General features: G+C 37.8%; 54 protein-coding genes, 6 tRNA genes and 3 pseudogenes (2 of these 63 running past the window's edge). 26 read left to right on the forward strand and 37 right to left on the reverse strand.

All coding sequences use genetic code 11. The features are described 5' to 3' along the window. Positions 1-939: the 5' portion of a DcaP family trimeric outer membrane transporter gene (locus O1450_RS11785; protein WP_269228568.1), read on the reverse strand. The gene continues 399 nt to the left of window position 1, outside the view; the window shows 939 of its 1,338 coding nt (coding positions 1-939); its start codon is at positions 937-939; the stop codon falls past the left edge of the window. Positions 940-1,360: 421 nt separating this feature from the next. Between O1450_RS11785 and O1450_RS11790 the strand changes: the two genes are divergently transcribed. Continuing rightward, a complete protein-coding gene (locus O1450_RS11790; RefSeq protein WP_269228569.1) occupies positions 1,361-2,068 on the forward strand; it encodes a nitroreductase in 708 nt (235 codons plus the stop codon). A 21-nt stretch (positions 2,069-2,089) separates the two neighbouring features. Here O1450_RS11790 and O1450_RS11795 read toward each other — a convergent pair whose 3' ends face one another. After that, positions 2,090-3,307, reverse strand: coding sequence for a multidrug effflux MFS transporter (locus tag O1450_RS11795; RefSeq protein WP_269228570.1), 1,218 nt, complete (start codon positions 3,305-3,307; stop codon positions 2,090-2,092). A gap of 142 nt (positions 3,308-3,449) precedes the next feature. Between O1450_RS11795 and yccS the strand changes: the two genes are divergently transcribed. From yccS to O1450_RS11815, 4 genes are all read left to right on the forward strand, one after another. Then, complete coding sequence (gene yccS, locus O1450_RS11800) at positions 3,450-5,624, forward strand: YccS family putative transporter (RefSeq protein WP_269228571.1); 2,175 nt, start codon at positions 3,450-3,452, stop codon at positions 5,622-5,624. Positions 5,625-5,703: 79 nt separating this feature from the next. Beyond that, on the forward strand, positions 5,704-6,288 hold the full coding sequence (locus O1450_RS11805) for a YcxB family protein (RefSeq protein ID WP_269228572.1): 585 nt from the start codon (positions 5,704-5,706) through the stop codon (positions 6,286-6,288). A 158-nt stretch (positions 6,289-6,446) separates the two neighbouring features. Beyond that, entirely contained in the window at positions 6,447-8,984 is a 2,538-nt protein-coding gene (locus O1450_RS11810) for a sulfite reductase flavoprotein subunit alpha (RefSeq protein ID WP_269228573.1), read from the forward strand. A gap of 130 nt (positions 8,985-9,114) precedes the next feature. Next, the gene (locus O1450_RS11815; RefSeq protein ID WP_269228574.1) at positions 9,115-9,900 is read left to right on the forward strand and encodes a YdcF family protein; all 786 of its coding nucleotides are present in this window, start codon (positions 9,115-9,117) and stop codon (positions 9,898-9,900) included. Between the two features lie 31 nt (positions 9,901-9,931). On the opposite strand, the gene O1450_RS11820 is transcribed toward O1450_RS11815, so the two are convergent. From O1450_RS11820 to O1450_RS11860, 9 genes are all read right to left on the reverse strand, one after another. Next, entirely contained in the window at positions 9,932-10,402 is a 471-nt protein-coding gene (locus O1450_RS11820; protein ID WP_004664639.1) for a DUF2750 domain-containing protein, read from the reverse strand. A gap of 88 nt (positions 10,403-10,490) precedes the next feature. Further along, positions 10,491-10,566, reverse strand: a tRNA-Val gene (locus tag O1450_RS11825). Between the two features lie 101 nt (positions 10,567-10,667). Then, positions 10,668-10,744, reverse strand: a tRNA-Asp gene (locus O1450_RS11830). Between the two features lie 38 nt (positions 10,745-10,782). Then, a tRNA-Val gene (locus tag O1450_RS11835) sits at positions 10,783-10,858 on the reverse strand. Positions 10,859-10,961: 103 nt separating this feature from the next. Then, a tRNA-Asp gene (locus O1450_RS11840) sits at positions 10,962-11,038 on the reverse strand. Positions 11,039-11,083: 45 nt separating this feature from the next. Further along, positions 11,084-11,160, reverse strand: a tRNA-Asp gene (locus O1450_RS11845). A 23-nt stretch (positions 11,161-11,183) separates the two neighbouring features. Beyond that, positions 11,184-11,259 (reverse strand) — tRNA-Val (locus O1450_RS11850). A gap of 163 nt (positions 11,260-11,422) precedes the next feature. Further along, positions 11,423-11,932, reverse strand: a complete 510-nt coding sequence (elsL, locus tag O1450_RS11855; RefSeq protein ID WP_269228575.1) for a cell wall-recycling L,D-carboxypeptidase ElsL — start codon at positions 11,930-11,932, stop codon at positions 11,423-11,425. A gap of 365 nt (positions 11,933-12,297) precedes the next feature. Continuing rightward, on the reverse strand, positions 12,298-12,663 hold the full coding sequence (locus O1450_RS11860; RefSeq protein ID WP_269228576.1) for a YbaN family protein: 366 nt from the start codon (positions 12,661-12,663) through the stop codon (positions 12,298-12,300). A 100-nt stretch (positions 12,664-12,763) separates the two neighbouring features. On the opposite strand from O1450_RS11860, the gene O1450_RS11865 reads away from it, so the two are divergent. The 3 genes from O1450_RS11865 to dapE all read left to right on the forward strand — a co-directional run bounded on the left by O1450_RS11865 (position 12,764) and on the right by dapE (position 15,147). After that, on the forward strand, positions 12,764-13,645 hold the full coding sequence (locus tag O1450_RS11865; RefSeq protein ID WP_269228577.1) for a DUF1853 family protein: 882 nt from the start codon (positions 12,764-12,766) through the stop codon (positions 13,643-13,645). A 100-nt stretch (positions 13,646-13,745) separates the two neighbouring features. Beyond that, positions 13,746-13,889 (forward strand): entericidin A/B family lipoprotein, encoded by a 144-nt coding sequence (locus O1450_RS11870; protein ID WP_269228578.1) that lies wholly within the window; start codon positions 13,746-13,748, stop codon positions 13,887-13,889. Between the two features lie 124 nt (positions 13,890-14,013). Further along, positions 14,014-15,147, forward strand: coding sequence for a succinyl-diaminopimelate desuccinylase (dapE, locus tag O1450_RS11875; RefSeq protein WP_087548326.1), 1,134 nt, complete (start codon positions 14,014-14,016; stop codon positions 15,145-15,147). 50 nt (positions 15,148-15,197) lie between these two features. On the opposite strand, the gene O1450_RS11880 is transcribed toward dapE, so the two are convergent. The 6 genes from O1450_RS11880 to pilG all read right to left on the reverse strand — a co-directional run bounded on the left by O1450_RS11880 (position 15,198) and on the right by pilG (position 24,325). Beyond that, a complete protein-coding gene (locus O1450_RS11880) occupies positions 15,198-15,653 on the reverse strand; it encodes a hypothetical protein (protein WP_269228579.1) in 456 nt (151 codons plus the stop codon). Between the two features lie 11 nt (positions 15,654-15,664). Continuing rightward, a complete protein-coding gene (locus O1450_RS11885; RefSeq protein WP_269228580.1) occupies positions 15,665-20,692 on the reverse strand; it encodes an Hpt domain-containing protein in 5,028 nt (1,675 codons plus the stop codon). 156 nt (positions 20,693-20,848) lie between these two features. Continuing rightward, positions 20,849-22,936, reverse strand: a complete 2,088-nt coding sequence (locus tag O1450_RS11890) for a methyl-accepting chemotaxis protein (RefSeq protein ID WP_269228581.1) — start codon at positions 22,934-22,936, stop codon at positions 20,849-20,851. Between the two features lie 47 nt (positions 22,937-22,983). Beyond that, positions 22,984-23,520, reverse strand: a complete 537-nt coding sequence (locus O1450_RS11895; RefSeq protein ID WP_269228582.1) for a chemotaxis protein CheW — start codon at positions 23,518-23,520, stop codon at positions 22,984-22,986. Positions 23,521-23,559: 39 nt separating this feature from the next. Continuing rightward, positions 23,560-23,922: a response regulator gene (locus O1450_RS11900; protein WP_004664659.1), complete on the reverse strand. Its 363-nt coding sequence runs from the start codon at positions 23,920-23,922 to the stop codon at positions 23,560-23,562. Between the two features lie 19 nt (positions 23,923-23,941). Then, complete coding sequence (gene pilG, locus O1450_RS11905; protein WP_004652356.1) at positions 23,942-24,325, reverse strand: twitching motility response regulator PilG; 384 nt, start codon at positions 24,323-24,325, stop codon at positions 23,942-23,944. Between the two features lie 280 nt (positions 24,326-24,605). Here pilG and O1450_RS11910 point away from each other — a divergent pair, with 280 nt between their 5' ends. After that, positions 24,606-25,262 (forward strand): hypothetical protein, encoded by a 657-nt coding sequence (locus O1450_RS11910; protein ID WP_269228583.1) that lies wholly within the window; start codon positions 24,606-24,608, stop codon positions 25,260-25,262. A 190-nt stretch (positions 25,263-25,452) separates the two neighbouring features. Then, on the forward strand, positions 25,453-27,168 hold the full coding sequence (locus O1450_RS11915) for a proline--tRNA ligase (RefSeq protein ID WP_269228584.1): 1,716 nt from the start codon (positions 25,453-25,455) through the stop codon (positions 27,166-27,168). Positions 27,169-27,225: 57 nt separating this feature from the next. Here the strand turns inward: O1450_RS11915 and O1450_RS11920 are convergent, their stop codons facing one another. The 5 genes from O1450_RS11920 to O1450_RS11940 form a co-directional block, all read right to left on the reverse strand. Continuing rightward, on the reverse strand, positions 27,226-27,561 hold the full coding sequence (locus O1450_RS11920) for a YegP family protein (protein ID WP_269228585.1): 336 nt from the start codon (positions 27,559-27,561) through the stop codon (positions 27,226-27,228). A 147-nt stretch (positions 27,562-27,708) separates the two neighbouring features. Next, positions 27,709-28,053, reverse strand: coding sequence for a zinc ribbon domain-containing protein YjdM (locus O1450_RS11925; protein WP_269228586.1), 345 nt, complete (start codon positions 28,051-28,053; stop codon positions 27,709-27,711). A gap of 66 nt (positions 28,054-28,119) precedes the next feature. After that, entirely contained in the window at positions 28,120-28,461 is a 342-nt protein-coding gene (locus tag O1450_RS11930) for a DUF488 domain-containing protein (protein WP_269228587.1), read from the reverse strand. A gap of 29 nt (positions 28,462-28,490) precedes the next feature. Then, the gene (locus tag O1450_RS11935; RefSeq protein ID WP_269228588.1) at positions 28,491-28,826 is read right to left on the reverse strand and encodes a DUF2004 domain-containing protein; all 336 of its coding nucleotides are present in this window, start codon (positions 28,824-28,826) and stop codon (positions 28,491-28,493) included. 62 nt (positions 28,827-28,888) lie between these two features. Further along, positions 28,889-29,335 (reverse strand): SRPBCC family protein, encoded by a 447-nt coding sequence (locus O1450_RS11940; protein WP_269228589.1) that lies wholly within the window; start codon positions 29,333-29,335, stop codon positions 28,889-28,891. Between the two features lie 185 nt (positions 29,336-29,520). On the opposite strand from O1450_RS11940, the gene ygfZ reads away from it, so the two are divergent. From ygfZ to O1450_RS11965, 5 genes are all read left to right on the forward strand, one after another. After that, the gene (gene ygfZ / locus O1450_RS11945) at positions 29,521-30,243 is read left to right on the forward strand and encodes a CAF17-like 4Fe-4S cluster assembly/insertion protein YgfZ (RefSeq protein WP_269228590.1); all 723 of its coding nucleotides are present in this window, start codon (positions 29,521-29,523) and stop codon (positions 30,241-30,243) included. Between the two features lie 161 nt (positions 30,244-30,404). Next, positions 30,405-31,097 carry a DsbC family protein gene (locus O1450_RS11950; RefSeq protein ID WP_269228591.1) on the forward strand — a complete coding sequence of 231 codons (693 nt, stop codon included), beginning with the start codon at positions 30,405-30,407 and terminating at the stop codon, positions 31,095-31,097. A 12-nt stretch (positions 31,098-31,109) separates the two neighbouring features. Then, entirely contained in the window at positions 31,110-31,430 is a 321-nt protein-coding gene (locus tag O1450_RS11955) for a low molecular weight protein tyrosine phosphatase family protein (protein WP_269228592.1), read from the forward strand. 74 nt (positions 31,431-31,504) lie between these two features. Beyond that, positions 31,505-32,236, forward strand: a complete 732-nt coding sequence (locus O1450_RS11960) for a DsbC family protein (protein ID WP_269228593.1) — start codon at positions 31,505-31,507, stop codon at positions 32,234-32,236. 217 nt (positions 32,237-32,453) lie between these two features. Further along, positions 32,454-33,257, forward strand: a complete 804-nt coding sequence (locus O1450_RS11965) for a tetratricopeptide repeat protein (protein ID WP_269228594.1) — start codon at positions 32,454-32,456, stop codon at positions 33,255-33,257. A gap of 46 nt (positions 33,258-33,303) precedes the next feature. On the opposite strand, the pseudogene O1450_RS11970 reads toward O1450_RS11965, so the two are convergent. Then, positions 33,304-33,990: pseudogene (locus O1450_RS11970) on the reverse strand (TonB-dependent receptor domain-containing protein); the annotation flags it as partial. Between the two features lie 222 nt (positions 33,991-34,212). On the opposite strand from O1450_RS11970, the gene mutM reads away from it, so the two are divergent. Both mutM and O1450_RS11980 read left to right on the forward strand, forming a co-directional pair. Next, positions 34,213-35,034, forward strand: coding sequence for a bifunctional DNA-formamidopyrimidine glycosylase/DNA-(apurinic or apyrimidinic site) lyase (gene mutM / locus O1450_RS11975; RefSeq protein ID WP_269228595.1), 822 nt, complete (start codon positions 34,213-34,215; stop codon positions 35,032-35,034). 33 nt (positions 35,035-35,067) lie between these two features. Continuing rightward, positions 35,068-35,358: a peptidylprolyl isomerase gene (locus O1450_RS11980; protein ID WP_004664683.1), complete on the forward strand. Its 291-nt coding sequence runs from the start codon at positions 35,068-35,070 to the stop codon at positions 35,356-35,358. A 41-nt stretch (positions 35,359-35,399) separates the two neighbouring features. Here the strand turns inward: O1450_RS11980 and O1450_RS11985 are convergent, their stop codons facing one another. The 3 genes from O1450_RS11985 to typA all read right to left on the reverse strand — a co-directional run bounded on the left by O1450_RS11985 (position 35,400) and on the right by typA (position 38,396). After that, positions 35,400-35,738 (reverse strand): gamma-glutamylcyclotransferase family protein, encoded by a 339-nt coding sequence (locus O1450_RS11985; protein ID WP_087543182.1) that lies wholly within the window; start codon positions 35,736-35,738, stop codon positions 35,400-35,402. Between the two features lie 148 nt (positions 35,739-35,886). Continuing rightward, a complete protein-coding gene (gene mscL / locus O1450_RS11990; protein ID WP_269228596.1) occupies positions 35,887-36,315 on the reverse strand; it encodes a large conductance mechanosensitive channel protein MscL in 429 nt (142 codons plus the stop codon). Between the two features lie 245 nt (positions 36,316-36,560). After that, positions 36,561-38,396, reverse strand: a complete 1,836-nt coding sequence (gene typA / locus O1450_RS11995; RefSeq protein ID WP_241334970.1) for a translational GTPase TypA — start codon at positions 38,394-38,396, stop codon at positions 36,561-36,563. 176 nt (positions 38,397-38,572) lie between these two features. Here typA and O1450_RS12000 point away from each other — a divergent pair, with 176 nt between their 5' ends. The 5 genes from O1450_RS12000 (at position 38,573) to O1450_RS12020 (ending at position 44,379) form a co-directional block, all read left to right on the forward strand. Continuing rightward, positions 38,573-39,931 carry a uracil-xanthine permease family protein gene (locus O1450_RS12000; protein ID WP_269228597.1) on the forward strand — a complete coding sequence of 453 codons (1,359 nt, stop codon included), beginning with the start codon at positions 38,573-38,575 and terminating at the stop codon, positions 39,929-39,931. 62 nt (positions 39,932-39,993) lie between these two features. Beyond that, complete coding sequence (locus O1450_RS12005; protein WP_269228598.1) at positions 39,994-41,019, forward strand: methyltransferase; 1,026 nt, start codon at positions 39,994-39,996, stop codon at positions 41,017-41,019. Between the two features lie 278 nt (positions 41,020-41,297). Further along, on the forward strand, positions 41,298-42,755 hold the full coding sequence (locus O1450_RS12010) for an amino acid permease (RefSeq protein ID WP_269228599.1): 1,458 nt from the start codon (positions 41,298-41,300) through the stop codon (positions 42,753-42,755). 255 nt (positions 42,756-43,010) lie between these two features. Beyond that, entirely contained in the window at positions 43,011-44,216 is a 1,206-nt protein-coding gene (locus O1450_RS12015) for an RtcB family protein (RefSeq protein ID WP_269228600.1), read from the forward strand. Between the two features lie 4 nt (positions 44,217-44,220). Further along, positions 44,221-44,379, forward strand: coding sequence for a hypothetical protein (locus tag O1450_RS12020; RefSeq protein ID WP_005162067.1), 159 nt, complete (start codon positions 44,221-44,223; stop codon positions 44,377-44,379). 146 nt (positions 44,380-44,525) lie between these two features. Here the strand turns inward: O1450_RS12020 and omp38 are convergent, their stop codons facing one another. Next, positions 44,526-45,578 (reverse strand): outer membrane protein Omp38, encoded by a 1,053-nt coding sequence (gene omp38 / locus O1450_RS12025; protein ID WP_269228601.1) that lies wholly within the window; start codon positions 45,576-45,578, stop codon positions 44,526-44,528. Between the two features lie 388 nt (positions 45,579-45,966). Here omp38 and O1450_RS12030 point away from each other — a divergent pair, with 388 nt between their 5' ends. The 3 genes from O1450_RS12030 to O1450_RS12040 all read left to right on the forward strand — a co-directional run bounded on the left by O1450_RS12030 (position 45,967) and on the right by O1450_RS12040 (position 48,346). Further along, a complete protein-coding gene (locus O1450_RS12030; protein WP_269228602.1) occupies positions 45,967-46,479 on the forward strand; it encodes a GspH/FimT family pseudopilin in 513 nt (170 codons plus the stop codon). A 111-nt stretch (positions 46,480-46,590) separates the two neighbouring features. Further along, positions 46,591-47,766, forward strand: a complete 1,176-nt coding sequence (locus O1450_RS12035; protein ID WP_269228603.1) for a thiolase family protein — start codon at positions 46,591-46,593, stop codon at positions 47,764-47,766. 133 nt (positions 47,767-47,899) lie between these two features. Next, a complete protein-coding gene (locus O1450_RS12040) occupies positions 47,900-48,346 on the forward strand; it encodes a VOC family protein (RefSeq protein ID WP_269228604.1) in 447 nt (148 codons plus the stop codon). A gap of 53 nt (positions 48,347-48,399) precedes the next feature. On the opposite strand, the gene O1450_RS12045 is transcribed toward O1450_RS12040, so the two are convergent. The 7 genes and pseudogenes from O1450_RS12045 to O1450_RS12075 all read right to left on the reverse strand — a co-directional run bounded on the left by O1450_RS12045 (position 48,400) and on the right by O1450_RS12075 (position 54,322). Beyond that, positions 48,400-49,818 carry a hypothetical protein gene (locus O1450_RS12045; RefSeq protein WP_269228605.1) on the reverse strand — a complete coding sequence of 473 codons (1,419 nt, stop codon included), beginning with the start codon at positions 49,816-49,818 and terminating at the stop codon, positions 48,400-48,402. Positions 49,819-49,887: 69 nt separating this feature from the next. Further along, a complete protein-coding gene (locus O1450_RS12050) occupies positions 49,888-50,241 on the reverse strand; it encodes a DMT family transporter (protein WP_269228606.1) in 354 nt (117 codons plus the stop codon). A 73-nt stretch (positions 50,242-50,314) separates the two neighbouring features. Further along, positions 50,315-50,800, reverse strand: coding sequence for a DUF934 domain-containing protein (locus O1450_RS12055; protein WP_269228607.1), 486 nt, complete (start codon positions 50,798-50,800; stop codon positions 50,315-50,317). Next, complete coding sequence (locus O1450_RS12060; protein WP_004664717.1) at positions 50,793-52,436, reverse strand: nitrite/sulfite reductase; 1,644 nt, start codon at positions 52,434-52,436, stop codon at positions 50,793-50,795. The genes O1450_RS12055 and O1450_RS12060 overlap by 8 nt, the downstream gene beginning before the upstream one ends. 173 nt (positions 52,437-52,609) lie before the next feature. Beyond that, positions 52,610-52,777 (reverse strand): annotated as a pseudogene (locus tag O1450_RS12065) (hypothetical protein); the annotation flags it as partial. Between the two features lie 11 nt (positions 52,778-52,788). Beyond that, positions 52,789-53,079: pseudogene (locus O1450_RS12070) on the reverse strand (carbohydrate porin); the annotation flags it as partial. 124 nt (positions 53,080-53,203) lie between these two features. Beyond that, positions 53,204-54,322 (reverse strand): CaiB/BaiF CoA transferase family protein, encoded by a 1,119-nt coding sequence (locus O1450_RS12075; RefSeq protein ID WP_269228608.1) that lies wholly within the window; start codon positions 54,320-54,322, stop codon positions 53,204-53,206. 213 nt (positions 54,323-54,535) lie between these two features. On the opposite strand from O1450_RS12075, the gene O1450_RS12080 reads away from it, so the two are divergent. Continuing rightward, the gene (locus O1450_RS12080; RefSeq protein WP_269230468.1) at positions 54,536-55,549 is read left to right on the forward strand and encodes an AraC family transcriptional regulator; all 1,014 of its coding nucleotides are present in this window, start codon (positions 54,536-54,538) and stop codon (positions 55,547-55,549) included. Positions 55,550-55,588: 39 nt separating this feature from the next. Here O1450_RS12080 and O1450_RS12085 read toward each other — a convergent pair whose 3' ends face one another. The 3 genes from O1450_RS12085 to O1450_RS12095 all read right to left on the reverse strand — a co-directional run. After that, a complete protein-coding gene (locus O1450_RS12085; RefSeq protein ID WP_269228609.1) occupies positions 55,589-56,029 on the reverse strand; it encodes an NUDIX hydrolase in 441 nt (146 codons plus the stop codon). Further along, on the reverse strand, positions 56,026-56,568 hold the full coding sequence (locus O1450_RS12090) for a shikimate kinase (protein ID WP_269228610.1): 543 nt from the start codon (positions 56,566-56,568) through the stop codon (positions 56,026-56,028). The genes O1450_RS12085 and O1450_RS12090 overlap by 4 nt, the downstream gene beginning before the upstream one ends. 85 nt (positions 56,569-56,653) lie before the next feature. Further along, positions 56,654-57,671 carry the 3' portion of an agmatine deiminase family protein gene (locus O1450_RS12095; RefSeq protein WP_269228611.1) on the reverse strand. The gene runs 80 nt beyond the window's last position, so only the last 1,018 of its 1,098 coding nucleotides appear in the window; the start codon falls outside the window, past its right edge; it ends in the stop codon at positions 56,654-56,656.

Here is a 57,671-nt window from a genome sequence, read left to right on the forward strand (position 1 = left end):
ATCAGAGAATTTATACTTGCTTCCTACCGCAACTCCCCAACCCAAATCAGCATCATCAGCACTCAATTGTTTATTATTTTGATCATAATTTGCCTTACTACGTGCCTCTGTCACTAACACACGAGCAGACATTGTTCCTTTGCCATCATCAAAATCATATTTTAACTTAGAGGTTAAAGCTGGCGCTCGGTTGTCGTCATTGCCTTTTTCTAAAGCAAGCATATAACTGATGTCTGGATTAAATTTTCCGCTATAGCGAACCATCGGAGTACGATAAGTACCGACTCCTAAAGGAGAATTGAAATCAATCATTTCTGGCTGTAAATCTGTCGCCAAGAACGTAGATGTGGTTTGACCAAATAACCAATTGTTTAAAGTCATATACGCATGACGAATACGAATCGTATCGTTACTACTACCACCACGAAAATCAACTTCTAATTTCCCACCAACATCCGCTTCTTGAATGGGTGCTTTAAAATCTAGACCTAATCGTGTCGCCGTCGCAGTGCTATAAAAACGATCACTATTTTTTTCATTTCCCTCAAGATCAACTTTATTGATTCGGTTGAAAATGCCATCGCCGCCTTTGGCTTGATACGATGCATCACCACGTAAAAAACCATATAACTGAACTTGTGCGCCTGAAGCAGAATTAAAACTTAAAGCTGATGGTTGAGAAGATGCTTCCATATGCTTTGGCATGTTTTGGTTCTGCGCAGCCACAGATGTTTGTGTAGCTTGTTGAGGCATCTCATTTTTTTGTTTTGACTGTGGAACATATTGTTCCAATAAAGCTCTTAATTCTTTTACTTCATCTCGAAGTTGTTGAATTTGTTCTTGTTCGCTAGCAGCCTGCGCATTGTTCATCATGAAGACAGCAATGGTAAACGCCAATCCCTGAACTATGAACGGCTTACGGATGAGAGGTAAACTCATGAGAAGCTCCTGTATTCGTGTATATTTCAACATTTTCCATAAGCATAAAATTGGGTAAATAAATATGCTTATCATAGAAAACTTCCCTCACCTTCTTGGTCAGAAAAGCCTAATCAATTTTTAAAAAGGGCGTATTATGCATAAATTTAGATTATTGTGTGTATTTTTTTATTCCAATCATCATAACGATTTCAGCGTGTATCAATAAATACTATTTCTATTTCATTGTGTTACAAATATATTTCTTTTTCACATAAACATAACAAATTAAAAATTTTATGGATAATCTCATCTCGTCAATCTTTACTCGACTATTTTTTATTCAAATCTCAATCTACGACTAAAAATCCATCCTCAAATCTATCTTATTACTTTATAGTCTCACCACATGAGAAAGAGCAATAAGCTTAGGAACCTTAAGATGAACATGGAACAAATCCGTTATGTGGATAATGCGATTACAACCCGTCATTCTGTACGTGCATTTTTAGATACACCCGTTGCAACAGAGACAATCAAAGATATTTTAAATGTTGCCGCTCGTGCGCCATCAGGTACGAATACTCAACCATGGAAAGTCTATGTGGTGACAGACCAAAAACGCGCCGAGATGATTGAGCGAGTATGTACTGCTCAACAAGCACTTTTTCAACAACCAGAACTCGCTGAACAATATCAAGAAACTTTCGCCTACTACCCTGAAACATGGATTTCACCATTTATTGATCGTCGTCGTGAAAATGGTTGGGGACTGTATGGTTTGCTAGGTATTCAAAAAGGCGAAAAAGAAAAAATGGCTGCGCAACAATTGCGTAACTATCAATTGTTTGATGCGCCTGTCGCACTTTATTTTACAGTCAATAAAGCAATGGGAATTGGTTCAAAAATGGATATTTCCATGATGATCCAAAATGTAATGATTGCGGCAAAAGCACGTGGTTTAGATACTTGCCCACAAGCCGCATGGAATCATTTTCACCCCATCGTTTTAGATGTTTTGGGTGCTCCAGAAAATGAAGAGTTGGTTTGTACAATTGCCTTGGGATATGCTGATCCTGATCATATCGTCAATACCTTCATTACTCCCCGCGAACCCGTTGAAAACTTTACAGTATTTTTAGACCAGTAAATTGTTTAAATAACAGTATCTCTATGCAGAGGTACTGTTTTGTAGTTGTTTTCCAACTTTTAAAATTGCAAACAAACCTGCGCTAGTAAACATAAACATCATAATGCCCATATTGAGGCTCGCTTTCCATAACAAGAAATTTAAAATTACGCCACCCAACAAACCACATGCAAACTGCATACTCCCCATAATCGCACTCGCAGTTCCAGCACGTGCACCCTGCTTAGACATCGCCAAAGCCATTGCATTAGGACCAGTTAATCCAATACCAGACACAACTAAAAAAAGACCAGACATTAATAACCACAATGGTACATTCGCCATCAGCCCTGCACTGATGACAACAACTGCTCCAAAGCATTGAATCGACCCACCCAATCGTAACCGCTGAAAAATACCCATTCGAGTATTTAAGTGCTTGTTGATTGAAGACATCAACATAATCCCAGCTGCATTAAATGCAAATGCATAAGAAAACTGTTGCTGAGACAGTCCGTACTGCCCCATAAAAACGGCTGAAGCAGAGCTGATATAACAAAATAATGCTGCGCCAGTTAAACAACCTGCAAACATTGGCACTCTGAAGCTGTCATCTTTTAGAATTGCAGCATAAAGTGTGGTGACTTGATAAGTCGATAATTTTAAACGGCGTTCAATAGGTAATGATTCTTTAAAGAAGAAATGTATACACAACCAGCAGATCACACCAATCATTGCCAGCGTCAGAAAAATAGCCTGCCATGGGAAAAATGTCAGAATCCATGCACCAAACATCGGGGCTAGAATAGGCGCAAGCCCCATTACGATCATCATGCTTGAAAAGGCTTGCGCTGAACCTTGCATGTCTAAGCGATCACGTATAGTTGCTCTCGCAATCACAACACCAACACAACCACCTAGAGCCTGAAAAATCCGTGCAGCAATCAAAGCCCATTCATTTGTTGTGAACGCACAAGCCAAACTAGCAATCACATAAAGGCTAAGCCCAAAATATAAGGGAGGCTTGCGCCCAATACGATCACTCACAGGTCCATAAATTAATTGACCTATGGCTAAACCCAAAAAGTAAGCAGGTAATGTATTTGCAATCATTTGGGTACTTACCCCAAACTCATTTGCCATTTGGGGCAATGCGGGTAAATACATATCAATTGACAATGGACCAAGTGCTGTCAACAAAGCAAGTAACAAAATCCATGCTGTTGAATACTGACGCTGATTCGATTGTTCTACCTGCATAATCCTCTACTTTTCAAGTTTATTTATTTTTCTAAGCTTAGCATCCTCACCATATTTGTGCATAATATTAGCGTCTGCTGATACCTAAAAAATGTTGACAGGCATGATCATAAATTGATTGCCGAATATAAAAGGACAACCATTGAATCCTTGGCTCGCACGTTTAAAACAAACTACTTATAACACCACGTTAATGTATAACGTGCGTATGCTGATTGCTTTCGCAGGAACAGCATTCGTTCCTTATCTTTTAAATTTTCAACTTGCGACGATTCCACTGACTTTAGGCGTTGTTGCCGCAGCAATTAGTGATATTGATGATCGCTTTTCTGTCCGTATTCAGAACCAGATTTATACCTATATTGGATTTTTTATCACAGCTGCATCGGTTCAATTGTTATTTCCTTATCCAATTGTCTTTGCAATTGGACTCATTGTTTCATGTATTGGTTGGATTTTATTAGGCTCTTTGGGGCGGCGTTATGCGACCATCGCTTACGGATGTTTAGTGATTTCTGTCTATACCATGCTCGGTGTACACTTATTTGAACAATGGTATTTACAACCAGCATTCTTAGTTTTGGGAGCCGCTTGGTATGGATTACTTTCAACAATCAGTTTCTTGCTGTTCCCTGTACGAAAAGTACAAGACCAACTTTATGCATCCTATAATGCTTTAGGTAGTTTTTTATTTGCTAAATCAAACTTATTTGATGTGGACATGACTCCATCCAGTTATCAACAAAGTATGATTGATATCGCATTAGAAAATGGCAAATTGGTGGCTATTTTTAATGAAATGCGCATGTCACTGTTAACCCGCTTAAAAGGTGACCGCGGTCAGAAAGATACACGTCGCAGTCTACAATACTATTTTGTCGCACAAGATATTCATGAACGTGCAGACTCCGCACATATTGATTATCAAAAGCTAGCGAAAGTATTTCAACACAGTGATATCTTATTCCGTTTTCAACGTATTCTCACGATTCAGGGTAAAGCCTGTCAGGATTTAGCCCAATCAATTTTAAGCCGTACTCCTTATGTGCATAACAAACGCTTTAAACACAGCTTTGAAAATTTAAGAGTTTCCTTAGAAAAATTAAGAGAAGATGGGCTTTATGATCAAGTTCGCATCAATGCATTATTTGCACTCTATCAAAATCTTAAATCGATTGATGCACAATTACAGAATTTAGAAACGGAAAGAAATCTAAAATTAATCAATGCACAACAAGCAGAAAATCAATTAAAAGATGATGATCTAAAAGGTTGGAATGATATTCTAGTCCGTGTTAAACAACATTTAACCCCTGAGTCTGTGCTATTTCGCCATGCAGTTAGACTTTCAATCGTCTTGTTTATTGGTTATGTCTTTATTCAAGTAACCCATATTGCTTACGGTTACTGGATTTTGCTCACAGCATTGTTTGTTTGCCAACCTAACTTTAATGCCACCAAACGCCGCTTATATTTGCGAATTGTTGGAACGTTGATAGGCATTATTGTGGGGCTAACCATCATCTATTTTATTCCTTCGGTTGAAGGGCAACTGGTGATGTTAGTTCTCAGTGGCGTATTATTTTTAGAGCTTCGTAGTAAACAGTATGCTCAAGCGACAGCTTTTATCACGATTCTCGCTTTAATTAACTTTAATCTAGATGGTTCTGCATTTGCGGCAGGATTCCCACGCTTTATTGATACCTTGATCGGCTGTGCCTTGGCATGGTTTGGGGTCAGTTTCATATGGCCCGATTGGAAATTCCGTAGACTACCTCGCTCGATCCAACGTTCTTTACAAGCTCAATGTACCTACTTAGCAGAAGTAATTGAGCAATATCATCAAGGTCGTAATAATGCATTAAATTATCGTGTAGTTCGGCGCGCTGCGCACAATACTGATGCAGAAGTTGCTTCTCTCATTTCCACACTTGCCACAGAACCAAATATTGAAGCTACTCAGAAAACTTTGGCTTTTGAGTTTCTATGTTTAAGTCATACTTTTTTAAGTTATATCGCTGCACTAGGCGCTCATCGTGAACAAATTCAAGATCAAGAGATTTTAACACTGCTCGATCAAGCACTTGATGATATCCAAGGTGCGCTCCTCAGAGATGAAGTCCCTGATTTATCAGCACAAAATATGATGCAAACTATACGAGAGCATTTAAATCGCAATGATGAAAACAATCAAAAATCCTTGATCATTTTGCAACAACTTTCGCTCATGCTGAGTATTTTAACTCGTTTAAGTATGCTCAAACAGAGTTTAAGCCATGAACCAAATGAAGATGGCACTGAGTTTGCATCTCTCTAATGTATCAGCCATTGGCATAATATCTTTGAGTGCCAATTGGTGTTAAACTTAACCCAGTTCTAAACTTATTTTTTAAACTATGACCGCCAAAACGCTATACGCTTATACGCTACAACCTGTTCCTTACGAAGTTTCTGAAGTTGAACAACGTCAAGCTCAACTGATGATTTGGCGTAGTACCAATAAATTCAGTAAAAAAGCATGGATGATTATGATTGCACTTGTGGTGCTTTCATTGGTTTCAGCAGGACTCATTAAATATTATTCGACTTATTCAACCGTCCTATGTTGGATCGTGATGATCGGTGTGATCCTCTTTTATCTTGTAAAAAAATTTGGTCTTGAATGGTACGTAAAACGTAAAATGAATGAGTTCCCTGTTCAAGAAATTAAAGGAATTCGTTTAGGTGTGCAACAACATGGTATTGTGATGCGCCAAAAGATGGGACTTCAAGAAGGCACCGCAACGATTGGTTGGAAAGACATTTACGAATGGTACAGTTCTCCTGATTTTATTTTGGTGAATTTCAAGGTAAAAACACCAAAAGGTGAAGAACAACAAGGTGCATATATTTTACCAAAACGTATGGACTCAAAGAATTTCCCGTTCACAACCATACGCAAACATTTAAATGAAACGGTAGGCGCAGCTAAATCAATCTAATCCATTATTCATACAAAGACCTCTCTTGATGAGAGGTTTTTTTAACCGTATTAATTTAATGATAATAATAATCAATATTCCCCACAACATACATATTATCGCCCCATTGTTCAGTTATAATTTTTAAATGAATCTCTTTTTCTTCTTATTTTCTGACCATGTTTAAAAAAGTTTTCTTCCAAATGCATTGGTTTTTAGGGATTACTGTGGGGCTTATACTTTCTTTAATGGGAGTAACGGGTGCAATCTATTCTTATGATCAACAAATTTTAAAGTGGCTGAATCAAGACAGCTATGTTGTTAAAGTCGCTCAAACGCCTAAACTCACCCCTGCCCAACTGTATCAACATTTCAATCGACAACAGCCTGAGATTGAAATAAATAGCATTACGATTGCATCAGATCCGACAATATCTTCAACCGTCAATATTAAAAAAGAAGGTGCTCGTCGTGGTTATAACATGATGGTTAATCCATACACAGCCGAAGTATTACCTGACATTAAGGGGCGTGATACGCTGCAATTTATTCAGCGTTTACATCGTAATTTGACTGCAGGTGAATTTGGGGCACAAATTACTGGCGCATCAACGTTGATGCTGATTTTCTTTGTATTGAGTGGCATCTATCTGCGCTTTCCAAAGAAACACTCCTTTAAACAATGGTTTTTTATTAAACCTAAACTTAAAGGTCGCAATTTTATTTGGGACTTACATGCTGTCGTTGGAACATGGATGGTTATGTTCTACTTATTATTCGCATGTACGGGCTTATACTGGTCTTATGATTGGTGGCGTGCAGGCATGTTCAACGTCATGGGCGTAGAACAACCGCAACGGAATCAACAAAATAATGAACATGGCAAAGATAAACAACCCGAACTGCAAAAGCAGCAGCTCAACACCATCCTGACCCAAACATGGAACGGTGTAAATGCACAAATTGGGCGTGAATATTCAAGCCTTACTTTAAATATTCCAAAGCATGATGATGCCAAAGTTGAACTCTCTTTTGTCGATGCAACGCCACAACATGAACGTGCGCGTAACCAAGCGATCTATAACTATCAAGATAATAAATTCGAAAAATTTGAACTGTATGAACAGAAAAAACTCAATGAAAAAATCATGAGCAGTATGCTGCCTGTACATCGAGGTAGTTTTTTTGGTTCAACTTATCAATTTATTGCGATGTTGGCTTCATTAGCAATGCCTTTATTTTTTATAACAGGTTGGATGCTTTATCTTAAACGACGTAAGCAAAAAAAATTAACCCTTGCTGCACGTCAATCACTCAATCCACAGCAAATTGATCCAAATACCAAGCCTTGGTTGATTACTTATGCATCGCAAACAGGTGTAGCAGAACAACTCGCTTGGCTTACAGCAACGAGCTTACAAGAAGCACAACAACCAACGACCGTAAAACCAATTCAGCAACTGACTGAACAAGACCTACAACAAGCACAACAAGTTTTATTACTCATCAGTACCTATGGAACAGGCGAAGCACCCGACTTAGCAACAAGTTTCAGTAAAAAACTGATGCAGCAGCACCTTGACCTAAGTCAAATACAATATGCAGTCTTAGCACTCGGATCTAAAGAATATCCTGATAGTTATTGCAGCTTCGGCTATGCAGTAGATAAATGGTTAAAACAAAGCAATGCACAACCATTATTCGATTTAATCGAAGTAGATAATGCCAACACCAATGATATTCAGCGTTGGAATCAAGCATTATCTAATGTGACCAAGCATGAACTTAATGCCATGAATATCGACAAAGTGTTTGATCAATGGACATTAAGCCAACGCCATATTCTAAATCCAAATAGCTTAGGAGAAGCTGCTTATCATATTGAGTTAACAGCTCCTCATGATATCACTTGGCATGCAGGAGATATTGCCGAGATTCAATCAGGGAACAGTGTTAAAGAGATTCAAAACTTTTTGATTAAATACAAAATCTCATCCCAAACAATTGTTGAGTCATTGAATCAAAACATTGAACAGGCACTTTGGGATAAAAATTTAAGAGTTGATCTCAATGCTTTTAGCAACTTAGAAGAATTACTCAAGCAATTACCCGCACTACCAACACGTGAATATTCAATTGCAAGTATTCCAGCACAGCAATGCCTGCGACTGGTAGTACGTCAAAAGCGTGATGAGAATGCTCAATTAGGTTTAGGTTCAGGCTGGTTAACTGAATTTTCACAACTCAAAGACTCTATTTCCTTACGGATTCGCACTAACGAATCTTTCCATCTGATTGACGATAACCGTCCAATTATCTGTATCGGTAACGGCACAGGAATTGCAGGTTTGATGAGTTTATTACAGCAACGTAATCGACAAAACTATACGGCAAACTGGCTTATCTTTGGCGAACGCCAACGTGAACATGATTTCTTTTATCAAGAGACCATCCAAGCTTGGCTAAATATGGGCACACTACAACGTTTAGACCTCGCCTTTTCTCGTGATCAGGAACAACGCATCTATGTCCAAGATGTATTACGCAACAAGGCTGAAGAGCTGAGCAAATGGGTTGAGCAAGGTGCTGTCATTTATGTCTGTGGTAGTATCGAAGGTATGGCAACAGGTGTCGATCAAGCGCTGATAGAGATTCTTGGCGAAGAAAAAATGGATCAACTCAGACAGACTGGACGTTATCGTCGAGATGTTTATTAATCCAACTTAAGTGTTAGTATTAAAAAACGAGTGCATCGGCACTCGTTTTTTTCATCAAACCATAAGGAATTTGCCTTTCTTAGAATTTTGCATACACTGAGCACGATTCAAATTGACTACAATTAAGATTATGCAAATAAGTTCATGGGTTCGTCTTGTTTTAGCCCTTATCGGTTCAGTTCTACTCTTAGATGGCGCTATTCTGATCGCCTTTAAAAAGATTCATATTGGGACAGTACTACCGCTACTACTTGGGCTATTTTTTTGCCTCTATGCTTATTTCTATTATCATATCGAGCGTTTCTTCTTCTATCATTTCCGTCTGCATTCGATTTGGCGCTTCGGCTGGTTGTGTTTCTGGATTTGGGTCGTCAGCTTAGGCTATTTCTTTAATTACATTTCAGACAATAATACCAAAACTCAAAATATCCCTGCGGTTAAAGCCATTATTGTATTAGGCAGTGGCGTTGAAAATGGACAACCTTCTGCAACATTGGCGAAACGCTTAGACCGTGCTGCCCCTGTAGCTTTAGCACAACCTCATGCCAAATTAGTCATGACAGGTGGTATTGATTTTGGTGAAACTGATAGTGAAGCGATTGTCATGTCACGTTATGTACAGCAGCACTATCATATTCCTGCCTCACAGATCATCTTGGAAGATAAAAGCACGAGTACTGAGCTAAATCTTAGAAATAGCCAACCCTTATTACAGGCACAGCAGATTAACATTCAGCAAGCGATTGCGATTGTAACCAGCGATTTCCACACATTACGCGCTGCCGCCATTGCAAAGAAACAAGGTTATCGTAATATCATTATGCTTGGCGCAACGACACCAGTGACGACACGCTATAATGCATGGTTGAGAGAATACTTTGCTTACGCCAGCGGTTGGCTTCTGAATGAATATTGATTGGGGTTGTCTCCCAATCAATTTATCTCATTTAATTGTGTAGACGAATATCTCTAGGCAAGGGTAACTTTAACTCAGCAAATACATCTGGTCGTTGTAAATAAATTTGGTAAAGAAAGTTTTTAATATCCAATAAAAAAGTATCAGGTGAAACCAATAGATTGTTACCCTCTGGGGTAAGGTCTAAAGATAGAATTGTATTATTTTCTTTTAAAAAAGGAATCATCTTTTCAATAAAAACCCAAAGTGACACTTCCTGAATCTCGTATTTAGCCCAATTATCTTTAATCAGTAATTTTGCCAAACCTTTATTTTGCCAAATCGATAATGCGTGTTGACCAGATGGGGTTGAACATAAGGCCCACCCATCATGATAAAGCGCAATAACTTGCCGTTGTATAATAATATTTTGAATAAATTGACGATAAATATCTTTTGGTGAGGAACTAGAATTTGTTGTTTGTGATTTCGACGCAGCCTTGCGTTGATATGGGTTTTTCATAAAATAGTTCAATATTAGAATCATTATTGACGCTAATAATAAAATAATTCTATATAAATTACAAGGATTTGAACTAGAAGAGAAATTATGGTGGGCGCTGACGGGATCGAACCGCCGACATTCTGCTTGTAAGGCAGACGCTCTACCAACTGAGCTAAGCGCCCTGAGGAATAAAAATTGATTGAATATCAATTTTTATGACGCAAGACAAACGGAGTGCGTAGTGTCTTACATTATCACTCTCTTAAACAGGGAATCAAGAGAATGGCGCAGCGGACGGGGCTCGAACCCGCGACCCTCGGCGTGACAGGCCGATATTCTAACCAACTGAACTACCGCTGCACTACTTACTTCCATTAAGAAGTATATGTCACTAACTATGGTGGGCGCTGACGGGATCGAACCGCCGACATTCTGCTTGTAAGGCAGACGCTCTACCAACTGAGCTAAGCGCCCTGAGCGAGGTAACAAATTTAAAGCAATGCTTTAAATATTGTTTAAGCATCAAAGAATCTAGACTCTAATTTACTTAACTCTATCTATTCTTGCAATCTTAAAGTGGCGCAGCGGACGGGGCTCGAACCCGCGACCCTCGGCGTGACAGGCCGATATTCTAACCAACTGAACTACCGCTGCACAATAATTTTGCAATTATAGGGTAAAACGATATTAAAACTTAAGTGGCGCAGCGGACGGGGCTCGAACCCGCGACCCTCGGCGTGACAGGCCGATATTCTAACCAACTGAACTACCGCTGCACTTGAGTTTTAACGTAAAGGCTTGGTGGGCGCTGACGGGATCGAACCGCCGACATTCTGCTTGTAAGGCAGACGCTCTACCAACTGAGCTAAGCGCCCTTAACGTCTTCATCGTTTGTGAGGTGCATTATAGAGAATCTTTACAGCCTGTCAAACGCTTTTGCCATTCTTTTCTGAAAAAAGCGTACGAATGATTAAAAAATAAGTAATTCATTGAAAAAATCAAGATTTTCGTATTTTATTTAAGCACTTATTCATATTTTCATCCTTCATTTTCTAAAGTATGTTCTGAAATATAAACCAATGCCTGCTCAGAAATCAGCTCAAATAACTCAATAATCTCATCATTCTTCATCCGAATACAGCCATGTGACATCGGAATGCCCATCGGTTCTGTATCAGGCGTGCCATGAATATAGATATATCGTTTAAATGTATCGCAACCATTTCCATGATTGAATCCATCTTCTAAACCATCCAACCATAAAATTCGTGACAAAATCCAATCACGTTGTGGAAATTGCTGCGCGAGTTGTTGGTTATACACTTCCCCTGTCGACTGACGTGCAATAAAGACTGTATTTTTCTTTAGATCTGCACCAATCTTTTGTGCGACTTGATGCCAACCTCTTGGCGTCTTACCACTATTCTCTTGCTCACCAATACCATTCTTGCCAGAAGAGATCACATAAAATTTATTGTGCTTTGGCAAATGTAGAATTTGTTGTGCTAAATCTATGACGATGTCTGCCTGATCAAGGGTATAAGTCATTTTTATCTCAACAGATGATAGAACACAGTTATTTCAACATAGACCAAAAGCTTTTTCTTGTATTTTTCGGTAGTTTTGATTGTTGATTGATTTTAAATATAAAAAACAAAACAGCATAATAAGATCAAACATGCTGTTTTAGATCAGCAAAAGTAGTGCTTTAATCAACTCTCAGCGCTAAGGATTACTTTTCTTAAGCTTATCGTCTTGCGGTATCAGGAATATATTTCGCAAGAGTGTTACTTTTCTTAATGCATTTACTCTAACATAGTTCTCGTCTTGCGCTCGGACAAAGCGTTGCTTTGTTTAACTCGCCACTCGCGACATAGCCACTCGTCTTGCGCAGCTAAAAAGCGTTGCTTTTCTTAACGCTGCTCAGGCTCGGGGCGTAACCACAACCACACAGCAACAATAAACATTATGAGATCTGTAAAAATCTTGACAAGGAATGGTGCCTTGGTAAACAGCATTAAAACACCACTGATTAGCATCATGATACTGGCAATCCATTTTGCTTTACGCGGTACTGTTCCATTTTCACGCCAATTGCGTAAGGTCGGTCCGTATTTAGGATGATTCAAGAGCCAAGCATCCATTTCAGGCCATCCTTTCGATGCAGCCCATGCAGCAAGAATTAAAAATACAGTGGTTGGCATGCCTGGTAAAATTGCTCCAATGATTCCTAAAATAATAAAAATCACAACTAAACTACGCCAGAACAATGTTTTCATTGAGTAATTAACCAACACATGTTTACAACAATGCTAGTATAAATTGTTTTTATTGCTCTTTCTTAAACTTAACTTATTATTTCCATGATTGAGTAACAGCATGTCTAGCCTAATGAGTACGACTATTTTTTTTGAACCTTGGTTGCAGTTTAAGAATCCTATAGTACGTCATTTGGCTTTTTGCATCGCGAGTCCAAATATTCTAGCTCGAATCTCGCCAGATTTAGAGATAAAATATACTTTTGAGCTCCATTCTGATCAAATCTGGCAAAGTCATTATGAACGTTACGAAAAACGCTTAAAACAACTTGATCAACATCCGCAATCCCTCATTGATTTTCTTGCAAGACTCAAGAGTACTCGCCTTGGGCTACGATTCGAGAACTTACTTTGGTTTTGGTTATTAGATGATGAGTATCATCCGTATCAACTTTTAGGTCATAGCATTCAAAAAATTGCAGGATCGGTTACGCTAGGTGAACTAGATTTCGTCATTTTAAATCAAGACACTCAAGAAACTGAACACTGGGAAGTTGCGCTAAAGTATTACCTAGGCGAAAGTAACTTAGACTTAGCGCAATGGTATGGGCTAAATCGAGAAGACACATTACAAAGAAAATTGAAGCATTTCACTCAACGTCAATTTCAGTTTACGGATGCAAATCATCATCAGATTCAACGTAGATTTGCGGTTATGAAAGGGCAATTATATTTACCAACTGATTTGAATCAGTTTGCACTCCCTAATTGGATCAACTCGTCCCGACGTTTGGGATTATGGGGAACTAATATTCCCACAACAGATTATTATCGATTACAACGTCATGAATGGTTATGTCCTAATCAGCAAGCATCCTCAAAAAATGCAACATGGTGGACAAATGGTCTTTATTATCATGATACACCTAGTCCCTCTTTTTATATGTTTCGCCAACCCTCTTTATTATTCATTAGGTCTTCTTCATCAGATTATTTTTTATAAAGTAACATTTTATAACACTTCTACTATCAAACCATTATGTTTATTTTCTGCATTTTTTCTTAGCCTCTAAGAACATCATAATTACATTTAAACGGAGAAGATGATGAAAAAAATCTTAGTTGCTTCAATCATGGCTACTTTTGTTTTAACTGGTTGTAATACATTTAAGGGTTTTGGGCAGGATGTATCTAAAGCAGGTGACAAAGTTACTCAAACTGCTGAAAAAACTCAGGATAAAATGTAATTTTAGTGAATACCCTTCGCAAAACCTTATCTAAACATAGATAAGGTTTATTTTTGCATACCTTTCTCTATCATATTCCCCTATTATATCGGTTCAGATTTCACCAGATTTAACCACATCTCGCATGAACCATTCCGATACTCTTGAACTTAGTTTACAGCTCCTACGCCAACCTTCTGTTACCCCTGTTGACCATGATTGTCAAAATATTATGGCCGAGCGTTTAGCAAAAATTGGCTTTAATATCGAAAACATGCGTTTTGAAGATGTTGATAACTTATGGGCACGCAGAGGCACTACAGCACCTGTTTTTTGTTTTGCAGGTCATACAGATGTCGTTCCTACAGGCCATTTAGATGCTTGGAATTCAGATCCATTTTTACCAAGTATCCGTGATGGTAAATTATATGGTCGTGGTTCAGCAGATATGAAAACAGCACTGGCTGCAATGGTGGTTGCATCTGAACGTTTTGTTGCGAAGCATCCGAACCATAAAGGTTCTATTGCATTTTTGATTACATCTGATGAAGAAGGTCCTTCAATCAACGGAACAGTGAAGGTCATTGAAACTTTAGAAGCACGTAACGAAAAAATGAACTGGTGCTTGGTAGGCGAACCATCGAGCACACATCAATTAGGCGATATCGTCAAAAATGGTCGTCGTGGCTCTTTGAATGCTATTTTGACTGTTCATGGCAAACAAGGACATGTGGCCTACCCTCATTTAGCAGAAAATCCTATTCATTCAGCATCGAAGGCTTTAACTGAACTGTGCGATACTGTTTGGGATAATGGTAATGAATATTTCCCTGCGACCTCTTTCCAAATTTCAAATATACAAGCTGGAACAGGTGCAACCAACGTAATCCCAGGCACACTAAAAGTTACTTTTAACTTTCGCTACTCAACTGAAGTGACAGCTGAAATTCTCAAACAACGCGTACTTGAGACTTTGGATAAATATAATTTAACTTATGATATTCAGTGGACACTATCAGGTTTACCATTCCTCACCCCTGTTGGTGAATTAGTGAATGCTGCAAAAACAGCGATCAAAAATGTGACTGGTGTTGAAACTGTTCTATCAACAAGTGGTGGAACGTCAGATGGTCGCTTTATTGCACCTACGGGCGCTCAAGTTCTAGAATTAGGCGTATTAAATGCAACAATCCATCAAATCAATGAGCATGTAAATGTCGATGATTTAGAGCCACTTGCTGAGATTTATGAGCAAATTTTAGTTGAATTACTTGCTTAACATACAAGTTGAGGCAATAAAAAAGGAACTCTTTTGAGTTCCTTTTTTATTTATAACCCTAGTTGGGTTTGAATATTTTGTAGATGAGGGACATAAAACTGTTTTTCCCCAATCTTGACATATTTAAATACGTTATTGTCATCAATGTCTTTTTCTTCATCTACAATTTCAGAAATACGTAAACGAATAGATTCAGGCATTTCATTACAAACCAAAGCAAATCGTTCTGAAACGTCATCACCTTCAACGACCAACGCTACCCCATTTTTATTTGCTGGATCATTTACAGCATAAATAGGAAGCTTGAGATCATGCCATTCAACATGATCAATATTGGTTTGTGTATCCATCGCTGATAACACGATATTCTGTGGTAGCAGCATCGGAACTTTTTCATGACATTTAATAATATAAGCGTCAATAAACCCTGTTGATACCGTAATTAAATGTTGTAACTCTTGTTGGTCAATTTGCCCCAAACCTGAGCTTGCGCTTTTTTTTACCATTAATTTTTACCTCATGAGCGCACTGTTAGTAAACTTTCAATATTTTCCAAGAGTGTTTCTTCTTGGAATGGTTTACCCATATATTGACTTACACCAAGTGATAAAGCACGTTCACGATGCTTTTCACCCGTACGTGATGTAATCATGATAATTGGTAAGTCGCGATGTAATTCATGATGTCGAACAAGGTTTGTTACTTCGAAACCATCCATGCGTGGCATTTCAATATCAAGTAACATCAAATCTGGCTTAATGGTTTCAAGCTGCTCAATCGCATCCACACCATCTTTCGCAGTCACAACATCATAACCTTGACGCTCTAATAGACGCGAAGTTACCTTACGTACAGTTACTGAGTCATCAACGATCATAATCAAGCGACGTTCATCATAGCGCTGCTTGGTGTAAGTTTCATCAGCCTGTTTACTACGTGCTGTAGACTGTGCTTGTCGAGCAATATTTTGACCATCTAAGATCAAACATACCTGACCATCACCCATAATCGTCGCACCAGCAATCACCCCGATGCTTGAGAACTGTTGTCCAAGAGGTTTTACAACAATTTGTCCACGAGAACCAATTAACTGATCAACAAGTAATGCTGTCGTTTGTCCCTGTGCACCTTTAACCAACAATACAGGCAATGAGTGAACAACCCCATGCAAACGAGGAATCGGCTGCCCAGCAACAAACTCAGATAAATAACGTAAACGATAACTTTCTTGATCGATCTTGAAATAATCGTCTTTACTTTCAAAGTATTGTTCTAGTGCTGCAGGTGAAATACGAACAATACGGTCAATTTGTGCAAGTGGGAAGGCAAACTGTTGATCGCCCGCTTTTACCATCAAGGCATCACTTACAGCTACTGTAGTCGGTACTCGAATGGTAAATGTTGTTCCCTTACCTAAAACAGAGTTCACACTCACATGACCGCCAAGCGCTTTAATATCGCTCTGAACTACATCTAGACCAACACCACGCCCAGAAATTTGTGTAACTTGTGCAGCCGTACTAAAACCTGGATGGAAGATAAATTGCAGAATTTCTTCATGTTCAAGTTTCTGCTCTTTAGTCATTAAACCTGTTTGAATCGCTTTATCTTTAATGCGATTCACATCGATACCTTTACCATCGTCACTAAATGTAACAACAATATCAGTACCCTGACGACCAATATCTAAAACGATATGTCCAGTTTCTGGTTTCTTCGCTTGTAAACGTTGCTCTCTGTCTTCAATACCGTGGTCAATCGCGTTACGCAACATATGTTCAAATGGCGCAACCAATTTTTCCAAAATACTACGGTCTAATTCACCCTCAGTATTGTTAACAATTAATTCTGTTGGTCGGTTTAAAGTCGATGCTGTTTGACGAACAATACGTTGTAAACGTGGCAATAATCGAGAGAATGGTACCAATCGGGTACGCATCAAACTTTCTTGAATTTCTGCTTGAATACGAGATTGTTGTAATAACAAGCCTTCAGTATCACGGATCTTCTCAGAAAGTGTGGTCTTAAAGTCAACCAAGTCCGACGCGGATTCCGCAAGAGATTTTGACAACTGATTTAAAGATGAATATTGGTCCATCTCTAATGGGTCAAAATCTGCGTAGCGAGAGTTCTCACCACCATGACGTGCAATAATCTGACTTTCTAACTCACCTTCCATTCGGCGTAACTGATCTGCCAAACGTTTGATCGCGAGCTCCATCTCCGTTAGCGTACCACCCAATTGACCAAGGTCCATTTCGATACGCGAACGGTTAATCGCATTCTCACCTGACAAGTCAATCATTTTCTCAATGACGTCAGCAGAGACACGAATCATCTCATTATTTTGTTCAATACGTTCGGTTGTTTCCCATTCACCTAACATTGATGGAGGTTCAGTACCATCACCTTGAACAAACTCCATTGTATATTCTGGAGTTAAAATATCTTTAGCTGAGAGCTTTTGTGGAAGTTGTGCTGAAACATCCACAAACTCCATATTCTCTAAACTTTGTTTTAAGCCATCAAAGTTTGCATACTGACGTTTGAAAATCGCATCATTCAACCAAGCCAGTGCTGTATTGAGAAGATTATCATAAACGTTTGAATTGAAATGGTGTACACCAAACTGTTCAAATGCATTCTCGAGATGATAAGCAACAATCGCAATTGCATCTAACTCAGCCATACGTGCACCACCTTTTAAACTGTGGGCATTACGTTGTAACTGTAAGAGCAAACTACGATTACCACGTTGATCAAACCATTGTCTTAATAGACCTTTGGCTTGTTCAAGTAGTTCTTCTGCTTCTTCTAAAAATGTTTGCTCAACAAGAGAGCGAACATCATCATCAAGAGCAACTTCACGAACAATCTCCGCATTTGAAGTATCTTCTAGAACTTCTTGAGCTTCGATCAATGACAACTCATCAATTGATAAGTCCGTGAAATCATGCGTTTCGACCACAGCGGCAACATGATTTTCGGCTACAGGCTCAAAAGTAACAGGTGATGACGGAGTAAAATCAATAGATTGATCTGCTTTTTGAAGCAACTGAAGTACGTGTGTAGCAGGATAATCGACTTGTTTATCACGAATGGTTTGTATTCGATCTGCAATATCATCTTGTACTGCACGAATGACTGCGATTAATTGTGGGTTCGGTTGTAACTGCTGATTAATTAATTTCTCATAAATTGTTTCCAATTCATGTGCAATTAAACCAATATGACGTGCTTGAATCATATTTGAACCACCTTTTAAGGTGTGCAAATATCGCATCAAGTTTTTCAATGCACCTACATTTTGTTGATCAGCTGTCCATGTATTTAGATCAGCATCAATACCAACCAATAACTCATCAGCTTCTTCAAGGAAGATATCTAACAAGTCTGGATCAAAGTCACGATTTGAATCACTCGATTGTAAGCTTTGTTTATCTAAAGCAAATTGTGCAGCTAAATCACTCACATCAACAGCATGATGTGTTTCAGTTCTTAACGTATTTACAGAAACAGTCGAATCAACCGTGGTTTCCACAGTGGCTATATGCAAACTATCCAATTCTTCAACGTCGTCAACAGGAATAACCGCTGATGCAACACTTGCTGAATCTTGGTTTGCTAATACATTCAACGCATGTGTAGCAGGATAATCGACTTGTTTATCACGAATGGTTTGTATTCGATCTGCAATATCATCTTGTACTGCACGAATGACTGCGATTAATTGTGGGTTCGGTTGTAACTGCTGATTAATTAATTTCTCATAAATTGTTTCCAATTCATGTGCAATTAAACCAATATGACGTGCTTGAATCATATTTGAACCACCTTTTAAGGTGTGCAAATATCGCATCAAGTTTTTCAATGCACCTACATTTTGTTGATCAGCTGTCCATGTATTTAAATCAGCATCAATACCAACCAATAACTCATCAGCTTCTTCAAGGAAGATATCTAACAAGTCTGGATCAAAGTCACGATTTGAATCACTTGATTGTAAGCTTTGTTTATCTAAAGCAAATTGTGCAGCTAAATCACTCACATTAACTTTGTTATTAGAGGACTCAAATTCAGCAATCGGTGCTTCAACTAAACCTGCTTGTTGCTCAATTACAGGAACTTCCAAGAACTCAATATTTTGCTGTGTAAATGAACTCAATTCATTTAATACAAGTTCATGTGCCTTCGTTAAAGTCACGCGCTGCCCTGCAGCCAAGGTATCAAACAATTGAATAAACTGTTGATGTACTTGATAATACAGTTCAAAAGCATAATCAAGATTCAGTAAATTTGGCTTAAATAGCAGATCTTGATAACTAGAACGTAACAAACTTGTATATTGATACATACCAATCGTCGCATGATGATGGGTATGTTCTAATAAAGTTTCAGTTTGCTGACTTAACAGTTGAATATATTGAGGAAATTCAGTACGCGCACGTTTCTCAAAATCAAACTCAACGTCAAGAAGATCATTGATATTCAATTCTAGTAATTGTGAAACTAGACCCTGTGGACGTAAAGATTCACCTTGTTTTTCTTCTAATTGGAAATCGTAGCTATCCCATGCAACATTGAAAGTATTATAAATTTCTTCAAATTTCTGTTGTGAACCTTGGTGTTTCAACGTGTGCAAATAGTCACGAACAAACTGTGCGTAATGGGTCAAAAGTGCCGTTTCATCAGAACTTGAATCAAGCTCTTCTTGCAATAATGTTTTGAATAAATTCTCAACTTTCGAACTTGCTTCAAACACATGCTCAACATGCGCCATAGCAGAACTGCCACGTAAAGTATGAAGCGCTCGAATTAGCGTATTATAATTATCATTTGTTGGGCGATCATTTAGTAAAAATTGATCAATCGTAGTCAAATGATCTTCTGCTTCTTCCAAGAAAATCGATAATGTTTCTTTGATTAACGCTTCATCATCTAACGAATGGCCTATAAATACAGATTCTGAATATGCTACATCAACAGTGTTCTCTTCTACGATAGTATCCATATTTACAGATATCAGTTCGAGACCAGTTGCAGCGTTATCATTCAGCATATTCGATAATTTTAATAACTCAGCTAGCGCTGGTTCTATACTAAGTTGCTGCTGTAGTTGCTGACCTAATAAAACTAAAGGTTTTAAATCTATCTGATGTTTTTGAACCAATTTAAAATCATGTACAAGTTTAAAGCGATAGATATTAAAAATCGCTTTTACATAGTGTTGAATATCTGAATTCAACAACACTGTCCCTGCAAGTACTCGATTTAAAGTATCTTCAACCGTCCACGCCAATTCACCTGAAGATTTGGCACCAACCATCCTTCCAGAACCTTTTAAGGTATGGAAATGTCGGCGAATATCTGTGAGCACATCTTGTTGATTTGGCTGTTCAATCCACTGAACGATTAATGGCTCTAAATCAACAAAGATTTCATCTAATTCTTCAATAAAAATTTCAAGAATTTCTGCATCTTGCTCAAGATAACTATCTTCAGGAAGCGTCATCGTTTCAACTAACGTTTTTAATATTTCTTTCATAGCGGCTTCTTTCGTTTTTATCCACTAATTGTGGCTAAAAATTACGTGTATCTATCACACAAGATGTAGCTCCATGTTAGTCATCATCTTGTAGAGATATTCTACATCTCTTCAAAAAAGGGAAAGGACAGATATACTCTGCCTCCCCTTTGCTGCTTATTCAGGTAGCTTAAAGTCAGTTACAGATTCACGTAATGATTCAGCCATATTTGCCAATTCAGAAACCGAACGAGCTGTATCAAACGTTGCTGTAGTCGTTTGTGACGTAATTTCTTGTACAACATTCATCGTCGTTGCAATGTGACTTGCTGATGCAGACTGAAGTTTTGCTGCATCAGAAATGCTCGCAATTAATTTAGCCAAGTCACCAGATACGGTTTGAATCTCATCAAGTGCAATACCCGCATCTTTTGCCAAGTTCGCACCACGAACAACTTCTGACGTCGTTTGTTCCATTGAAATAACAGCTTCGTTCGTATCTGTTTGAATGGTTTTTACTAAGCTTTCAATCTGTTTCGTTGCTGATGCAGAACGTTCTGCAAGACGTTGTACTTCATCGGCTACGACTGCGAAACCACGACCTGCTTCACCCGCCATGGATGCTTGAATCGCTGCGTTTAATGCCAAGATGTTGGTTTGGTCGGCAATATCATTAATTAAGGATACGATGTTACCAATTTCTTGAGAAGACTCACCCAAACGCTTAATACGCTTTGAAGTTTCTTGAATTTGTTCACGAATGTTATCCATACCTTCGATCGAGCGGTTTACAACTTCTGCTCCATTCGATGCAATTTGTACAGAACGTTGTGCTACTTCAGCAGACTCGGATGCATTCGAAGATACTTGGTCAATCGACAATGCCATTTCGTTCATCGCTGCTGATGCACCCGCAATTTCTTGCGCCTGATGTTCAGAAGCTTCTGCTAATTGGTTGGTAATATCTTGAGTATCTTGAGTATAACGAGCAACTTCTTGAGATGTTTCAGTGATTCGAGATACAAGGTCACGTAATTGATCAATTGCGAAGTTAATCGAGTCGGCAATCGCACCAGTAAAATCTTCTGATACTGTTGCATATGAACGTAAATCACCATCTGCTAAGTCGGCAATTTCATCGAGTAAACGTAAAATTGCATTTTGGTTACGGTCATATTCATCTTGTAGACGAGTTACACGTTCTTTATCTGTATTACTACGTAAAGCAAGTAATTGTAGTGCAGAGAAAATCAATAGACCTAACGCACCAATTAATACGACACCCGCAATAACGTTACCCCAACCACCCTCTGCTTTGTTAGATAAATCGTTTAATGACTTTAATAAGGCATCAGATTGAGAAAAGATTTGCGAAGATGCTTGGCGTACACGAACAATTTGGTTTGCGTTTTGTAATACTGTTGCTGCCGCTGATTTCAATACCGCATCATAATCAGATTTAATACTATCTACAGACTCACGTAAATCAGGAGAAGCAATACGATCTACACCAAGTTCTGTACTACCATTTAATTGTGCATTTAAATAAACACCAAAGGTATCAATATCTGCTCCAAAGTCGTTTGCCGAAACGTTTGAGTTATCGGTAGCAACTAAAACAGAGTTAATCGAACGTAAAATACGTTCAGCAATAAACACTTGGTTTTTTGTGATAATTACCTGACTACTTGACATGTTCTCACGAACCATCTGATCAACCATCAAGTTATATTCAGCCTGAATTTCAGGAATCGTTTCACTGATCGAAATGTTTGTATCGTATAATTGATTAATGACTTTTTGTTGCGAAGCAATTAACTCAATGTTCTTAGAAACACTCGTCCAAAGTGCATTTGCTTTTTTGTACTCTTCTGAACCAGTACCATATACACTTTCAACCGTCTCTAAGTTCTCAGCAAAACGCTTTTCAGATTCAACTAAGCTTTTCATTGCTTCAGGTGTACCAGATGCCGTTGCCTCGGTTGCCTGACGAGAAATCATCTGAGATAACAAGCGTAACTCACCCAAACTACGAGTTAACTGGTTATGACGAGGAACACTCACGAATAAATAAATTAAGAGGATAACTGCAAGAGCTAAAGCACCAATCGCACGGTATAGAATTGGTTTCGACTTTTCAGTTTCACCAAATAAGCGAGAAAACTGATCAATTTGCGTTCGAGCATTCTCTAAAAATGCACCACCATTCTTAAGACCAGTACTATCACCACTACTACCATTTTTCTTTTTAAGTTTAAAGCCCATGTCAGCTTCTCCCCTGAATACGCGTTTATTTTCCGTAGCGTATCAAATTAGTTTATAAATTTTATTGATGCATTCATATATTGAGGATTTTGCAACAACCGACTCAGTAAAAACACATGCCATTGCTGATTATGTTGATGGAAGTATCCCTGACAATAATCTTTCAATTTATTATCTAGATCAGCACTTTGTGAAAAGAAACTCTTTTTATTAAAGTGCTGAATCCCAAGAACTTGGTCGACAACCAAGCCAACATAATGGTCTTGATGGCTAATGCATATTACTTTTTGTGTTGGTGAAAACTGACTCCGTTGTCCTGAAATAAAATGTGTTAAATCAGAAACTGAAAGCAATCGACCACGAATATTTGCCAAACCACGTACCCATGCCTGAGTATTAGGAACAGGGGCATATTTTGGAGGATAAATCACCTCCGAAATTTCCCCTAATGGTGCAACAAAATATTGCCCTAACATCTCAAATGCGATACCAGACCAACGGCTGACTTCATTTTGAGTTGAAGCATATTGTTTGTTGCCTCGCTTGGATAAGCGAAGCAATTCGATAAATCCATTTGCTGCCATACCCTATCCCGTATTGAGTAATGAAAAGGCTCGTACGAATTAACTTAATAATTGTTTAATCACATCAATTAGCTGTTGCTCATCAATCGGCTTGGTCAAATAATCACAAGCACCTTGACGCTTACCCCAAACACGATCTGTTGCCTGATCTTTGGTACTTACGATCACAACAGGAATATGCTGCGTGTCTTTACCTTTGCTAATTTGGCGTGTCGCTTGGAAACCATTCATTCCTGGCATTACCACATCCATTAATACGAGATCTGGTAGTTCTGCTTGGGCCATTGTGACACCGTCAGCGCCATTGGTTGCTTCTAAAACTTCATAACCGTGCTTAGTCAAAATTTCTCTAAAGCGAAATGTTTCAGTAGGTGAATCATCTACAATAAGTATACGAGCCATTTTTTCCTCAATTTAAATTTTATGCGCTAACGTGATTACGAATCGCATTTAACAGCTCATCTTTACTAAATGGCTTAGTTAAATATTCATCAGAACCCACAACACGCCCTTTAGCCTGATCAAACAAACCGTCTTTGCTTGACAACATAATCACTGGGATATTTTGATAATTTAAAGAATTTTTAATCAGTGCACAGGTTTGATAACCATCTAAACGAGGCATCATGATATCGACGAACACGATATCAGGATTTGCTTCTGCAATTTTTGATAATGCTTCAAAACCATCAACAGCGGTGATCACCTCACAACCTTCTCGTTGTAAAAGCGTTTCAGCTGTACGACGAATCGTTTTTGAATCGTCAATCACCATTACCTTCAAATTTTGAAATTTATCTTCCATTTAATTGTCCTGCCCCATTCACTCAATACAAATTATGGTTGGTTTAATTTGTTTTATACAGATCAGTTGATATTTTTAACATATCTTTACTTGCATTATCAATGAGGTTTTTTGAACCAACCTGTCAGTTTTTGATAACAATAACAAATTGCTCACACTTTTCGTCAAATTCCTAAATTTTTTGTATACTAACTATTTTTAATTGTCTAAATAGCTACTAATATACAACTGATTATTATTTAAAAATAAGTGATTTAGTTAACTTTTTCCGGGGAATGTAATGACTGGTTCGTTAAAGTGCGGTTTCGGCATTAGCCACTTTACAACGATTGCTCGTAATTACATTTGCGCGTTTTTTTTATTGATTTTTTGCAGTTCAAGTTTTGCAGCTACAGAGCAGCCTAGAGCTGTATGGTATCGTTATTATGATAAAAATGGTGTGGCTAATGTGAGCACATCAGTTACGCCTGAACATATTCGTTATGGTTATGAAGCACTTGATCGTAATATGCAAGTGATCAAACGCAACCGTGCTTATAACGCAACAGTAGATGTACAACAATCTTCTCGTCGCGAATCTATGGCACGTCAACGCGAACAAGATATGAGATTAAAACGTGCTTATGGAAATACAAAAATAGCGGCAACAAAAAGAGATCAAATTTTGGCTAATTTGAAAAAGCAACTTAATTATCAACAAGAACAATTACAACAGCTACAACAAGACAAAATTGGATTTAAGCGACAAGAGATGGAATATCATCGTAAGGGAGAAACGCTCCCCGCTCAACTCAAAAACAATTTGGACAATAATGCCAAGAATATTGAAAATGTAAAAAGAACAGTAGAAAGTTTACGTAATGCATATCATAAAACTGAAACAGATTATGTTGATATTATTAACCGTTTAAAAAATATTGAACAAGAAACACAATAGACTTAAAATTTTTCTTGCATGGTCTCTCAAAAATATTAAATCTAACTTTTCATAGTTTTAATTCATTCAGCTTGCTTTAGATTACACGAAATTCAATGATTCATGTCATAATGCCAATTGCTTAAAACTGAGTAGATGATTTTGCTCGTTTGAGTATTTCTAAATAACACTTAACTTTAGGACAGTTTCCATGCGCGCAAGCCGCTTTTTATTTGCAACGTTAAGAGAAACCCCAAATGATGCTGAAGTCATTTCGCACCAGCTCATGTTACGTGCGGGGATGATTCGTAAATTAGCTTCTGGTTTATACTCTTGGTTGCCCATGGGAACACGTGTTTTAAAGAAAGTAGATGCGATTGTTCGCGAAGAAATGAACCGTTCAGGCGCATTAGAAGTATTTATGCCTGTCACTCAACCTGCTGCGCTTTGGGAAGAATCTGGTCGTTTTGAACAATACGGTCCAGAATTACTTCGTTTCAAAGATCGTCATGATAATCCATTCGTGCTTGGTCCTACTCATGAAGAAGTCATTACAGATTTGGCACGTAATGAGCTGAAAAGTTATAAGCAATTACCGGTAAATTTCTATCAAATCCAGACTAAATTCCGTGATGAAATTCGTCCACGTTTCGGTGTAATGCGATCTCGTGAATTTATTATGAAAGATGCTTATTCTTTCCATGCAACTCAAGCATCGCTACAAGAAACCTATGATGTCATGTATGACACCTATAGCCGTATTTTTACACGCCTTGGGCTAGATTTTCGTCCAGTACAGGCAGACACAGGTTCTATTGGTGGTTCTGCTTCACACGAGTTTCATGTACTTGCTGCAAGTGGCGAAGATGATATCGCATTTTCCACTGAATCTGATTATGCCGCTAACGTTGAAATGGCAGAAGCATTGTTAGTCGGTGAGCGTGCTGCGCCTGCTCAAACAATGACCTTAGTCGATACACCAAATCAGAAAACAATTGCCGATGTTTGCCAATTTTTAAACAGTGATGCAAAACTATCTGTAAAAGCTTTACTTGTACAAGGTCAAACAGATGAAAATGGCAATACACCAGTTGTTGCTCTATTCTTACGTGGCGATCACGAATTAAATGATATTAAAGCTGAAAAGCATCCTTTAATTGCTGCACCTTTAGCATTTGCAACTGAAGCACAATTAGAACAACACGGTTTAACAGCAGGTTTCTGCGGTCCACAAGGTTTAGTTGAAAAAGGCTTAACCGTGATTGTGGATCGTGCTGCATCCGTATTATCTGACTTTGTTGCGGGTGCAAATGAAGTCGATAAACATGCGGCAGGTGTGAACTGGGAGCGTGATGCAAAATTCACCGAAGTTTATGATTTACGTAATGTTGTTGAAGGCGACCCTTCTCCAGATGGTAAAGGTACACTTCAAATCAAACGTGGTATTGAAGTCGGTCATATTTTCCAACTCGGTACAAAATACTCAGAAGCTTTAGGGTGTAAAGTACTCGGTGAAGATGGCAAACCATTCACTGTTACAATGGGATGTTATGGAATTGGTGTAACACGTGTAGTTGCGGCGGCAATTGAACAAAATTTTGATGACAAAGGAATTATTTGGCCTCAAGCGATTGCTCCATTCGACATTGCGATTGTGCCAATGAATGCGCATAAATCACCTCGCACCCTTGAAGCAGCTGAAGCGCTTTATGCTGAATTACAGGCTCAAGGCTATGATGTATTGCTTGATGATCGTAATGAACGCCCAGGAGTAAAATTCTCTGATCTTGAATTAATGGGTATTCCTCATCGTATTGTCATCGGTGAAAAAGGTCTTGATGCAGGCACTTTTGAGTACAAAGGTCGTCGCGATCTTGAAGCAAGCAATTTAGGTAAAGATGAACTCTTAGCTAAACTTGTAGGCTAATCTTTATCCTAGTAATAAAAAAGCCGTTTAATAATAAACGGCTTTTTTATTGAAAGCTTAAGCTGTTAGATCTTTGATTGTTTCTGAAGAGCCGTTATTTTTAACAGATTCTATCCCTTTATCACGAGATTGTTCAGTTGCATAAAGCTGACTTGTACCAATCACCTGATGATTAGCCGCCTTTAAATTAAAATAAGCTTTATCATTTTTTGAGGTTAGTTTTTCATAGCGCGCTTCATCTGAACTATTTTTTTGAACGGATGCAATCCCATTTAAAGCGGATGCTTTGGTTTTGTAAAGTTCACTATTCAAAATAGCTTCACCATTCCCAGCCTTAAGTACAAAACGATATTGACCATCACTTGCTTGATTTACCTCAAACCATCCTGCCATAAATACCTCTTTTATTTGAGTTGTTTTGATTGTTATAGCTTTATTTATAGATTATTTTTTATACCAATAGAAAATGATTTATTGTTCACTTTTGGTAAGTTTTTTAGTCGCAAAGGGGCACTGACATACCCCCTTAAATGATTTGAACTAAATCTTTTTTACAAACTCAGATTTCAATTTCATTGCACCGATCCCATCGATTTTACAATCAATATTATGTCCATCATTCGCATCGAGTAATAAACGAATACTTTTCACTTTCGTTCCAACTTTAACTACAGATGATGAGCCTTTGATTTTTAAATCCTTTATGACAGTGACGCTATCACCATAAACTAAAATATTACCGTTAGCATCTTTAATAATCTCTTGTTGTTCTGAAGCAGATGTCTCCCCTTCTTTCCATTCATGTGAACATTCAGGGCAGATCAATAAGTCGCCATCTTGGTAAGTATATTCTGATTGGCATTTTGGGCAGTGTGGGAAAGACATAAAAACATCTCAAAACCACTATTATGATCGATAGATGCATTTTTTCAAAATTTAAGCTTGAATAGCTTATCCAATTAAGTAATTTTTAAGTACTAGGGCATAATTAAGCTTAGGATCTTTAGCTGCGTAAATGAGTGTTACTTGCTGTTGCTGTGCCATGTCTCTAAGCTGATTTACATAAGGGTTTTCTTTAAGCTCTCCATAATACCCTTCCTGAAAACTCAGCAAATGTCCAACCTTATGACAAAACGCTTTTCTCAATTCAGCTGAGGGGGCAATATCTTTAAGCCATAAATCTAAATGTGCCTGCTGTTTCGATATTCCCATTGGCCGTAATCGATCTACTAATATACGCTGTCCATCAGTCGCTTCTAAAAGATCATAAATACGTTTAATCTCAATTTTCACATCAGCCTACCCCACATCTCACAATTTTTTCAGCTTTCCATTGAAATATCAACAACCTGCCCTTTTGAATCAAAACTAACGCAGATAACGTAATTTGTGATCTCATCTGGTAAGGTGAAATCTAAAATTTCATAACTTTCCAGATCATCATCATCCCATCGTAAATCTAATACCAGTAACTCTAAAATTTGCAATAAATTAGGTTTTGATGTGTCAAAATATTTTTCCCAATATTCAGGTTCAACTTCTTCAAGATGATGTTGAATAAATAACTCCACACTATCTTCTGCTTGTTGATTTTCTAAAGCTTCGCGCATGGCAATACGAGCTAATTGTTCTCTATGTTCAAGAATTTCTTCAGACATAATATTCCCCAATATGATTAAATATTAAAAATTTAGCTAGTTTGAATTAAGCTAAAGAGTTGTTATTCATTTGGAATTTCAGCTTGAATCAGTAACCCCAATAAATAAAGAGATTCCTGCCAACCTAAATAACACGCTTCAATAGGAATAATATCAGGTATTCCCTCTTGAATAATATGCACTTCGGTTCCTACTGACACCGATTTTAATTTTATTGTGACCTGAATTTCACCTAGTAAATTAGGATCATCAAACTTATCGGTATAGCGTAATAATTCATTCGGAATAAGCTCAATGTAAGTCCCTCCAAATGAATGAATTTGTCCAGTTGAAAAGTTAGTAAATGACATTTTGTATGTTCCACCCTCTTGTGGGTCTAAGTGATGGATTTTGGCAGTAAAACCATGAGGTGGCATCCACTTTACCAAGGCATCTGGATCGAGAAAGGCTTTAAAAACACGAGCTGGCGGTGCATTAAATACACGATGTAGTTGTACTGTTCCACTCATTATTATTCTCCGACTAAGTTATTTTTGATTCGTGCCTCTATCATAGCGATTTAGTGATGAGATACTACTCCTTCAATCGCTCAATTGAACCCGAATATCTAGAATCTAAAGCTGCTTTTTTGTAAAAAATGGCGCAAAATAGCACTCCATATTTAGTGATAAGAACGCAGCTTTAGGATTAATCTATGAGTCAGCTTGCTTTTACTGCTTTTAGCTTAAATGGTGTAGATGCGCAAAAATTTCTACAGGGTCAAGTGACTGTTCATGTAGAACGTCTCCCTGAAAATGAAAATCGCTATACCGCTATTTGTGACTTAAAAGGACGTATTCATTTTGGGCTATGGATTAAAAGATTAAATCCAGAAAGTTTTGAACTTGTAACCACCCAAGATCAAGCCGAAGAGTTTTCCAAACATATTAAAAAGTTTGGTGCTTTTTCAAAAATGAAATTAGAAGAAATAGGATCTGTTTTTCCTTCATTAAATGGCATTCAGACTGAATTTTCTTCTGTAGAGACAGACATCGATGGTTGGCAAATTCAAGCGATTCAGTCAGGTCAAGCATGGATTAGTCAAAGTACAGAACACCTATTTCAACCACAAGAACTACGTTTGCATCAACGTGATGGTGTACATTTTGATAAAGGCTGTTATTTAGGTCAGGAAATTGTGGCACGTCTATGGTTTAAAGCAAAACCAAAACATTGGTTACATTTAATCCAAGCCAAAGATACTGTTCCTTCTCCTGCTAGCCAGCTAAGTAAAGATGTTGAGATTGTGAATAGTGCTGCATTTGAAGATGGCTATATCGCACTTGTAATTGCAAAACCAGCAGCTTTAGAAGAACTTGGTGTAAAGGTTTTGGATTTACCAGAAGTATTAAATGGTGATGTAGCACGACCACAATAATCATTTTAAACAAAAGCCCTTTTACTAGGGCTTTTTAATTATAAATAAGATCCTTTAATTAAAATTAAGCATATACTCTTATTTAAAACAAATACTTTTTTATTTTATTCAATTTATCGGAATTAGCTGTGCTCAAGTCTACATTACTTTTTATGATTACGATGTCTACCGCTTTATTTAATATGCAATCTAGTTTTGCTAACACAGAAAAAATTAATCAAAGAATCCAAAGCCTCCCTAATGAATTAAAACCAGAATTTATAGATAAAACACCTATTCCAAATCTTTATACTCTTTCAAACATCAGAGGCTCTATATGGATAGATGATTCTGGTCGATATTTAATTTCTGGAGATATTATTGATCTTGAAAATATGCACAACATAGCGGACTTCAACTATCAAAAGCATTATGCAATTAATCCCAAACAACTACCCACTGCAAATGCATTAAAAGAGATCAAAGGAAATGGTGAAAGAGCTTTATATGTTTTTGCCGATCCAGATTGTCCTGCTTGTCAGGCCTTACAAGGTATTCTTGAAGAGGTGGATAACATAACGATCTATACATTTCCTATGGGTTTAACACATCTACACCCCTCAGCGCTTGAAACATCTAAGAATATTTGGTGCTCAAAAGATCCAATTAAAGCATGGAAAACCTATTTATTAGATGGCGATAAACCTAATCAAAGAAATAATTCATGTTATCAGCCTATAGATCAAAATATGATAATGACTAAAAAATATCGGATTAATTTGACACCAACGATATTTAATTCTAAAGGTCATAGAATTGTGGGAGTACCTGAACTCGAAAGTTTAGAAGATTTTATTAATAACACTAATCATTAATTTGGTACTGAATTGAATACTCTCTTTATTTGCAGTCGCAATCAATGGCGCAGTCCAACAGCCGAACGTATTTTCGCAAACGGGTATGGTCTACATACCCGTTCTGCAGGAACCAGTCGCAATTCTAAACATACGATTTCAATCAAAGATATTCTATGGGCTGAACAAATTTTTGTTATGGAATCTCGACACAAACAACAGATTAAAGAACAATTTTTCAAACAGCTACCACATAAGAAAGTGTTCGTGCTCGATATACCAGATGAATATCACTATATGGATCCCGAGCTGATTGAATTACTGCAATTGGCAATACGACCATATTTAAAATAAATTCTGATTTCACTTCTTGTCGAAAATATAAATGAGCGCTATTGTTCGACTATTCTCAACAATATCTCTGTCAAATGAAAATAACCATCAAAACTTGGCTATCAGCCTTATCACTGAGTCTATTAAGCTTACAAATAGTACATGCTGATAGCAAAACCTTAGAACAAAACTTTAAACAAAATTATCCAGATATTCCCGTTACTTCAGTAACCCCATCTCCACTAAGTGGAATTTATGAAGTCTATGTGTCTGGCAAGATTATCTATACAGATGAAAATGCTAAATATCTTTTCTTTGGCAATTTACTCGATGTAAAAAATCAGAAAAACCTAACAGAAGATCGTATTTCTGAACTGAGTAAAATTGATGTAAAACAACTTCCTCTCAAGCAAGCGATTAAGCACATTAAAGGTAAAGGCGAACGTACTTTATATGTCTTTACTGATCCCGATTGCCCATATTGTCAAAAACTTGAACAATACATGATCTCTATCGATAATGTAACGGTCTACATTTTTTTATTCCCACTTAAGAAACTGCATCCACAAGCTGAAACTGCAGCAAATAAAATTTGGTGTGCAAAAAACCAATACGAGGCTTGGGAAGATTACATGCTACATCGTAAGTTAGCCCAAAATTCAGGTACATGTGAAACACCTGTACAGAAAAATATTGCTTTAGGACAAAATCTAGAAATTAGTGGGACACCTACAATCTTCCTTGAAAATGGCACTAGAGTCGCAGGCTTACCACAAAATGCTCAACAAATTGAACAACTTTTATTAGAAGCACAAACTAAAAAATAGTATCTGATTAAGTGGTGGCTTTTCAGTTGACTGGCAAGCCATCACTTACAACATAAGATTCTGATTTATATTAAATAATATAAAAATTAAAATAAATTAATTAAGCAAGATTTATACAAAATCTATATTTACATTTCACACCAAACTTTTATGATGAAGGCATTAAAAACTGCCATGTAATGGATTAAAGCAGATATCTGTGAAAGGAATAAATAAAATGAAAAAGTTGCTGATTGCCAGCTTAATTCTTGTTACAAGTCATTCAACATTTGCGGCTGATAGTAAAATAACTGCAAAACCAGATGCATTTGCTCAAGCAACTAAACTATACGAAGCAAAAAACTACCCTGCTGCATTTCAAGAAATGCAACGTCTCGCTGATACAGGTAATGCCCAAGCAATTTATAACCTAGGTTATATGACTCAAGTTGGTCAAGGCACAGTAAAGGATGAAAAGAAAGCCTTACAACATTATCAAGATGCATCAAATAAAGGCTTTGCTCAAGCCAGTTATACATTAGCACAGGCTTATCACAAAGGTGATTTGGGCATCACTAAAAATAATCAAAAATATAAAGAGTATTTAGATAAAGCGTCGAAACAAGGCTCTGATGAAGCCATTGTTGAAACTGCAAAAATTTTATTTGAGCAAGGCAAACCTGAATACGATCAGATCGCTGTTCAGAAACTATTACCATTGCTACGGAAAGATTATTATCCAGCAAAACATCTCAAGACAATCTACGATTTGAGTGTTGGCGTTAAAAATAAAAATCCTGTTATGCAATCACAGGCGATTGATAGCATCAAAGATTTAGCTAAAAAAGGTTATGCACCATCTTTAATGGTTCTCGGCAATATGCTAGCAAATGGAGGTATTGTTGACCAAGATTTAGAGCAGGCAAAAAATATTTTTGCTCGCTTAGCAGCAGCTAACTATCCAAATGCGAAGGAATCGTTGGCTAAAGTTGAAGAAGCAATTGCTGCAAAAAAAGCAGCTTCAGTAAAAACAAAGAACTAATAATCAATTCAGCAGCACTCCCACCCTAAAGAGTGCTGCTTTTTATTTAAAATTGTTTGCTTAACTTAATCCCAGCACTCCAATTTCGTCCATCCGCAGGTTCAAAGAAACGATTATTTCCTTCATTCACATTCACTGAACCGATATATTGTTTATTAAATAAATTATCTATACGGGTAAATCCATTTAAATTCCAATCCGTATAGCGAAATATATATCCTGTATAAGCCGATGTGATTGTATAACTCTCTGCTGCATCACCATTCATATCATTCACATAAACTTTATCCATGAATTGGGTATCAACCCCTGCATAAAACCCCTGTTCTGGTTTCCAAGAAAAACCAATAAAAGCTTGGTTTTTTGCAATACCAGGAATGACATTACCTTCAGGGATTTGAGCAACTTTTCCAATCGCGAGTACTGTAGAATCAAAAGTTGCATCTAAATAGGCATAACTTGCATTAACAACTAAATCTTTCCAAAACTTTTTATTCCATGCAAATTCAACACCCTTACGTAAAGTCTTTTCGGCATTACGAAAGGTTGCTCGTCCACCTATATTTTCTGCAGCGACGATATCGTCTTTGGTTTGAATATAGAATGTTGCCAAATTAAAATCACCAAATACATTTGATGATTTTAAGCCTAGCTCATAATTATCACTTTTAGAGGGTTTTAAATCTAAGCTACTTGCTCCACCTTGTGCAGGATAAACGATCTCCGTAAACGTCAGTACGGTTCATTATGAAAATTCCTTGTTTCACAGAATTTAAAGGCAAGCTTTTTAAAGTAAGTATTTCATTATTTTATAATTAGATTAGATCTTTAAACTTAACTAAAAAAACCAAAAATCAATTTTAATGACGATTAGCTAATCAAATTAAATATCGTCATAATTGTAAGTTAAACATTTGCCCTCATTGTATTGTTGTTGAAACAACTTGAGCTCACTATGCCCGAACTTCCTGAAGTTGAAACCACAAAAACCAGTTTACTGCCACTTTTAGAGCAACGTGTACAAGCTGTAAGAGTACACAATCCTAGTTTGCGCTGGCCTATCCCTGATGATCTTGAAAAATTAATTGGTCAACGTTTAATTCAACTCAAACGTCGTTCCAAATATATTTTGGCTGAATTTGAACAAGATCAAATGCTTTGGCACTTAGGTATGTCAGGAAGCTTTCGCCTATGTCAATCCAGTGATGAATTAAAAAAGCATGACCATCTTGTGATCGAATTTGAAGATCAGCAACTCCGCTACCATGACCCACGGCGCTTTGGGTGTATTCTATGGTTAGATGAAACCAATCAAAGTAAATTGATTGATACGCTAGGGCCAGAACCATTAACTGAAAATTTTAATCCAACATATTTGCATGAAAAATTAGCTAAAAAAAATGTCGGCATTAAAATTGCTTTAATGGATAACCATGTAGTGGTTGGTGTGGGCAATATTTATGCAACTGAAAGTTTATTCAACATCGGGGTTCATCCTGCACAACCAGCTTCGACGCTGAGCAAAGTACAAGTGGAAAAGTTAGTCATCGAAGTAAAACGCATCTTAAAACAAGCAATTGATTTAGGTGGTTCAACTTTACGTGATTATAGTAATGCCATGGGTGAAAATGGCTATTTTCAGCAGACCCTTTTAGCTTATGGTCGCGCAGGTGAAATGTGTGTTAATTGTGAAACTACATTAGAAAACTTAAAGTTAGGTCAACGCGCTAGTGTATTTTGTCCACAATGCCAGCCTTTGAAACCAAGCAAAGTATAGATCATTTAAGATACAATCAAGGAGAACAACCTTATGCAAACTGCAATTGTTCGACATATTCTCGTCAAAGATAAAGACTTAGCCGAACAGCTAAAAAAACGAATTCAGTCTGGTGCTGATTTTAGCAAAATCGCCAAACAATACTCTACTTGCAACTCAGCTAAACGTGGAGGCGAACTCGGTGAAGTGAAAAAGGGGCAATTAGTCCCTGTTATTGATAAATTAGTTTTTACAGCAGCAGAACGAATCTTACACGGCCCGATCAAAAGCCAATTTGGTTTTCACTTAATTGAAGTGAAATTTCGCATGGATGGCTTAAGATAATAGTTTGAGCTTAATTATTTTAAGCTCTCTCCTCTTCTCAGTTATTTTAATTCTTGCGGTTTCATCACATAAGTCCATGCATCTATTTTTTCTCCAGATTCCAAGATAACCTCAGCAACAACTCGCTCATATTGGAATCCTTCAAACTCATCTAACATTTGCCAGTTTTGTTCTAATTTTTCCGTGCTGAATAAATATCCCATGATTAATGGATCTTGTTCAGCTAAAACTAAGGCTGGTAAACCTTTGTCTGGCCCCCAATCTAAAATATGAATTGTGCCGTGTACCGATGCTTTTTGCCAATCTCCACCGATTCCACCCAAAATATGCGCATTTTCTCGGTTTGGGCAAAGTGTGCCATAGACAAATAGTTGGTTCATGATTGCTGTTCCATTCAAATATGCACAATATTTTAAAGTCAAATCTTGCAATTTTCCATGTAAAAGCTTGCGTTCCAAATATGGAATTATCTATTTCCAATAAAAAACGGCATTTTTAAATGCCGTTTTTTATGAAAATAATAAGTACTTATTTTTTCAAAGAGTCTCTAATTTCACGTAATAATTGAATATCTTCAGGTGTAGGTGCTGGTGCTGCTGGCGCTGCTTCTTCTTGTTTACGCATACGATTCATTACTTTCACCATAAGAAACACAACCCATGCCAAAATAATGAAATTAATAAAGATGGTTAAGAAATTACCATAGGTTAAAACATTGACACCTGCTTTCGTTAATTGATCTAAAGACTGTAAATTATTTGGATTGTCTCCTAGCACAATAAACTTCTGCGTAAAATCAACACCCCCGCCAGTAATAACTGAAATAAGTGGCATGATGATATCTTTCACCAATGAATCAATTATTTTACCAAATGCACCACCAATGATGACACCAATGGCAAGATCCATCATATTGCCTTTGATGGCAAATTCTTTAAATTCTTGAATAATACTCATTTATAACTCTCCAGAGTTGAACTTAATCGCAACCCATTTTGCATTGTTTATTACACAGGTGCGGCTATCCACATAATGTTCATAATTTAATATTTTTATCAAAAAAAGAAAGCTATTTCACACTTTAACAACACTTTTTTATTTTAATAAAAATATATGTTTAAGCATGTCCCTACCCTGAAATTTATGCAATAAAAAACCGCTAAATAAATTTAGCGGTTTTTTCATTTTTCAGTGAAGAAAAATTATTTATCACGGTTACGCTTACGTTCGTTTTCAGTTAAGTAACGTTTACGAATACGAATCGATTTTGGTGTTACTTCAACTAACTCATCATCTTCAATGAATTCAAGTGCTTGTTCAAGCGTGTATTCAATTGCAGGTGTTAAAGTTAAAGCTTCATCAGTACCTGATGCACGTACGTTAGTTAACTGTTTCGCTTTAGTTGGGTTAACAGTCATATCGTCTGAACGAGAGTTGATACCGATGATCATACCTTCGTAAACTTCTAACTGTGGTTTAGCAAATAAGCGACCACGGTCTTGCAGTGTGAACAGTGCATAGCCCAAGCAAACGCCTTGAACCATTGAAATCAACACACCATTTTGACGTTTCGCAACAGTACCTTGTTTAGCCGGACCGTAATGCGAGAAGCTTGATGTCATGATCCCTGTACCAGAAGTCATGGTTAAGAATTCTGAACGGAATCCAATTAAACCACGTGATGGAACAGTCGCTTCAATACGCATACGACCTTTACCATCAACTTCCATATTGGTCATTTCACCTTTACGGAAGCCCATTTGCTCCATTACAGCACCTTGATGTTGATCTTCAACATCAAACGTTACGTTTTCGTATGGTTCTTGCTTCTCACCATCAATTTCTTTCATGATTACTTGTGGACGAGAAACACCCATCTCAAAGCCTTCACGACGCATTGTTTCAATCAATACTGAAAGGTGAAGTTCACCACGACCAGAAACTTTGAAACGGTCAGGACTATCAGTATCTTCAACACGTAATGCTACGTTATGAATCAACTCACGCTCTAAACGTTCACGAATATTACGTGAAGTTACGAATTTACCTTCTTTACCAGCAAACGGTGAATTGTTTACTTGGAATGTCATCGAAACTGTAGGTTCATCTACAGACAATGGCGGTAAAGCTTCAACTGCTTTCGGATCACAAATTGTGTCAGAAATATTGAGTGCATCAATACCTGTGATACATACGATATCGCCTGCAGATGCTTCTTCAACATCAATACGTTCTAAACCGTGGTAACCCATGATTTTTAAGATACGACCGTTACGTGTCTTACCTTCTTTATCAATTACAGTTACTTGCGTGTTTAATTTTACTGAACCACGTTGAATACGACCCACACCGATTACACCAACGAAACTGTTATAGTCAAGTGATGAAATCTGCATTTGGAATGGACCATCAACATCAACTGCTGGTGGTTCAACGATATCTACGATCGTTTGAAACAATGGTGTCATATCTTCCGCTAATTCTTCAGGAGAAGGACCAGCTACACCACGTAAACCAGAGGCGTAAACGATTGGGAAATCTAACTGTTCATCAGTTGCACCCAAGTTATCAAACAAGTCAAATACTTGATCGATTACCCAGTCACAACGTGCACTTGGCTTATCAACTTTGTTGATAATTACGATTGGCTTCAACCCACGCGCAAACGCTTTTTGCGTTACGAAACGAGTTTGTGGCATTGGACCTTCTTGAGAGTCAACAAGAAGCAATACGCAGTCAACCATCGACATTACACGTTCAACTTCACCACCGAAGTCCGCATGTCCCGGGGTGTCTACAATATTGATGCGGTATTCAGTGTTTGTACGTGCATCTAACCATTTGATTGCAGTATTTTTTGCAAGAATGGTAATACCACGTTCACTTTCAAGCGCATTCGAGTCCATGACACGCTCAATCTCACCTGCACGGTCACCCAAAGCACCAGATTGTTGAAGTAATTTATCGACAAGCGTGGTTTTACCGTGGTCGACGTGCGCAATAATTGCGATATTGCGGAGATTCTTAATATCAGACATAGAATTCGATACGCTTAAAATTTGAGGGCAGATTATATAGAAAAATCCTAAACTTTAGTAGTGACAGTTTGTTGACATGAAACTTTTTTTCGGACGAACTGTTTCAGAATCGTTGGTAAAGTAGGCTAACTCTATTAGAATATTCCACTATTGCTTATCGCTTTTCTTATACTCCCATGTCAAATTCTCAGCCCCAACAGTCACTTGATCTCGTCTACGGACTCAATGATCGCCCAAAACCGTTCATCGCATTTTTAGCGGCTTTACAACATCTTTTAGCAATTTTAGTCCCAATTGTTACTCCAGGATTGTTAATTTGCTTAGCGCTTGGTGTATCTCGTGAAGACACCAATATGATCCTGTCGATGTCTCTGATCATCTCAGGAATTGCAACCTTTTTACAGTGTAAAAAAGTTGGTCCTTTCGGTGCAGGACTACTGATTGTTCAGGGGACAAGTTTTAATTTTATTGGTCCAATTATTGGTATTGGTAGTGCCATGGTTGCTGCAGGTACGCCTGTTGAGCAAGTGATGGCTGCTATTTTCGGTGTCGTAATTGCAGGTTCATTTATTGAAATGGGCGTGTCTCGGATTCTACCTTGGGTAAAACAATTAATTACCCCTTTAGTTACAGGTATCGTTGTTCTCTTAATTGGTTTAACACTGATTAAAGAAGGTCTGATTAGCATGGGAGGCGGTTATATGGCCATGCAAGATCATACTTTTGCCAATACAGACAATCTGATCATGTCCTGTACAGTACTGGCAGTCATTATTCTATTGAATCGTGTTCAAATTATTTGGGTAAAAAGTTCAGCAATTTTAATCGCATTGGTGATTGGTTACATTCTTGCAGGCTTTATGGGTCATTTAAACTTTTCCGTATTGCAAGATGCACCATTAATTCAGATTCCTACGCCGATGCACTTTGGATTAAGCTTCTCTTGGAGCTTATTCATTCCAATGGCATTCATCTATCTCGTCACTTCACTCGAAGCGATTGGTGATGTCACAGCAACTAGTAAGATTTCAAATCAGCCTGTCGATGGCCCAATGTGGATGCAACGCATTAAAGGTGGTGTACTTGTGAATGGTGCTAACTCATTTTTAGCTGGTATCTTCAACACCTTCCCAAGTTCAGTGTTTGCACAAAATAATGGTGTGATTCAACTGACAGGCGTTGCAAGTCGTTATGTCGGGATCTGGATTGCAATCTTATTGATCATTTTAGGCCTCTTCCCTGCTGTAGCTGCCGTGATTCAAGCTGTTCCTCAAGCGGTATTGGGTGGCGCGGTAATGGTGATGTTTGGTGCGGTGGCTGCATCTGGTATCAATATTCTTTCAAGTATTCATCTTGACCGCCGCGCTTTGCTGATTATTGCGATTTCTCTTGCATTGGGTTTAGGTGTAGCACAAGTTCCACAAATCCTTGAACATCTTCCTGAATTATTCAAAAACATTTTCAGCTCAGGTGTTGCAACGGGTGGTATTGCAGCGTTGATTTTAAATATTGTTTTACCTGAAACTCAAAAATAGTCTTTTAACCATCGTAATTGTCCAGTTTCACCACTGGGCTTTATTTGTGATGAGAGATCAAAATGGATCCACGTAGTGAAGTCGTTATACGACAACAAGATTATTTAAATGGGCAAATCTTACTGATTAATGCGCCCAATGATCAACTCGCCAAAAATTTACCTCGCCAAGTACAAGCGTCTGTCTGGACTTGGAATTATGCTGATCATCAAGGTTTTCAAAGCACTGGTATAAATTCATATTTCTCAGTTGAGTTTCCACAAGCAAGTTTTGATCAGGTTGTTATTTTCGTTCCCAAATCTAAAGAGTTATTGAATTATATTCTTCATGTCGTGGTTAGCCAGTTAACACTCGGTCAAAGCGTATTTTTAGTGGGTGAAAAAAAAGGCGGTGTTGAACGTGCTGCAAAACAACTCCTGCAATATGGTAAAGCCTTTAAAATTGATAGTGCACGCCACTGTCAATTTTGGCACATGAAAATTGAAAAGAGAGAAATACACAAACCACTTGACCATTGGTTAAAAAACTATATTGTGCAAATCAATCAAGAACAGCTCAAAATCTGTGCTTTACCGGGTGTATTTAGTCAAGATCATTTAGATGTCGGAACAGCCGTATTACTCCCTTACCTGAGCCAAGTAAAATCAGGTAAGATTGTCGACTTTGGTTGCGGTTCTGGAATTATTAGTGCTTATTTAGCCAAAATAAATCCAAACCAGCACATTTTTGCACTTGATGTTGATGCATTTGCATTACGGTCTACTGAGTTCACTTTTCAAAAAAATGATCTGAACTTAGCACAGCTACATCTACAGCCTGTCACAAGTTTTGTTGATGCGCCTAAAGATCTAGATGCCATCGTAAGTAATCCACCTTTTCATCAAGGAATTCATACTAATTACGATGCAAGTGAAGAGCTCTGCCAATTGGCGAAAAAGCATCTGAAGAGCTCAGGTGAACTATGGATAGTGGCGAATCGTTTTCTAAATTATCCACCTCTGATAGAGCAGAGCTTTGGTCAATGTCTTGTGAAAGCAGATCAACAGGGATTCAAAGTATTATATGCCTGTGCAAACAGGGTCAGCTGATAGTTTATCTATGGTTGCGGAAGAGAATATTTTTTAGGCGGTGTAAGGCATGGGTGATGAAATTTAGTGATTCTAAATAAATCAGCCATAACGCTATAGCGGCAAAAAATATTCCTGCCCCGAAGGGTTATGGTTGAAATTCCCTCACTCTTCGTTATGAAACTTAGTAATAGGGTCGCTATTACTTTCGTTTCATGCCTTGATTGATGAAATTTTAACCTATAACGCAACCCAGATATAAAGTGTCAACGGACCCTTATACAGTTTAAGGAATTTTTATGAGCGATACATCTGCTCCTCAACACCTTCAGCGTCAGCTCGGAGCACGTCACCTGAATATGATTGCCATTGGTGGATCTATTGGTACAGGCTTATTCCTTGCCTCGGGTTCGACCATTGCAACAGCAGGTCCTGGTGGTGCATTATTGGCCTATGCCCTCATTGGGATCATGATTTATTTCTTGATGACCAGTTTAGGCGAACTAGCCACACATAATCCAACCTCTGGTGCATTCTTTACCTATGGCAATCGCTATGTCGAAGAAGGTTTCGGCTTTGCCTTAGGTTGGAACTATTGGTATAACTGGGCAATCACCGTTGCTTTTGAACTGGTCGCAGTTCAATTCATCATGAAATTTTGGTTCCCCGATATTCCAGGGTTCTACTGGAGTGCAATCTTCCTTGCGATTATTTTTGCAATTAATGCCTTAACTGTAAAAGGTTTTGGTGAAAGTGAATTCTTATTTTCTTTGATTAAAGTGATTGCAATCATTGTGTTTATTATCATCGGTATCTGGATGATTGCTAAAATTATGATGACACCGAATGTATCAACCTTTCAACACTGGCATTATAAAGATGCACCGTTTGTTGGCGGCTTACAAGCCCTGATTGGTGTTGCCATGATCGCTGGGTTTTCCTTCCAAGGAACTGAAATGGTTGGTGTTGCAGCAGGTGAATCTAAAGATCCAAAGAAAACGATCCCTTTAGCCATTAAACAAATCTTCTGGCGTATTTTACTGTTTTATATCTTATGTATTTTTATCATTGGTACATTGGTGAGCTATGATGATCCGCTTCTATTAAAAGCTGCACAAAGTGAAGATATTGCACTCTCACCATTTACCTTACTTTATGAAAAAGCAGGCTTTGCCTTTGCTGCAAGCTTGATGAATGCAGTTATTCTCAGTGCGATTTTATCTGCAGGTAACTCTGGAATGTACTCATCTACACGTATGCTGTTCGATATGGCAAAAGAAGGACGAGCGCCAAAATGGTTCTCAAAACTTGATGCTCGTGGTGTACCCATGAATGCACTTTATGCAACCACTGCCGTTGCTGCTCTGTGCTTTTTGACCACATTTATCGGCGAAAAACAAGTATTTAACTGGTTATTAAATATGTCTGGGATGTGTGGTTTTATCGTTTGGTTAGGAATTGCAATTTCACATTATCGTTTCCGTAAAGGTTATATTGCTCAAGGTTATAAATTAGAAGATTTGGCTTACCGTGCCAAGTTTTTCCCATTTGCGCCATGGTTTGCCTTTATTCTGTGTTCAATCATTATTTTAGGACAAAACTATCAAGCTGTGCTAGGTGGTAAAGTTGATTGGTTAGGCTTAGTTTCAACCTATATCAGTATCCCATTATTTTTGGCGATCTGGTTGGGCTATAAATGGAAGCACAAAACTAAGTTGATTGCATATAAAGACATGAACGTGAAAGAAGGCGAATAAAAAACCAAAAATTCACTTGACCCTTAACTAAATATCAGTAGAATTAGTAGCTCATATTTTCAGCTGCACTATTATATAGGAGTACGACATGATGCCAGCACTACAAGGAACAACACTCTAAGATTTGGCATTGTCGACTCACGGACAAGTGTACAAATCCAATCATCACTTGTCCGAATGCTCTACTTAACCTAGCATTCGCTAGGTTTTTTTATGCCTATTCGGACGCAATATTAAAATACCCGAGAAAAGAAAATGGGCATACAAAAAATACTTAATGCTGATGCTGAATATGGCGTTCCAGTAAAAATATTCACGACTGATATTGATAGCGACAGCATTGAACAGCTAAAAAAAATGGCACAACTGCAATTTGTTTATTCACATATTGCTGTTATGCCTGATGTACATGTTGGCAAAGGTGCAACTGTAGGCAGCGTCATCCCCACAAAAAATGCAATTATTCCAGCTGCTGTCGGTGTTGATATTGGTTGCGGCATGAATGCAATTCGACTCAATCTCAAAGCATCACAGTTGCCAGATAATCTCGCACCTTTACGTCATGCAATTGAACGTAAAGTCCCTGTGGGTTTTGAGTTACATAAACAAATTAAGGCGAAAGCCTCAAGTATTATTCCACTGGAAAAACGCTTGCAACCCATCATCAAAAAGCATTCTGGACTGGTTCGGATGCTGCGAAAATTTGATGCGACATGGCAAAAACAACTCGGTACCTTAGGCGGTGGCAATCACTTTATCGAACTCTGCCTTGATGAAAACCAAGATGTTTGGGTCATGCTCCATTCAGGCAGCCGCGGCTTAGGCAATGTAATTGGGACTTATTTTATTGAACTGGCAAAGAAAGAAGCTCAACACCGTTTTGGACATGTGCCAGATAAAGATTTGAGCTATTTTGCTGAAGGTTCAAATAGCTTTGATGACTATGTTGAAGCAGTTGAATGGGCACAAGAATACGCTTTTGAAAATCGGCGTGAAATGATGCGCTTGATTTTAGAGGCTATTCGCCCTCTACTTCCCCCCTTTCAAATGACCAAAGAAGCAATTAATTGCCACCACAATTATGTCAGTCGAGAAAATCATTTTGGCGAAGACCTTCTGATCACACGTAAAGGTGCAATTCGAGCAGGTTTGGATGAATTTGGAATTATTCCTGGCTCAATGGGGGCACGCTCTTATATCGTGAGAGGCAAAGCCAATCCCGAATCCTTTTGCTCATGTTCACATGGTGCAGGACGAAAAATGAGCCGTAGTAAAGCCAAATTACTCTTTGGTCAAGAGGATTTGATTCAGCAGACCCAAGGTATTGAATGTCGTAAAGACAGTGGTGTAATTGACGAAATACCAAGTGCATATAAAGATATTGATCAAGTCATGGCAAACCAATCAGATTTAATCGAAATCGTGCACACCCTTAAACAAGTTCTATGTATAAAAGGTTAAATAGATGAAACTTAAAGCAATGCCTAAAATCAAAGTTCGTAATCCTGTTGCACTCTCCCCTTTACTACAAAAAGGAGGAATCCATGAAACGGAAAAACCTAGAGCTCAACACCGTCGTGAAAGACAAAATACCAAACAACAGCTTAGAAAAGAAGTTTGGTAAATTCTAGAAAATATTAATCAAACACATCAGTCAAATCATTTTGCAGGAGTAATCAAAATGTTTATATATTCAAATCACTTGTATACAAACCCATATAAAAAAGCGACTCATCAGAGTCGCTTTTTTATTCAGTTCAAAAACTCAAATTATTGAGCTTGTTGACCTGGTTGTACTAGAACAGTACGGCTACCAGTGATCGCAGCAAATACGCGACGGTTCATAGCACGACCTTCTTTAGTTTTGTTGTCAGCAATCGGTTGATCCCAAGCAAAACCTTGAGTCGTCAAACGAGTTGCATTCACGTTGTATTCATTTACAAGTGCAGACTTAACAGAGTTAGCACGCGCTAAAGATAAACGTTCGTTTAACTTACGTGGACCAGTGTTGTCAGTGTGACCTTCAATACGTGCAGTCGCATTCGGATATTCAGCTAATTTCTCAGCTACTTTCGCGATTTCAGACTTGTATTGTGGCTTGATGTCAGACTTGTTCGTATCAAAGAATACGCGAAGTTCCATGTTAAGATCTTCAGTCAACTCTTGTGGTTGTGGAGCAACTGGAGCAACTGGAGTTGGTTCAACTGGAGCAACTTCTACAACTGGAGCAGCTGGCTTCAAATGACCACCAAGAACGACATTTAAACCAGCAAGTGCTGTATAGTTCCAGAAGTTTTCATCGATGTTATAAGTACCACGAGCTTCTGTACGAAGAGATAAAGCATCATTTAAACGCCAGAAAGCACCAAAACCTGCATTACCTAAAGTACCTTCTTCTTTGTCACCACGAACACCGCGGTTAACATCATCAAAAGTATATTTATAATGACCAGCACCTAACAATACATATGGCTTAATTTTGCTGTCATAGTTTTTAGTGATTAAATCAGAAGTAACATAGAAGTTACCATTGATTTGCTGTTGTTTGTATTCAGCATTAGGACTAACTGCGTCTACATCACCTTTCACTTGGTTATATTCAGTTTCAAAACCTAACCATGGAGTCAATTCAACACCAATAGCAGCCCCAACGAATAAATCGTCTTGGATTTCAGGGCCATGTGTTAAATTTTCTGTGCTGTTGTTGTGCTTAGAATCTTGGAATGTGTAACCAAGCATTAATGGAGTTACTGTTACACCCGCATTAGCAGCAGCTAAAGGAGCAGCAACAAGCATAGCAAGTGCAATACGACTCAATTTCATGGATATCCTCCAGAGATAACAATTGTTTGTTGTTCAAGCTTAGCCTATGAGTTTTGGCCCTGCGAACATAAAAATGTTTACAGTATTATTTTTAAGCTATTCACTTCACTTTGAATCATACAAACACTTGATGAATTTTCCAAGTGCTTGATAACTTTAACCCCGCAAATTATTGACAAAATTTCTTACAATTTCCGTTGTAGTTCAGTAAATTTTCAATTCAACTTTAAAGTTCGAATAGCTTATTGTTCGCTTTCTTCAATTTTAGCAGTATTTGCTTGATGAAGTAATGGTTAGTTTTTCTAATACTAAACTTAATTTAATAAATACAGTAATTACTTAACACTTTGTTAATAAAAAAATTACAAAATTATCAAAAGGTAAAAAAATGTTAAAAGTTAGAGGATTCACTCTGAGTGAATTAATGGTCACACTTGCTATTTGTGCGATTCTAGCGTGCCTCAGTTTACCTTATTTGAATCAATTATTGATTTCAAATGAAGTAAATCATATGAAAAGAACACTCACAATTTACATACAAAAATCCAAATCTGACGCACAGATTCATCATACAAATGTGACTTTGTGTGCAAGTAAAGACTTAACTAGCTGTGATTCTGATTGGAACAGTGGACTAATTGGGTTTCTTGATTTAAATGCTAATCGGCAACGTGATTCAAATGATCCTTTATTGTATTCCACAGCATTTAATTATAAGTATGGGAGATTAGATTGGAGAGGTACATTAAGAATAAATTCACTTACATTCCAAGGTGATACAGGGCTCCCGAGAGGCTCAAATGGAAGCTTCTTTTATTGTATGAATGATTCTAATCAGCACACTCAACTCATTCTCAGCAATATGGGACAAATACGTAGTAAGGAAATTACCACGTGTTAAAAACTCTTCAGTCTAGCTTAAACGACGTAAAATACTTTATTCGCATGCTTTTTTTAATATACTGCATAGGTTTTGAACATTCTCTGCAAATTATAAGTCTGGAGACACACAATGACTGACATCGTAATTGTCAATGGCGCTCGTACAGCAATGGGCGGCTTCCAAGGCGCATTATCAAGCGCAACTGCACCAGAATTAGGTGCAATCACAATCAAAGAAGCAATTGCTCGTTCTGGTCTACAGCCAACTGACGTAGAAGAAGTGATCATGGGTTGTGTTTTACCAGCAGGTTTAAAACAAGGTCCAGCTCGCCAAGCTATGCGTAAAGCAGGTTTGCCTGATTCAACTGGTGCAGTAACCATTAACAAACTTTGTGGTTCAGGCATGAAAGCTGTGATGCAAGCTGCGGATATGATCAAAGCTGGTAGTGCTGAGATCGTCGTTGCGGGTGGTATGGAATCCATGACCAATGCTCCTTATGTTTTACCTAAAGCACGTGCAGGTTATCGCATGGGTCATGGTGAAATTAAGGATCATATGTTCCTTGATGGTTTAGAAGATGCAGAAACTGGTCGTTTGATGGGATCATTTGCACAAGATATGGCAAATAAACGTAGCTATACACGTGAACAAATGGATGATTTCGCTATACGTTCTCTACAACGTGCACAGAAAGCAATTACTGAAGGTTATTTCAAAGATGAAATCGTTCCAGTAACTGTGTCTAGCCGTAAAGGTGATGTTGTTGTTGATCAAGATGAACAACCTTTAAGTGCAAAAATTGATAAAATTCCATCGCTAAAACCTGCTTTTGCAAAAGACGGTACAATTACTGCGGCAAATGCGAGTTCAATTTCTGATGGTGCATCTGCGCTTGTATTAACCTCAAGTGATGTTGCTGCTCAACGTGGTTTACAGCCTTTAGCGAAAATTATTGCAACCGCATCAAATTCTCAACATCCTTCTGAATTTACGATTGCTCCTGTAGGGGCAATTGAAAAAGTTTTGAAAAAAGCTGGTTGGGATGCACAAGATGTTGATCTTTGGGAAATCAATGAAGCTTTTGCAATGGTTACAATGTGCCCAATTGATGACTTCAAATTAGATGCAGAAAAAGTGAACATCAATGGTGGTGCTTGTGCACTTGGTCATCCTGTTGGCTCTACGGGGTCACGTATCATTCTTACATTAATTCATGCACTTAAACGCACTGGTGGTAAAAAAGGTGTTGCGGCGCTTTGTATTGGTGGTGGTGAAGCAACAGCAGTTGCAATTGAATTGATCTAAACATTAATTCGATTAACTAAAAATCCTGCCAAGTGCAGGATTTTTTATTTTCATAATTACAAAAAATAATGCACCTGTTATTAAAATCCCGATAAGTTATGCACTGTATAAAAAAACAACAAGGAGTTCCCTCATGCAGCTCAACCATTATCTAAATTTTAAAGGACAAGCTGAACAAGCATTTATTTTTTATCAATCTGTTTTTGGCGGTGAATTCACAATAATCAGTCGCTATGGTGATATGCCACCTACAGAAGGGGTTATGTTATCAGAAGCAGATAAATGCTTAATTCTGCATGTTTCCTTACCTATTAATGAATATACCGTACTCATGGGTTCAGACGTTAATGATCAGTTCTGCTCTCCGAATAGTGTTTTCACCCAAGGCAACAATCATTATATTTCAATCAATATTGAACACGATGAAATGGAGGCACGACGTTTATTCAACCAGCTTTCTGTACGTGGTCATATTGAAATGCAATTAGAAAAAACCTTTTGGGGCGCACTGTATGGTGCTTTCACTGATCAGTTCGGAATCAAATGGATGGTGAATTGTCAACTTGATGCAACGATTTAAAACACACCAAAGTTTTGATGCAATATGTCTCATATTGCATCATCTTCATCAAATTAACTAAAATACTTTTCTAACACTCTCTTCACATCCATCACATTAAAAATTTCAGGATACTTTTGCTCAAAGTTAGGAAGATGTTGTTTCATCTCATCCTTTTGCACAACTGTCCATCTTGGCGGATAAATTCTATAATGCAAAAACTGTAAACGATATTTTACTTGATCATCAAAATTCTGCTGCTCTTCTTCTGTCTGTACATATTTTTGCTGTGTTACAAACCAATAGACCTGATCCCATAAATCATAATTTTGGGTTAAATTAAGTATTTGCTCAAATGATATATCTGCTGTAGTTAATTGAAGATACTGCTCTAACTCATCCAATGTTGGCTGAGTTGAGCTATAGGCTATTGCTTTAAAAAACTGATGTGATAATAACTTCTGCTGTGTTAACGTAAAATAATCTAAATACTGATAAAGTTGAATAAAGTTTTGTTTTAAAGCAAATACAACTAAAGCATTCGCAATCGAAATGATTTCAATTTTTTCAATGATCTCAAAAAATTGTGCTTGCTCCCCTTTAAATAAAACCCATTGATATGCTCGAATTTTCGCCTGCTGTGGACTGAGCAACTCGATCGGATACTGATTAAAATAATTTTCAAAATCAAAATTTTGTTGTCTTAATGCAAAATAAGCATAATCCATAACGGATAAAAAACGACTATGCCATAATTCAATAATATCATCAGTATTTAAAATTTTTCTTTGATATAAAACATCAAATAAATAATATTGAACATCTCTAAATTGACTATGTTTTAATTCAAATAATAATGTTTGGTCTGATTCATTTTGAGCAATATGATCTAACCAAAATTTACGCACGATTTGATCTTTCGCAATTTTAGATAATTCAAGTAATTGCTCCTGCTTAATCCATTGATGTTCTACAATATAATTCAATAGTACACGAGGTAATTGACCTTGTTCAGAAATAACGGTGCGCTGCAAATAATCTTTATTTTTCGCTACAGTATTCAGTAATAAATTTTCAATTTCAGGGACAGTACGTACACGTTGTTGTACTGCAGCAATCTGTAAAAAATGATCTATACACAATTGAGTAAATTCAGGACGCTGACTCCAACATTGAATATGTTGTGCTGCCAACTCTCGATTGATTTCCACATAATCACTTAAACGAAATAATAAGGCAGGAAACAGTTCTTGTTCGTAGCAATCCTTTAAATGTTCTAATGTCCGTTGTCGCGCATAACCATCATAATCTCTCAGTAACCATATCAACTCATCCAAACTCTTTCTAATAAATGGAATGTCTACGATTTCTGGTTCAGGCTGAGGAATATTCGATATACGTGTTTGTTCAAGCGCTTGGCGTTCTGCCAATATTTCGGCTGTATTTATATATGGCTCAGATGAACAAAATATCTTTTTTAAAAATTTAAACATGTTCTTTCTAAATAAATGCTTTAATTTTTTATAACAAATTTAAAAATAGCTGTCATTCTATATTCATTATTAAACATCAATATTTGAATACTGGGCAATAATCATTAATCCTATTGTAATAAATCCAATCCCAACCCACCCTGCTAAATCAATATGCTGTCCTAAAAAAACTTTTGCTAAAGCAGCTGTCGCAATAACACCCAGTCCAGACCAAAGCACATATAAAATCCCAGCCTGCATATATTTCAATGCAATCGCAGCACAAGTAAAAGAAACAAGATATAAAACCAAGGCGATTCCTTGATCGAGCTTATTCACTAATCCATTTGCTTTGGCAGAATAAAAAGTTGAGAGTACATCCGTTGCGATGGCGAAAAGCAGCCAAATCACCCCAGGATTTATTTTTGTAATAAAGGTCAGCATTGTTATTCTTCAATCTATATTAATACGCAATAAAAAAGCTGAACCTGAGTTCAGCCTTTTTAATTAAATAAGCTTAAGCACCTGTTTGGTAACTTGCTTGTGGCACAGCCGTGGATGCTTGATAAGGATTGGTAAAATCTTGAAGTCCAGCAGCGGCTTCATGAATATCTTTACCTTCTTTAACCACAAAACTATCAAAGCCAGAACGTTTTAAATAGTTTAAAACATCTTTAAAGATATCACCGACAGCACGTAACTCGCCTTGATAACCTTGACGGCGTAATAATGCTGCAAACGAATAACCACGACCATCATTGAAACCAGCAAACTCTATGAAGATTGTATCCAACTCATTCAATGGAAATTGATGCGTTTCAGGTGAATCATTGACAGTAATGTATAACGCTTTTTTAGCTTGTACATTTGCCAACTGATCAAGTTGAGCAGTTGTTACAACCACATCACCTTGTGGAATCACGCCATCTTCAGCAATCATTTGATAAGTATTGTCAGCAATCGTGCCATCTTTGAACAGCACTTGTAGCGATGTATTAAGCATAAGCACGCTCCTTAAATGGTTGGATACCTACACGGCGATACGTATCAATGAAACGCTCACCTTCAGTGCGTAGATCAAGGTAAGTATTTAGGATTTCTTCAATGACATCAGGTACTGCATCAGCAGCAAAAGATGGTCCTAAGATATCACCGATAGATGCATCATGATTCGCGTTTCCACCTAGCGTGATTTGATAGAATTCTGCACCTTTTTTATCTACACCAAGGATACCAATGTTACCCACATGGTGATGACCACAAGCATTCATACAGCCTGAGATATTCAGATCAAGTTCACCAAGATTATAGATGGTATCTAAATCATCAAAACGACGGCTAATCGCTTCTGAAATTGGAATTGATTTGGCATTTGCCAATGAACAGAAATCACCGCCTGGACAGCAAATAATATCGGTAATAAAACCAATATGCGCACGTGCCATATTGTTCTGTTCTAAGGTTTGCCACAATTCAAATAAATCTTTTTGTGGGACATCCACTAGTGAAATATTTTGTTCATGTGTGGTACGGAACTCACCAAAAGTATACTTATCCGCTAAATCCGCAATTAAGTTCATTTCTTCAGTGGTGACATCGCCTGGAGCTACCCCTGCACGTTTCAAAGAAATCGTCACAATACGATAACCTTTGACTTTATGTGCATTGGTATTCACGTTGAACCATTGTTTGAATTTAGGATATTCAGCAAACAAGGCTGTGAAATCTTGATCTTCTAAATCTTGATAATCAAATGGTGTAAATTCCTCATCTAATTTTTTCAAGATTTCAGGCTGAATCTTCAATGCTTCACGTGTGTGTTCAAATTCCGCTTCAACTTTTTCAGCAAATACTTGTGGCGTTAATGCTTTTACCAAAATTTTGATACGTGCTTTGTATTTGTTGTCACGACGACCATGCAAGTTATACACACGTAAGGTCGCTTCTAAATAAGCAATCAAATCTTCACGTGGTAAGAACTCACGGATTATACTACCAATAATTGGAGTACGACCTAGACCACCACCCGCCATGATTTTATAACCGATTTCGCCTGCTTCATTGCGAACGATATAAACACCAATATCATGGAATGCAGTTGCAGCACGATCTGTTTCTTCTAAAGCAGAAACTGCAATCTTGAACTTACGTGGTAAGAATGCAAATTCAGGGTGGAACGTACTCCACTGACGAATTAATTCACATGTTGGACGTGGGTCAGCAATTTCACCTGCAACCACGCCTGCAAATTGGTCAGTCGTTGTATTACGAATACAGTTACCAGAGGTTTGTACGGCATGCATTTGTACTGTTGCTAGCTCAGCAAGAATATCAGGTACATTTTCTAAAGCAGGCCAGTTCAACTGAATATTTTGACGAGTTGAAACGTGGGCATAACCACGATCATATTCAGTCGCAATTTCAGCAATTTTTCTAAGTTGTTTAGTATTCATCAAGCCATACGGCACAGCGATACGGAGCATAGGTGCATAACGTTGCACGTACAGACCATTTTGCAAACGTAATGGACGATATTCGTCTTCGGTCAATTTTCCTGCTAAATAGCGTTCTGTTTGATCGCGAAACTGGGCAACACGTTGGTTAATCAGTTGTTGATCGAAATCCGTATATAAATACATGGCGTATGGCTAGTCATTCATTATAAAGGCGACTAGCATAGCGAGCTTTTATTCATCAACAAAATGCTTTTTTTGCATATTTAATAACGATTTTATTGATAAGCCTATCTAATTGCCACAAATAGAAAAAGCTCAGATAAATCTGAGCTTTTACAATCATTTTCTAAATGAAATTAGTTCTTATCTGGCAATGTGTAAGCGACTAAATAATCACCCATTTTAGTCCCAAATGAACCATGCCCACCCGCAGGTAAACGTGCTTCCCATAACTTATCGCTATTTGAAACATTGAATGCACGAAGATAATTATCTTGGGTTGCTGCAACGAACATCACTTCGCCTTAGTATCTTACCAACCTAGAATTTTATTGAGATCGAAGTGTGTGCCTAAAGCCAATTGCCCAGTAAATTCATTACCGTGACTAGAAGACTGTTTAGCATCTAAAACTCCTGCAAATTCACCTGTGTAATCCGCAGAAAAGCGATAACCCTATTCTTGTAACGCAGTGCGTTGACCGTTCCAATCACCAAACAACCACTGACCCTTTGGATCAAATGCTGAAGTTGCTTGAGCATGTTGTACAACTAAACTTAATGATAGAAAGGATAAACAAGAAACAATCTGAACGTGAGAGATTGTCATGTTTATGTAACCTTTTATATTCTTATTTATAAAAGGTTACTCTGATTTTTTTGATAACAATTTATTTAAAACGTTAACAAACTGTACGACATCTTAACAATCAGTGATAAATATCACATATTATCTACCACTTACCCTCACCTAGACCCTGACCAATAAAGGCATATTTAATTTGTGAACGTGAGAATTTAATTGGACATGCCAATTGCGCTTCGGTTTGTTCACTATTTTCAGATAATGGTACATCCACAACCCAACCACGTTGTTCAGCAATTGGAGAAACCAATGCTTCGTCAAGGCTCAAGACAGGTTCCACACAAATATCTAAGGTTTTAAAAAGTTGCTGCCATACTACAAAATCTTGGGTTTTAAACTTTTCTTGTAATGCTTGTTTCACCGCTTGGCGGTCTTCTGCATCAAATGATGTGCCTTTGGCAAGAAGTAATGGTAATTCTAAAGCCGCAGCCAAACCTGCCATAAATTGTGGTTCTAAACTACCGACTGAGAAATAACGCCCATCTTGAGTCTCATAATAATCATAGAAACTTGCACCATTGAGCATACCCGTTTCAGGGGCCTGTGGTGTTTGCCCTGCCAAACTTGCAGAAGCAGCCATACTATTTAAACTTGCCACACAATCTGTCATGGAAATATCAATATATTGTCCAAGACCACTACGTTGACGCTCAACAACCGCAGCTAAGATACCAATCAGCGCATGCAAAGAGCCACCTGCCACATCCGCAATTTGAATTCCAAGTGGTGGTGGGCCACTATCTTGACGACCACTATGACCAGAAACACCCGCAAGTGCCAAATAGTTAATGTCATGTCCTGCCCGATCTTTATAACTTCCCGTTTGACCATAACCCGTAATCGAGCAATAGATGAGACGTGGATTAATCTCTGCCAAAGTCTCATAGTCCAAACCTAAACGGCGCATGACATCAGGACGGAATTGTTCAAGCACAATATCAAACTCAGAAATTTTATTTTTGATCAGTTCAATATTACTTGGATCTTTTAGATCAAGTGCAATCGACTGTTTATTTCGATTCAGATAACTGTGCGCAGTGGCTTGCCCATTGGCATAGGGTGGCATAATTCTCACGAGATCTGGACGCGTTGGTGATTCAACATGGATCACTTCTGCACCCATGTCAGCAAGATACATACTTGCAAATGGCCCAGGTAATAAAGTAGAAAAATCGAGGACTTTCAATCCTTTTAAAGCAGATGGCATAATAATTTTTACTCAATTTGTTTAAATTTTCTTTTATACTAGGTACTGATAAACACAAAAACAATGTCATGTTCAGCCATTTACCTTGATAGTTTCGGCAATTTAACATGTACGTATTGAGCAGTTATTTTTCTTGTCAATTGCCCAATTTGATATTTTAGACGGTTATTTAGGTCAATTATCGTGAATAGTAAAGAAACTGAAGGATTCAATATGAGCCGTGATACGATCAGCATCCACTTCGTGAATGCGGCTTTAACAGGTGTGAAACGCCTAGGCATGGACGTTGAAACATTACTTTCACATGTCGGCATAGAAGCAGAACTGTTACGTCAGCCAAAAGCGCGTATCTCTCCCGAACAATATACCCGCTTTGTTAAAATGTTATGGATGGTCACTCAAGACGAACATGTGGGTTTTGATGTACAACCCCGTCGTTTAGGTACATTTGCCATCATGTGCCAATTGATCATCCATTCCAAGACGCTTGGGCAAGCACTCGAACTTTCCTCACAATTTTACAAATTATTCGGTGATGAATGGTCTGTAAGTTTAGAGCGCGATAAACACGAAGCCCGCTTAGTGCCACACATTCCTAAAGCGCTTGACCCTGATCATTTCATTACTGAAAGCATGCTGATGATTTGGCATGGACTTGCTTCATGGTTAATCGAACGTCGTTTACCCTTGGAACGTGTACATTTTGGCTATGAACGCCCTAACCACGCCGATGAATATGATGCGCTATTTTTTGCGCCTGTGATGCAATTCGATGCACCACGTACAGAAATCACTTTTGCTGCTGATTATCTCGATTTACCGATACGCCAAGATGACAAAACCTTAGAAGAATTCTTAAAAGCTGCGCCTGCACAATTATTGGTAAAATTTAAGAATACCAACTCTCTGACTTCACGTATTCGTGATGTGTTGAAAAGCCAAATTGGCGAAGAAATGCCAACACTGAATGATGTTGCATCAATGTTGTATTTATCACCACAAACGTTGCGCCGTCGTTTAGCTGCGGAAGGAAAAAGCTATCAAGGTGTGAAGGATGCGTTACGTCGTGATGCTGCAATTCACTTATTACTCACCCCTAATCTCACCCTTGAAGATGTCGCTCAACAAGTCGGCTTTAGTGAAACCAGTACTTTTCACCGTGCCTTTAAAAAATGGACGGGAGTTACTCCTGGTTTATATCGCCAACTACATGGACAGCATTTGTAAATCAAATGTTCTACTAGATAGTCTGAAAACTCAGGCTATCTATTCTGATGATTGAGCAAATAACCATTGCTCTATCCCTTTGGGATAAACAGGAAATCGGCTAAATTCGATCTGCTCTCGGCTCAGCCATTGCGCAATGTATGTGAAGCCATTGGTTTCGTGACCCTGTATTTCGGCTTCGTTATATAATGCGGAGTCCACAAATTCAGCATCATATACAAAAACAATTTCATGCCCTTGTTGACCATCAAAACTGAATAGATTTTCCAGTACGCAAATAAGTTTAGGCTGAGCAATCTGTTGCTGAATTTCTTCTAGAACTTCTCTTTCAATCGCTTGTACAGAAGTTTCGCCAAACTCTATTCCACCGCCAATTGGTCTGAAAAAATATTCATCCTTATTAGGATCATAGCCTTTGGCAAGTAGTACCTTATCCCCATAACGAAATAAGCAAAGGGCTTTTGCTCCTATACGTGTCATTGTACAACCTTAATCTGCTGTAAAAATTCTGCTGCTTGTTTCGGTGAAGTTAGATGAATAAATTGAATATGTTGATACTTTTGATTCTGCATCATCATTTGATATTTTGTCTTATTTCTAGGGTATTGCTGAATCAACCAAATAAAAATTGATTGTTTAGAAAACAATAGCTTTAAACTCTCCCGATTATTAGAGTTTTCCCATAATTTTCTTTGGCTTATAAGGTTGAATAAACTCCGTTTCATTAAATGAAAAAAATTTCTAGAAAACGAGTAATCCAACCAAACTATGGTATCTATTTTCACCAATTTTAACGACATAGTACGAGTATAATTACCATCCAATACCCAACCACCTGGAGTACGATCCATTTTGTTTTTTAATTTTTCAAAAAACACCTCATCCGTTGGTTCTTGCCAATCGTCTAGCCAAAACAAATCATCCATTTCGATGTATTGTAATTGTTGCTTTTGAGCCAACAGACGAGCAAATGTCGATTTACCTGAACCAGTCGTACCAATGACATTGATAAACTTCATTTTTTATGAGCACACTAAAAATGGCAGACAAGTTTAACGAACTTGCATCTGCCTGTGAAGGATCAGATGTAAGTTATTCAAATTATTATCTTTCTCGTGCAGCTTGAATCAGTTTCGCAGCATTTTCACCTGCCACTTGCCAAGTCAGACAACGTACACTACCTCCCATTGGACAAACACTTTCCGCATTGATCGGAATCACTTTCTTCGAAGTGTTTTGCTTAATAATACTCAATGCTTTTTGGTCATGTGGCATATTAAAAGTCGGTACATAAATATTGTTATGCGTGACCGTGGCATTCAGATTCACGCCACATGCCGATTCAAAACCATCCCACTGACCTTTTGGATTGGTCTTATACTCAACAGGCACTTCCACAATTTTTGCACTTGGAAATGAAGTTTTCAACTCATCCATCACCGTTGTTCTAAATGATGGTGTTTTTGAATAATCATTCACAAGCAACGTGTTTTTATCAACCCAACTCACCATCCCATCTGAATGTGCAAGTACCTCTTCATCGGGTTCTAGGATGGCAACTTCTTTCGCACCTAAAACCATTTTTAATTCTTGTTTCGCCTCATCATAACTCAGCTCATTATCTTCCATAAAACGAGTAGTGGTGATCACTCGACCTGCATAATCATCAACCAGATTGCCGCCATCAATCATCAGACCAGTTTTCGCTCTTTGAATTTGATAACGGACTGCAAAACGACTAAAACTTTTCTGCACTGCTTTACTTTGCTTCTCACTCATCGAAGCCCATGTATAGATAAATTGTACAGGTTTAATTGGATTGACTGTGGTGAAGTCACGCATCCAAATATCTCGTACATTATCTACCAATAAAATGTCTTCAGGAACTTTACCCGTGAAATAAGGCTTAGTATCTTCATCGACCAAAATCACCACATTATCATTGCCGAGAATGGATTTAGCATAATTAATTTGAAAGTCCACAATCCGTTGAAAAGCGGGTTTATAGTAAGGATCATGGATAGAGGGTGCAGATAAAACTAAAAGCATTTTGTCATCAGCGGGCTGATTTGAGTAAGTTTGGCTCACTTTATTTTTATCCTCTACTACTTTGTTATTTTCA

Origin of the sequence: Acinetobacter sp. TR11 (assembly GCF_027105035.1) — a bacterium.
Taxonomy (GTDB): domain Bacteria; phylum Pseudomonadota; class Gammaproteobacteria; order Pseudomonadales; family Moraxellaceae; genus Acinetobacter.

Excerpts from the sequence above, each read along its gene's own strand:
- O1450_RS11805 (WP_269228572.1), top strand. The coding sequence starts at position 5,704 with ATGACCGCCAAAACGCTATACGCTTATACGCTACAACCTGTTCCTTAC.
- O1450_RS11865 (WP_269228577.1), top strand. The coding sequence starts at position 12,764 with ATGTCTAGCCTAATGAGTACGACTATTTTTTTTGAACCTTGGTTGCAG.
- O1450_RS11795 (WP_269228570.1), bottom strand. The coding sequence starts at position 3,307 with ATGCAGGTAGAACAATCGAATCAGCGTCAGTATTCAACAGCATGGATT.
- O1450_RS12090 (WP_269228610.1), bottom strand. The coding sequence starts at position 56,568 with ATGAAGTTTATCAATGTCATTGGTACGACTGGTTCAGGTAAATCGACA.
- O1450_RS11900 (WP_004664659.1), bottom strand. The coding sequence starts at position 23,922 with ATGGCTCGTATACTTATTGTAGATGATTCACCTACTGAAACATTTCGC.
- elsL (WP_269228575.1), bottom strand. The coding sequence starts at position 11,932 with ATGACTTATACCCTTGATCAGGCAGACATCGTCATAGATTTAGCACAA.
- O1450_RS11810 (WP_269228573.1), top strand. The coding sequence starts at position 6,447 with ATGTTTAAAAAAGTTTTCTTCCAAATGCATTGGTTTTTAGGGATTACT.
- O1450_RS12045 (WP_269228605.1), bottom strand. The coding sequence starts at position 49,818 with ATGTTTAAATTTTTAAAAAAGATATTTTGTTCATCTGAGCCATATATA.
- pilG (WP_004652356.1), bottom strand. The coding sequence starts at position 24,325 with ATGGAAGATAAATTTCAAAATTTGAAGGTAATGGTGATTGACGATTCA.
- O1450_RS11870 (WP_269228578.1), top strand. The coding sequence starts at position 13,746 with ATGATGAAAAAAATCTTAGTTGCTTCAATCATGGCTACTTTTGTTTTA.
- O1450_RS12030 (WP_269228602.1), top strand. The coding sequence starts at position 45,967 with ATGTTAAAAGTTAGAGGATTCACTCTGAGTGAATTAATGGTCACACTT.
- O1450_RS11895 (WP_269228582.1), bottom strand. The coding sequence starts at position 23,520 with ATGGCAGCAAATGGATTTATCGAATTGCTTCGCTTATCCAAGCGAGGC.
- O1450_RS11815 (WP_269228574.1), top strand. The coding sequence starts at position 9,115 with ATGCAAATAAGTTCATGGGTTCGTCTTGTTTTAGCCCTTATCGGTTCA.
- O1450_RS11980 (WP_004664683.1), top strand. The coding sequence starts at position 35,068 with ATGCAAACTGCAATTGTTCGACATATTCTCGTCAAAGATAAAGACTTA.
- O1450_RS11960 (WP_269228593.1), top strand. The coding sequence starts at position 31,505 with ATGAAAATAACCATCAAAACTTGGCTATCAGCCTTATCACTGAGTCTA.
- O1450_RS12040 (WP_269228604.1), top strand. The coding sequence starts at position 47,900 with ATGCAGCTCAACCATTATCTAAATTTTAAAGGACAAGCTGAACAAGCA.
- O1450_RS11985 (WP_087543182.1), bottom strand. The coding sequence starts at position 35,738 with ATGAACCAACTATTTGTCTATGGCACACTTTGCCCAAACCGAGAAAAT.
- O1450_RS11920 (WP_269228585.1), bottom strand. The coding sequence starts at position 27,561 with ATGGCAGGATGGTTTGAGGTAAATCAAGCAAGTGATGGTCAATATCGT.
- O1450_RS11860 (WP_269228576.1), bottom strand. The coding sequence starts at position 12,663 with ATGAAAACATTGTTCTGGCGTAGTTTAGTTGTGATTTTTATTATTTTA.
- mscL (WP_269228596.1), bottom strand. The coding sequence starts at position 36,315 with ATGAGTATTATTCAAGAATTTAAAGAATTTGCCATCAAAGGCAATATG.
- O1450_RS11885 (WP_269228580.1), bottom strand. The coding sequence starts at position 20,692 with ATGAAAGAAATATTAAAAACGTTAGTTGAAACGATGACGCTTCCTGAA.
- O1450_RS12075 (WP_269228608.1), bottom strand. The coding sequence starts at position 54,322 with ATGCCATCTGCTTTAAAAGGATTGAAAGTCCTCGATTTTTCTACTTTA.
- O1450_RS12050 (WP_269228606.1), bottom strand. The coding sequence starts at position 50,241 with ATGCTGACCTTTATTACAAAAATAAATCCTGGGGTGATTTGGCTGCTT.
- O1450_RS12035 (WP_269228603.1), top strand. The coding sequence starts at position 46,591 with ATGACTGACATCGTAATTGTCAATGGCGCTCGTACAGCAATGGGCGGC.
- O1450_RS12015 (WP_269228600.1), top strand. The coding sequence starts at position 43,011 with ATGGGCATACAAAAAATACTTAATGCTGATGCTGAATATGGCGTTCCA.
- O1450_RS11965 (WP_269228594.1), top strand. The coding sequence starts at position 32,454 with ATGAAAAAGTTGCTGATTGCCAGCTTAATTCTTGTTACAAGTCATTCA.
- O1450_RS12010 (WP_269228599.1), top strand. The coding sequence starts at position 41,298 with ATGAGCGATACATCTGCTCCTCAACACCTTCAGCGTCAGCTCGGAGCA.
- O1450_RS12005 (WP_269228598.1), top strand. The coding sequence starts at position 39,994 with ATGGATCCACGTAGTGAAGTCGTTATACGACAACAAGATTATTTAAAT.
- O1450_RS12055 (WP_269228607.1), bottom strand. The coding sequence starts at position 50,800 with ATGCTTAATACATCGCTACAAGTGCTGTTCAAAGATGGCACGATTGCT.
- O1450_RS11950 (WP_269228591.1), top strand. The coding sequence starts at position 30,405 with ATGTCTACCGCTTTATTTAATATGCAATCTAGTTTTGCTAACACAGAA.
- dapE (WP_087548326.1), top strand. The coding sequence starts at position 14,014 with ATGAACCATTCCGATACTCTTGAACTTAGTTTACAGCTCCTACGCCAA.
- O1450_RS11820 (WP_004664639.1), bottom strand. The coding sequence starts at position 10,402 with ATGAAAAACCCATATCAACGCAAGGCTGCGTCGAAATCACAAACAACA.
- O1450_RS11935 (WP_269228588.1), bottom strand. The coding sequence starts at position 28,826 with ATGTCTGAAGAAATTCTTGAACATAGAGAACAATTAGCTCGTATTGCC.
- mutM (WP_269228595.1), top strand. The coding sequence starts at position 34,213 with ATGCCCGAACTTCCTGAAGTTGAAACCACAAAAACCAGTTTACTGCCA.
- O1450_RS12080 (WP_269230468.1), top strand. The coding sequence starts at position 54,536 with ATGAGCCGTGATACGATCAGCATCCACTTCGTGAATGCGGCTTTAACA.
- omp38 (WP_269228601.1), bottom strand. The coding sequence starts at position 45,578 with ATGAAATTGAGTCGTATTGCACTTGCTATGCTTGTTGCTGCTCCTTTA.
- O1450_RS12020 (WP_005162067.1), top strand. The coding sequence starts at position 44,221 with ATGAAACTTAAAGCAATGCCTAAAATCAAAGTTCGTAATCCTGTTGCA.
- O1450_RS12060 (WP_004664717.1), bottom strand. The coding sequence starts at position 52,436 with ATGTATTTATATACGGATTTCGATCAACAACTGATTAACCAACGTGTT.
- O1450_RS11915 (WP_269228584.1), top strand. The coding sequence starts at position 25,453 with ATGCGCGCAAGCCGCTTTTTATTTGCAACGTTAAGAGAAACCCCAAAT.
- O1450_RS11880 (WP_269228579.1), bottom strand. The coding sequence starts at position 15,653 with ATGGTAAAAAAAAGCGCAAGCTCAGGTTTGGGGCAAATTGACCAACAA.
- typA (WP_241334970.1), bottom strand. The coding sequence starts at position 38,396 with ATGTCTGATATTAAGAATCTCCGCAATATCGCAATTATTGCGCACGTC.
- ygfZ (WP_269228590.1), top strand. The coding sequence starts at position 29,521 with ATGAGTCAGCTTGCTTTTACTGCTTTTAGCTTAAATGGTGTAGATGCG.
- O1450_RS11940 (WP_269228589.1), bottom strand. The coding sequence starts at position 29,335 with ATGAGTGGAACAGTACAACTACATCGTGTATTTAATGCACCGCCAGCT.
- O1450_RS12085 (WP_269228609.1), bottom strand. The coding sequence starts at position 56,029 with ATGACACGTATAGGAGCAAAAGCCCTTTGCTTATTTCGTTATGGGGAT.
- O1450_RS11910 (WP_269228583.1), top strand. The coding sequence starts at position 24,606 with ATGACTGGTTCGTTAAAGTGCGGTTTCGGCATTAGCCACTTTACAACG.
- O1450_RS11790 (WP_269228569.1), top strand. The coding sequence starts at position 1,361 with ATGAACATGGAACAAATCCGTTATGTGGATAATGCGATTACAACCCGT.
- O1450_RS11925 (WP_269228586.1), bottom strand. The coding sequence starts at position 28,053 with ATGTCTTTCCCACACTGCCCAAAATGCCAATCAGAATATACTTACCAA.
- O1450_RS12000 (WP_269228597.1), top strand. The coding sequence starts at position 38,573 with ATGTCAAATTCTCAGCCCCAACAGTCACTTGATCTCGTCTACGGACTC.
- O1450_RS11890 (WP_269228581.1), bottom strand. The coding sequence starts at position 22,936 with ATGGGCTTTAAACTTAAAAAGAAAAATGGTAGTAGTGGTGATAGTACT.